The sequence below is a fragment of the Mycobacterium colombiense genome, assembly GCF_001953985.1.
GTDB lineage: Bacteria > Actinomycetota > Actinomycetes > Mycobacteriales > Mycobacteriaceae > Mycobacterium > Mycobacterium colombiense_B.
In genome coordinates this window covers 1-47171 of the sequence record NZ_MBEI01000045.1, presented here as the reverse complement: position 1 = coordinate 47171, position 47171 = coordinate 1, and the positions used below count along the sequence as shown (strand labels likewise).

The window sequence follows — 47171 nt, the reverse complement described above, 5'->3', positions numbered from 1 at the left end:
CGCCCGCGCCCCCGCCCGCCCCCCGCCCCCGCGCCCGCCCCGCCCGCCCCCCGCGGCCCCCGCCCCCGGCCCCCCCCCCGCCCCCCCCCCCCCCCCCCCCCCCCCCCCCCCCCCCCGCCCCCGGGGGGCCCCGCTCCGGGGTTCGGCGCTGACACGCCGCCCACGCAGGACTTCATGTACCCGTCGATCGGCTCCAACTGCCTGGCGGACGGCACCAGCGCCATCGCCACCGCGTTGTCGGTGGCCGGGCCGGCCAAGATTCCCGCTCCCGGCCCGGGGCCCGGCCAGACCGCCTACGTGTTCACCGCGGTCGGCACACCGGGACCCGCCGAGGTGCAGAAGCTGCCGCTGAACGTCACCTGGGTGAACCTGACCACCGGCAAGTCGGGAACCGTCGCACTCCAGCCGCGTCCGGACATCAACCCGGAGGGCCCGACGACCTTGAGCGCGATCGTCGACACCGGCTCGGGCAGCATCATGTCGACGATCTTCGGGCAGGTCACCACCAAGGAAAAGCAGTGCCAGTTCTTGCCCACCATCGGTTCGACGGTGGTGCCGTAACGGACCGGCGCCGCCACCGTCTCGCCACCTGAATGCGCGTGTCCCCCGACCGGGGGGGCACGCGCATTCGCGTCAGGCGGGCGCTAGTACGCCATGAACAAGATGGCGTCGCGGTCGTACTCGAGGCCAGGATGAGCGCTGGCGAGGTGAGCCTGGGTCAACTCGACCAGTTCGTCCTCATCCTTGCCGACGATGGCTTCGCCGCACGGACACGTTATGTGTGTCTTCACGTTGTCGCCCTTCCCTTCTGTGGACCTGCTACTTAGCCGCCTTGGCTGCTGCTTTCATCTGCTTCTTGTAGGCGCGCACTTTCCCCATCGACTGGGCGTCGACGATGTCGGCGACGGATATGTGCGCACCGGCCTTGCCGAAGTCCCCCGCCGCCGCGCGCCAGCCTTTCGGCGTCACGCCGTACTGCTTGCCCAGCAGTGCCAAGAAGATCTGGGCCTTGACATCGCCGAATCCGGGCAGTCCCTTGATCCGGCGCAGCAGCTCGGTCCCGTCGGGGTCGCCGGCGGTCCACAATCCGGCTGCGTCGCCGTCATAGCGGTCGACGATGATCTGCGCCAGCGTTTGGATGCGCTTGGCCATCGATCCCGGAAAGCGGTGTATCGCAGGCCTTTGCGAGCACAACGCGGCGAACTTGTCGGGGTCGTAGTCCGCGATTTCGGCGGCATCGAGGCTGCCCATCCGGTCCAAGATCCGCTTCGGCCCGGCGAACGCCGTCTCGAAAGGAACCTGCTGATCGAGAACCATCCCGATGAGCAGCGCCAAGGGACTCTCGTCCAGCAGCCTGTCGGCCTCAGGATCTTGAGCGAGGCAAATTTTCACCGTCAACGATCTTCCTTCCGCTGAACATCCTGGGACCGGGGACCCATAGGTCGCAAGACTACTCACCAGCGATGACCGCGTTATCGTGGCGTGGTGGTGGATGAGGACAAACTGGCACTGATGCTGGCGCGCGACGAGCTGCATCAGCTCGTCAACGCCTACTGCCGGGCCGTCGACCGCGCCGACTACGACACGCTGCGCAGCCTGTACCACCCCGAGGCGACCGATTCGCACGGCTCGTTTTCGACCGGCGGCGTCGAACAGTTCATCGCGCAGCTACAAGCGGCCGAACCGTATGTGCGTGTCTCCCAACACAACATCACCACCACGAACTTCGTGGTGGACGGCGACACGGCGCGCGGTGAGATCTACTGCCTGGTGTTTCACACCTTCGCCGGCCCCGAGCACGACATCGACGTGACCATCGGCGGACGATACCTGGACACGTACACCAAACACGACGGCCGCTGGAAATTCAGTCAACGCACCATCGTGGCCGACTGGGCATACCAAAACGACCCGTCCCGAGTGAACTTCGAACACCCCAGCACCCGCGGCAGCCTGCGCGGCCAACCCGGCCAAGCCGACCCTTCGATCGGCCTGTTCAGCACGCCAAAAGGCTGAGGCCCGCGAACATCCTTGGCGCACAGGATGTTTCGCAAAACAGTCAGCCGCTCTTGCGGCGGAACTCCCGGCGGTTTCCCACCGCCCCGTGCGCGCGCGATTGCTTGCCGGCGCCGTCCTTGTGGTCGGACCCGCTCGACGATTTCGCCATCTTGCGGTCCAGGGCTTCGCGGAATCTGCGCTTGGTGTCGTCGTCCGACCCGGGCGATCCGGCGGTCCCGGAAGACTCCGACGACTTGGAACCCTGCCGGGCATTCGATTCAGCCATAGGGGGCAGCCTAGCCCCGGTTTGGCAGAAACGGTTCAGTAGGCGACGCGGCTACCGCATGCCCGGCGGCATGCCGTACAGGTGCGAGATCGGCAGCGTCAGCAGCACCCGCCGGTCGGTGACCATCGCCTGCCGGTATTCGTCCCAATCCGGGTGTTCGCCGGCGATGTTGCGATACAACGCAATCAGCGCCTCCACGGTGTTGTCGTCCGGCGCGGCCGCGGGGGGCGTCAGCTCAGCGGTGCCCTCGGCGACGGCGTACGACCAGCCGTCGTCGGCGTCGACCAGGATCGAGGCCCGCGGGTCCCGACGCAGGTTGCGGGTCTTGGCGCGCGGCTCGGTGATCGACACCTGGATCGCCACGCTGCGCGGGTCGAAGTGATAGCTCACGTTGGAGAGCTGCGGCCGCCCGTCGCGCTTGATGGTGGCCAGCACCCCCAGGGAATGTCCGCTGATCAAGGCCAGCAATTTGTCGTCGAAGACTTGGCGTCCCATGACGAAAGCCTACGTCGCAGACGGCCGGGGCGGCCCGGCATGTTTGTCGCGCGGCCGACCTGGTGGAATCGGGGCATGACCAAGTACGCGGCGTTCCTGCGTGGCGTCAACGTCCGGGGCGTCAACCTCAAGATGGCCGAGGTGGCGGCCGCGCTGACCGAGGCGGGGTTCACCGGTGTCCGGACCATCCTGGCGAGCGGCAACGTGCTGCTGGAGTCGACCGCAGGCGTGGCGTCGGTGCGCAAAAAGGCCGAGGCCGTGTTGCGCGACCGGTTCGGTTACGACGCGTGGGTGCTGGCCTACGACATCGACACGGTGCGCGCCGTGGTCGATGCCTACCCGTTCGAGCGTGAGCTCGACGGCTATCAGTCCTACATCACGTTCGTCGCCGACGCGGCCGTGCTGGACGAGCTCGCCGCGTTGGGCAAGGACGCCGGACCCGACGAGAAGATCCGCCGCGGCGACGGCGTCATCTACTGGCAGGTCCCCAAGGGCGGCACGCTGGACAGCCGCATCGGCAAGACGATGGGTAAGCCGCGGTACAAGTCGTCGACCACGACGCGCAACCTGCGCACGCTGGACAAGGTATTGCGCTGAGCAGGCGCTAGCAAAACAGCTGTGCGCCAACGGGTTTCGACGCTCGCGGAGCATGCGTCAGTCGTCGGGCACCGCTTCGATGTAGCGCACCGCGTCGGCCTTGTCCAACCCCAGTCCGCGCGCAACCCGGACATACTCGCGCGCCGCGGCCGCCATCGCGGCGTCGGTCGGGTCGTAGCGGGCGATGAAAGTGCCGAAGCGCCCGCGGGTTTCGATGATGGCGGAGCTTTCCAGCTCGCGGTACGCGCGCGCCACGGTGTTGACGGCGACGCCGAGCTGGCCGGCCAGGTCCCGCACGGTCGGCAGGCGGGTGCCCGGCGGCAGCGCACCCTCCCGGACTCCGTCGATGACCTGCGTCCGGAGCTGGTCGAACAACGGCTTACCCGCCTTCATGTCGACCTTCAACCAGTCACCCAGCTCCACCCGTTCAGTATCCCCCACCCCCGGCTATCTTGGTGGGATGCGAGTAGCGGTGCTCAGCGGCGCGGGGATCTCCGCCGAAAGCGGTGTGCCGACCTTCCGCGACGACAAGAACGGATTGTGGGCCCACTTCGACCCTTACGAGCTGTCCAGCACCCAGGGATGGCGCGACAACCCGCAGCGAGTCTGGGGCTGGTATCTGTGGCGTCACTACCTGGTCGCCGATGTCCAACCGAATGCGGGTCACCGCGCCATCGCCGCCTGGCAAGACGACGCCCAGGTCAGCGTCATCACCCAGAACGTCGACGACCTGCACGAGCGCGCGGGCAGCCGGTCGGTTCACCATCTGCATGGCAGCCTGTTCGAATTCCGTTGTGCGCGTTGCGATACGGGCTATTCCGGTGTGCTGCCCGCGATGGCCGAACCGGCGCTGGAGGTGGAGCCTCCGGTATGTCACTGCGGCGGGCTGATCAGGCCCGACATCGTATGGTTCGGTGAGCAGCTGCCCGACGAGCCGTGGCAGCGTGCCGTCGAGGCGACCGAGGCCGCCGACGTCATGGTGGTCGTGGGGACCTCGGCGATCGTCTATCCGGCGGCCGGGCTGGCCGAGCTGGCGCTGTCCCGGGGCACCGCGGTCATCGAGGTCAATCCCGAGGTCACGCCGTTGTCGGGCAGCGTGACGATCAGCATGCGTGAGACGGCCAGCGAGGCTCTGCCCGGTCTGCTGCAGCGGCTACCGGCGCTGCTGAACTGACGGGTCGGCCGTCAGGGCCGGCGCGCGCGGCCGAGCAGTAGCTCGGAGACGGGCATTGGCGCCCAGGCCGGCAGCGTGAATTCGCGCCGCGACGTGTCGATTTCGAACCCGGCCTCGATGATCGAGCGCTCGGTGTCGCGGTGGGTGTGGCAATTGCCGAACAGCCGCGGCCACAGCGTGGCATCGGCGAAACGCTGGAAGCGGCCCCGCGCACCGGCACTGGCGATGTGCTCGAGATAGCGCAGCTCCCCGCCCGGTCGCAGCATCGAATACAGGCGCCGCAACACGCCGCCGGGATCGCGCACCGAGCACAGCACCAGCGAGCACACGACCGCGTCGAACGGCTCGCCGCCACTGAACGCTTCGGCCGTCTCGCCGGTCACCACGACGCGCGTGGGTACCGCCTCCGCCGCGGCCCGGGCCTGCGAGGCCAGCCGCGGTTCGGGCTCAACCGCAATCACCTCGTCGACCGAGTCCGGGTAGTGCGGAAAGTTCGTGCCGATTCCCGCGCCGACTTCCAGCACCCGGCCGGACAGGCCGGCCAGATTCTCCCGGCGCAGGGCCCGGATCGCCTCGGCTTCATGGGTGGCGACGACTGGCCAGACGCGCGCGAAGAAGGGGTTGTCGACGACCACCGTTGTCATATGTATGTGAACCTTCCGACTCAGATGAGCCCCACAATAGGGTCCGTAACGACGAACCGGCCGGCGTTAGACGGAATTTGGCACCGGTTCGCCGACCGGCCCGGGGAGCTCGACGGGTTCCTCAGCGGGCTCGAGGAATTCGACGGTTTCCTCGACGCCGCCCTCGCTGATGCCGAAGCGGTCATGCAGCCACGCCAACGGTTTGGGCGCCCACCAATTCCATCGGCCCATCACGTGCATGAAGGCCGGCACGACCACCATCCGCACCAGCGTGGCGTCGGCGAACACGGCGAGCGTCAGGCCGAGGCCGAACATCCGCATGAACGAGACATGCGCGGCGATCAGCGCGGCGAACGACATCGACATCACCAGCGCGGCCGCGGTGATCACCCGTCCGGTGCGGGCGACACCGAGCGCGACGCTCTCGTCGTTGGCGGCGTGGGCCTGTTTCGCGGTGGGCCTCGCCGGCCGGGCGGCACCGGACGCCAGCCAGTACTCGCGGATCCGGGACAGCAGGAAGACCTCATAGTCCATGGAGAGCCCGAAGGCGATGCAGAACAGCAGCACCGGCATGTTGGCCACCAGCGTCCCGCTGGGCGTCGTCCCGAGCGCACCCAGGTGACCGTCCTGGAAGATCCACACCAGCGCGCCGAACGCCGCCGTCAGCGAGAGGAAGTTGCACGCCAGCGCCTTGGCCGGCAACAGCACGCTGCCGGTGAGCAGGAACAGCAACACGAAGGTGATCGCCGCCATCAAGCCGAGGACCAACGGAAGCCGGTCGGTCACGGCGTCGACGCTGTCGCGGTTGACCTGGGCCACCCCGCCCATCTCGACGGATCGGCCGGCGGGTGCGGGCACCTCGTGCAGCCGTTGAAGCTGGTTGTCGTTCGCCTTGGAAAACAGCGGCGCCGTGCTGCTGACGGTCAGGAAGGCGCTGCCGTCGTGCAACCCGGTGGCCCCGGCCGGCGACCCCACCCGGTTGCCGGCCGTGAAGGTGCCACCGGGGGCCGCCACCGCTGACACGTCGGAAACCCGCGACAGATCGGCGGCGTAGTTGTCGAAGTCCGCCGGGCCCAGGCCGGCGGCGTGGGGGATGACGACGGGCACCGACGTCGCCGAGTCGTGCCCGAAATCGTTGCGCAGCTGATCACCCACCTGATGCGCCGACGCCGACCGCGGCAGCACCCGGTCGTCGGGGAAGCCCCACGTGACGCGGAGGAACGGATACCCGAGCAGCAACAGCAGCGCGACGACGGTCAGGCCGATCGGCGCCCAACGGCGCATCACGAACTTGGTGGATCGATACCAGAACAGCTGCTGGACCGGTTTGTGCAGCGGCTCGGGACGGCCCAGCATGCGACGCCCCAGCCGGCGCACGTTCAGGGCGTCCAACCGCGGGCCCAGCAGCACGATCGCGGCCGGGGTGATCACGATCGAGGCGGTCGCGACGAATGCGACGGTCGCGACGCCGGCGTAGGCGAACGACTTGAGGAAGTACATCGGGAACGCCACCGTCGCCGACATCGACAGCGCCACGGTGATCGCGGAGAACAGCACGGTTCGCCCGGAGGTGGCCATGGTCCGGATGAGCGCTTCGTCGCGGTCGTGGCCCTCGGCCAGCTCGTCGCGGTAGCGGCTGACGATCAGCAGGGTGTAGTCGATGGCCAGGGCCAGGCCCAGGGCGGTGCTCAGGTTGAGGGCGAAGATCGAGACTTCGGTGGTGAAGGTGATGAGGCGCAACACCGTCATCGACCCGACGACGGCCAGCGCGCCCAGCGCCATCGGCAGCGCCGCGGCCAGCAGGCCGCCGAACACCCAGATCAGCACCAGGAAGCTCAGCGGCAGCGCGATCATCTCCATGACCAGCAGGTCGGCCTGGTTCTGCGTGTTGATCTGCGCGTACTGCATCGCCGCGCCGCCGGCGCGCACGGTGACGCCATCACGGTCGTGGATGAACTGGTCCGCCAACGTCTGCGCGTTGCTCTGGGCGTAGTTCTCGCCGCCCTTGAGGTTGACCACGACGAGCCCGGACTTGCCGTCGCGGCTCACCAGGTCGTCGGGCTGGCCGGGGGGCACGGGAGCAGGTCGGGTCCACGGCGAGGAGACGTTGTAGACCAGCGGGGACTTCTGCAGCTGGTCGACGAGGTCGGTGCCCACCTTGCGGGCCTGTTCGCTGTTGGTGCCGCCGGGGGCGGTCACCAGGATGAGCACCTGCTGGCCGCTCTGCCCGAACTTGTCGCTCAACACGCTGATGGCGTGCGCCGACTCGGAGTCCGGGTCTTGGAAACCGCCCGGCGACAGGCTCTTGGCGACGGGAACACCGAAGATGGCGGCCGCGATGAAAACGAGCACACCGGTCGCGATGATGCGGCGGGGCGCCCTGATGGCGACTCGGGCGATTCTTTGCAGCATGCCGTGCCCTTCCGCCGCCGGTGCCCCATTGCGCTGGCCGCTGGCTTATCCCGCGACAACCTAGCAAACGCTAATTACCACGCGTCGAACAGTGTTCTCTTTAAGCACGCAACTGGGTGCCTGAGCGTTCAATGCCGCGTTTTAAACCGCGCCGACGGTAAGAGTCCGGCCAGAAAAATGTGCCGCAACTAAGCAGCTCAGGGCATAAATCGCCGCGCGAACGCGGGTCAACCTACTTGCCGGTAAATTGCCAAGATTTTCCGAATCGTGACTCAAAGATTCCTTAATGGTGGCCCATACGCTCAGTGTCATGTGGATCGACGACACAAGTGCCGACGTCATCAAGGTTGACTTCGAAGCCCTCTACCACGGCGACGTGCTGGTGGAAGGCGAGACCTCCGAGCAGTTCGACGAACTGCAAGCGGCGAGCTGAGGCAGACCATGAGCATGCTCGCACGGCTGTTAATGGCCGAACCCAACGTCAGCCGGTGGTTCCGCAAGTAACCATTGGTCCTGGTTCTTCACGAAAGCCCCCCGCGCATGCGGGGGGCTTTCGTTTTTTGTCCGAAGGTGGTCCGGCTCAGCGCGGCGCCATGCGGATGGCGCCATCCAGGCGGATGACCTCGCCGTTGAGCATCGGGTTCTCGACGATGTGGACGGCCAGGGCGCCGTACTCGTCGGGGTCACCCAGCCGGGCCGGGTGCGGCACCTGCTTGCCCAGCGAGGCCTGCGCCTCCTCGGGCAGCGAACCCAGCAGCGGCGTCTTGAAGAGGCCCGGCGCGATGGTCACCACGCGGATGAGCTCGCGCGACAGGTCGCGCGCGATCGGCAGGGTCATGCCGACGACGCCGCCTTTGGACGCCGAGTAGGCGGCTTGGCCGATCTGACCCTCGAACGCCGCGACCGAGGCCGTGTTGATGATGACGCCACGCTCCTCGCCGACGGGCTCCGTCTTGGCGATGCGCTCGGCGGCCAGCCGCAGCACGTTGAACGTGCCGATCAGGTTGACCCCGATCACCTTCTTGAAGCCGTCCAGCGGGAAGGGGCCGTCCTTGGACAGCGTCTTGATGGCGTTGCCGATGCCGGCGCAGTTGACGTTGATGCGCAGCGTGCCCATCGACTCCGCGGCGTCCAGCGCCTTGCCGACGGCGGCCTCATCGGTGACGTCGGCCTCAACGAAGCGGGCGCGATCGCCCAGTTCGCGGACCGCTTCTTCGCCGCGCAGGTCGATGACCACCACCTGGGCACCGCGGTCCAGCAGTCGCTTGGTGGTGGCCAGGCCCAGGCCTGACGCTCCCCCGGTGACGACGGCGACGGCGTCTTTGATCTCCATCCGAGTCCTTCCTGATTCGCTCGAGTCCAGCCAACTGGTTGGTTGGGACTATACCCAGTCCCTCAGTGCCGCTTCGGCGTCGGCCACCGGCGCCGCGGGACGCGGTGTCTCCGGCGCGGTGCGGGAGAACCGCGGCGCCGGCAGGGGCTGCAGACCGCCATCGACCTCGTAGAAGGTGTTCCGCTCGGTGATGTGCGGCTCGGTCTGCACCTCGCCGAACGCCAGGATCGGCGTCACGCACGCGTCGGAGTCGGCGAACACCTTGGCCCAGTGGTCGCGGTCCTGGCTGCCGAACTTCTCCGTCAGCACCGCCCGCAGTTCGGGCCAGCGGCTGACGTCGTTCTGGCCGGGCAGGTCGGCGCCGTCCAGGCCGAGCCCGGCCAGCATGGCCGCGTAGAACTGCGGTTCGATGGCGCCGACCGCGACATAGCGCCCGTCGGCGCATTCGTAGGTGTCGTAGTACGGGGCGCCGCCGTCGAGCAGGTTGGTGCCGCGGGCGTCTGTCCACATGCCCGACGAACGCATCTGCCACATCATCTGGATCAGCACGCTGGAGCCGTCCACCATCGCGGCGTCGACGACCTGCCCCTTGCCGGAGGTCTGCCGCTCCCACAGCGCGGACAGGATGCCGAGCAACAGGAACATCGAGCCGCCCCCGAAGTCACCGACCAGGTTCAGCGGCGGGACCGGCCGCTCGTTCGCCCGGCCGATGGAGTGCAGGATGCCGTTCAGCGAGATGTAGTTGATGTCGTGACCCGCCTGCTGGCTGCGCGGGCCGGTCTGGCCCCAGCCGGTCATCCGGGCGTAGACCAGCCGGTCGTTGACCTTGGCGCAGTCCTCGGGGCCCAGTCCGAGCCGCTCGGTGACGCCGGGACGGTAGCCCTCGATCAGCACGTCGGCCTTCGCGATCAGCTTGAGGACGAGGCCGCGGCCTTCGTCGGACTTCAGATCGGCGGTCACCACCCGCCGGTTGCGCATCATGGCGTCCTTCGCGACACCCCCCGGACCCGACGACGGACGATCGATGCGCACCACGTCGGCTCCCAAATCCCCCAGGATCATCGCCGCGTGCGGGCCGGGGCCGATGCCGGCCAGCTCGACTACACGCAGTCCCTTCAACGGTCCAGCCACGATCCACCGACCTTTCGTCTGCTCTGACGCCGTTGACCGTTCGCAACCAAACAACCGGTCGTTCGACATCTTCGCAGCCGTGCCGGAAGGCCGCGCACCCCGGTCACTTATGGTGAGCCCATGCCTTCATCCGCGCTCGCCACCCTCACCCCAGTCGCAGGCCTGGACGTCACGCTGTCCGATGGCGTGTTGTCGGTGACCATCAACCGGCCCGACAGCCTGAATTCGCTGACCATTCCGGTGATCACCGGCATCGCGGACGCGATGGAGTACGCGGCGAGCGACCCCGAGGTCAGGGTGGTGCGGCTCGGCGGCGCCGGACGCGGCTTCAGCTCCGGTGCGGGCATCAGCGCCGACGACGTCTCCGACGGCGGCGGCGTCCCGCCCGACGAGATCATCCTCGAGATCAACCGGCTGGTGCGCGCGATCGCCGCGCTGCCGCACCCGGTGGTCGCCGTCGTTCAGGGCCCCGCGGCCGGTGTCGGCGTCTCCATCGCCCTGGCCTGCGACGTCGTATTGGCTTCGGAGAGCGCATTTTTCATGCTCGCCTTCACCAAGATCGGGTTGATGCCCGACGGCGGCGCATCGGCGTTGGTGGCGGCCGCGGTCGGCCGGATCCGGGCCATGCAGATGGCGCTGCTTCCAGAACGGCTCACGGCCGCCGAGGCGTTGTCGTGGGGCCTGGTCACCGCGGTCTATCCGGCCGGCGATTTCGACGCCGAGGTGGACAAGGTGATCGCCCGGTTGCTGGGCGGCCCGGCGGTGGCCTTCGCCAAGACCAAGCTGGCGATCAACGCGGCCACCCTGACCGAGTTGGACCCGGCCCTGCAGCGTGAGTTCGACGGTCAGTCGGTGCTGCTGAAATCGCCCGACTTCGTCGAGGGCGCAACGGCCTTCCAGCAACGGCGCGCCGCCAACTTCACCGACCGCTGAAAGTTGTTGCGGTGATCGGCCGCAACGCTTAATCCCGCCGCGATGCGGTAATCCTCCTCGTCAGACCCACTGACGAACGACGGAGGATCGATGCCCGAACAGGTGCGGTGCCTGGTAACCGGCGCGACCGGCTACATCGGCGGGCGCCTGGTGCCCCGGCTGCTGGACGAGGGCCATCGCGTTCGGGCGTTGGCGCGCAACCCCGACAAGCTCGCGCAGGTGCCGTGGCGGAACCAGGCCGACGTGGCGCGCGGTGACCTCGGTGACGTCGATTCACTGACCGCCGCGTTCGACGGCATCGACGTGGTGTACTACCTCGTCCACTCGATGGGCACCTCGGAGGACTTCGTCGCCGAGGAAACCCGCGCCGCCCGCAACGTCGTGGCGGCAGCCCGGCGCGCCGGGGTGCGGCGCATCGTGTATCTCAGTGGGCTGCATCCCGAAAACCGCGATCTCTCACCGCATCTCGCGTCGCGCAAGGCAGTCGGGGACGCGCTGATCGACTCCGGCATCGAGACGGTGGTGTTGCAGGCCGGGGTGGTCATCGGCTCGGGCTCGGCGTCGTTCGAAATGATCCGGCACCTCACCGACCGGTTGCCGGTCATGACCACGCCGAAATGGGTGCACAACAAGATCCAGCCGATCGCGGTGCGCGACGTGCTCTACTACCTGGCCGCGGCGGCGACGGCCTCGGTCCCGACGTCGCGCACCTGGGATATCGGCGGGCCCGACGTGCTGGAATACGGCGACATGATGCGGGTCTACGCCGAGGTCGCGGGACTGGGCAATCGCTACCTGTTCGTGCTGCCGTTTCTGACCCCGGCCATCGCCAGCCTCTGGGTGGGGACGGTGACCCCGATCCCGTCTGGCCTGGCGCGGCCACTCGTCGAATCGCTGGAATGCGATGCGGTGATGCGTAATTCGGACATCGACGGCGTCATCGAACCACCACCGGGCGGGCTGACCGACTACCGTCGCGCCGTCGAGTTGGCGCTGCACCGGGCCACCCGCGGCTTCCCCGATGCCTCCTGGTCCTCGCTGCGGTCCGAGCCGGCCGAGCCACTGCCCAGCGACCCGGACTGGGCCGGCGAGATCGTCTACACCGATGTGCGCACCGCCGCGACCGGCGCCGAACCCGCGAAAGTCTGGAAGGCGGCGGAGGACGTCGTGAACTCGTGGGCGGCCGACTGGAAGGTCGAGGAGCGCGAGGCGGGAACCCTGTTGCGGCTGCGGTCCACCAAGCGTGCGCCGGGACGGGAGTGGCTCGAGATCGCGGTCGCCAGCCAGGACGGTCGTGGCACCCGCTATACCCAGCGATCTACCTTTCTGCCGAGGGGCATCCCTGGGCGCGTGTATTGGTTCTTCCTTCGGCCGGTGCGCACCGCCGCGATGCGGGCGCTGGCCCGCGAGGTCGTCGGTTCGGCGCGGTAGCCGTCGTCAAACCCCGAACATCGGGGGCAGCACCAGGACCATGATCAGTCCCCACACCAAGTGGGTGAGCACCGGCGCCAGGACACCGCCGGTGGCCCGGCGCTCGAGCGCGCACACCGTCCCCAGGATGATCGCGGCGAAGCCGAGCATCGGGTTGCCACTGGCCAGCGTCGCGCACGTGTAGAGGACCGTCGAAATCACGAGCGGGTGATAGCGGCCCAGTGCGGTGTAAAGCGCTCCGCGAAAGAAGACTTCTTCAGCGAAGGCATTGATCAGCGTGATCGCCACGATCACCGGATACCACCCGTGGTGGGCGTAGAGCAGCACGCGGGTTATCAACTCCGCCACCGGCGTGATCTGCCGGGCGATCAGGCCGCCCACCACGAACGCGCCGCCCACCAGCAGGCCGACGCCGGTGCCGGTGATGACCGGCCGCTGGTTGCGGCCCCGCCAACAGATGCCGCCCAGGTGCAGCGGACCGGAGATCAGCGCCCCGGCGGTCCACACCCCCGCCAGCACCAGGGTCAGCCAGTAGAAGCTGGACTCGCCCGGGTGGCGCCGCAGCGAATACCCCAGCACAGCGGCGCCGACCACCAGCGTGATCGCGACGACGATGCGTCGGCGCCGCACGATGCCCGGCGATTCGTTATGGGGCACAGCAACATTGGTTACCGCGCGGCGCAATTCGTTGAAGACGCCGGTGCGGTAGGGGCTACTCGTCGACTGGGTCATGCTGGACGCACCTTCGGGGTCAGGGCGATCAGGATGTCGAGGCCGGTGCGTACGGCTCCGGCCACCGGTCCGGGGACCCTGTTCACCAGCCCCAGGGTCGGCCGCACGATGGGTGGGGTGACCCGCCGGGCGAGTCGGCGGATGCGCAGCGCATCGCCGCCGGCCCAGGCGGGATCGGTGTTGGCGAGGTGGTGCGGATCGGCCAGGGCGTTGACGGGACGCGGCCGGTGCGTGGACCGACCGGCCAAGGCCAGGGCCATGGACTCGTCGATGCCGAGGAGGCCGCCGGGCGGGTCGGGAACCCGATCGCGCAGGCCGCTGGCCGATGCCACCATCGGGTGGTCCAGCGATTCGACCAGATCGCCCGCCAGCCCCGGTGGCACCGGCAGCGCGACGCCGGTGATCAGCGAGGCCAGCGAGGTGTCGACCCTGCCGACCGGAAGGCCGGTGTGCCAGCGGCCGGAGACGCGCGCATACGTCTTGAGCAGCTCCCGGTAGGTCGTGGTTTCCGGGCCGGCGATGTCGTACGCCCCGGCGGGCACCAGGTCGCGGTCGGCCGCGGCGACGAGATAGTGCAGGACATCGCGGATGGAGATCGGGTCGATCGCGTTGTCCATCCAGCACGGGATCGGGATCAGCGGGAAGCGGTCACCGACGTAGCGCATCATCTCGAACGACGTCGAGCCCGCGCCGATGATGATCGCCGCGCCCAGCCACACCAGTTCGGGACCGTCCGGGACGGTCAGCGCCTCGGCGACCTCGGCCCGGCTGGTCAAGTGCTCGGATAGGTCTTCGTCGGCGGGCACGAACCCGCCCAGGTAGACGATGCGTTGCACCCCGGCGTCGCGGGCCGCCGCCGCGAAGTTTGCCGCCGCGGTCTTGTCGGCGTCGCGAAAACCGGGCTGACCGATCGCGTGCACCAGGTAATACGCCACGTCAACGGGCCCGCAACTGGCGAAGGCGGAGGCGAGCGACGCCGGGTCGGCGGCATCCAGTTTCACCGGCGTGATGTCGTCGAACCAGCCGAAACGCTTGAGGCGCGCCGGGTTTCGAGTCGCCGCCGCCACCTGGTGCCGATCGGCCAGCAGCTTGGTGACCAGGCGTGATCCCACATAACCGGTGGCACCGGTGACGAGAGCCCGCATACCCCGACCCTAGCGGCCCGGCCGTGCGGTGGGCGTTTGAACCGTCGGCGCGGCGGCACCGTCACCCATACATGGACTATGGGGGAAGCCGTGATTTCGCCGGCTCGACGGGCATTGCGCTGAAAGATCCGACCATCGCCGGCGTCGCGGTGAAGTTTCCACCTAATCGCTATACCCAAAGTGAAGCCATCCGCGCGCTGACCGACATTGCCGGTCCGGACTTTCAGCGTTTTGCGCGCAGCAGCGGGGTCGAGTTCCGCAACACCGCGTTGCGGCTGCCGCGATACCGCGAGCTGAGCGGTTTCACCGAGGCCAACGACGCCTACCTCGAGGTCGCGGTGGAGCTGGGCGAGCAGGCGCTGCTGGCCGCCCTGGACGAAGCCAACGTCAAGCCGTCGGAGCTCGACATCGTGTTTTCGACGACGGTCACGGGGCTGGCCGTGCCGACGCTGGAGGCGCGGCTCGCGACGCGGGTCGGGCTGCGGCCGGACGTCAAACGCGTGCCGCTGTTCGGGCTGGGCTGTGTGGCCGGCGCGGCCGGCGTGGCACGCATGCACGACTACCTGCGCGCCTTCCCCAACCAGACGGCCGCGCTGCTCGCGGTGGAACTGTGTTCGCTGACGGTTCAGCGCCAAGACAAGTCGGTCGCCAATCTCGTCGCCACCAGCCTTTTCGGCGACGGCGCGGCCGCGGTGGTCACCGAGGGCGCCGAGCGGGCGGGCCGGGAACACACCGGCCCCCGGGTGCTGGCGACGCGCAGCCGCATCTACCCCGACACCGAAGAGGTCATGGGCTGGAAGATCGGCGGTAACGGCTTTCGGATCGTGCTGTCCGCCGACGTCGCCACCATCGCCGACAAATACCTGGGCGATGACGTACGCGATTTTCTCGCCAACCATGGGCTGACCCCGCGCGACGTGGCGACCTGGATCTGCCATCCGGGCGGACCGCGGGTGATCGAGACCGTCGAGAGCGTCCTGGACCTCCCCGAGGACGCTCTCGACCACACACGAAACTCGTTGCGAGAGAACGGCAATCTGTCGTCGGTCTCGGTGCTCGACGTGCTCGCGGCCAACATGGCCGATCCGCCGCCGACGGGGTCGATCGGCCTGATGATCGCGATGGGCCCGGCGTTCTGTTCCGAGCTGGTGCTGCTGGCCTGGTAGAGCTGGTAAAGACTGTAGCCATGTATTACCTGCTGGTGCTGGCGGTCGGACTCGAGCGCGTCGCGGAGCTGGTGGTGTCCACCCGCAACGCACGTTGGTCGTTTACCAAGGGCGCCAAGGAGTTCGGCCGATCGCACTATCCGGTGATGGTGATCATCCACACCGGGCTACTCGTCGGCTGCCTCATCGAACCGTGGGCGTTGCACCGGCCGTTCATCGCCTGGCTGGGCTGGCCGATGCTGGGGGTGGTGGTGGCCAGCCAGGCATTGCGGTGGTGGTGCATCACGACGCTGGGGCGGCGATGGAACACCCGGGTGATCGTCCTGCCGCAGGAACCGTTGGTGCGTCAGGGTCCCTACCGCTGGCTGCACCATCCGAACTATGTTGCAGTGGTGGCCGAGGGGGTGGCGCTGCCGCTGGTGCATACGGCGTGGCTGACCGCCGCTGTGTTCACGCTGGCCAACGCCGCGCTGCTCTGGGTGCGCCTGCGGGTGGAGAACTCCGCGTTGGGTTACACATGAGCGATTACGACGCGGACCTGTTGATCGTCGGTGGCGGGCCGGGCGGCCTGGCCACGGCGTTACATGCTCGGCGCCTTGGACTTTCGGCGATCGTGGCCGAGCCGCGCGACGGTCCTATCGACAAGGCCTGCGGCGAGGGGTTGATGCCCGGCGGGCTGGCCGAACTAACGTCGCTGGGCGTGGATCCCCTCGGCATGCCGTTCCACGGGATCGCCTACGTGAGCGAACGACGGCAGGCCCAGGCGCGCTTTCGCAGCGGGCCGGGGCGCGGCGTGCGTCGCACCACGTTGCACGCGGCCCTGGCCGCGCGGGCCAAAGAGCAAGACACCGACTGGATCCGCACGCGGGTGACCAGCGTCGCGCAAGACGCCCACGGCGTCTCGGCCGCCGGGGTGCGCGCGAGGTGGTTGGTGGCGGCGGACGGACTGCATTCCCAGGTCCGGCGCGCCGTCGGAATTACGGCGACTGCGGGGACCCCGCGGCGCTACGGCGTGCGGTGGCACTACCGCGTGCCGACGTGGTCGGAATTCGTCGAGGTGTATTGGTCGCGCTGGGGCGAGGCGTACGTGACTCCGGTCGAGCCGGATCTGGTCGGTGTGGCGATCCTGTCGCGCGGCCGGCCCGACCTGGCCTGGTTCCCGCGGCTGGCCCGCCGGCTGCACGGCGTCAGCCCGGGGCAGCACCGCGGCTGCGGCCCGCTGCGGCAGGTGGTCTCGCGCCGGGTCGCGGGGCGCGTGCTGCTGGTCGGCGACGCGGCCGGCTACGAGGACGCGCTCACCGGCGAGGGCATCAGCCTGGCGCTCAAACAGTCCGCCGCGGCCGTCGACGCCATCGTCAACGAGACGCCGGCGTCATACGAGCAGGCGTGGCATCGGATCACCCGCGATTACCGGCTGCTCACCCGCGCGCTGGTGCTGGCCAGCACGCCGCGGGCGGTGCGGCGCGCCGTCGTCCCGACGTGCGCGCTGCTACCCCCGGTGTTCGCCCGCGGCGTCAACATCCTGGCCGGTTAGCGCGCCTTCCAGACCGGCTCCCGCTTCTCGGCGAACGCCAGCGGTCCTTCCTTGGCGTCCTCGGATCGGAGCAGGGCCTTCATCTCGCGCATGGTGCGCTCCCAGCCCGGTTCGTCACCGACGACGACGCCGTCGTCGACGCCGTAGGCGATCCGCTTGCTGGCCTGCACCGACAGCGGCGCGTTCACGGTGATCCGCGCGGCCAGCGCCAGCGCGGCGTCCAGCACCGAGCCCTGGGGGACGACCTCGTTGATCAGGCCCCACTCGCAGGCGGCGGCCGCGGTGAGCGGCTCGCCGGTCAGCAGCAGCTGCATACCCACCTTGCGGGGTAGCTGCTCGGCGATGCGGAACACGCCACCGGCGGCGGCGATCAGCCCGCGCTTGACCTCGGGCAGGCCGAACTGCGCCCGTTCGTCGGCCACCACCAGGTCGCTGGCCAGCGCCAGCTCGGTGCCACCGCCAAGGGCGGTCCCGTTCACCGCCGCGATCGTGGGCTTGTCGATGAAGTGGTGGACGTATCCGGCGAAGCCCCACTCGGGGTGGTCGGGGTGATAGAGGTTCTCCCGCCGGGCGATCGCCTTGAGGTCGGCCCCGGCGCAGAACGACTTGTCCCCCGCGCCGGTGACCACCACAGCCCGCACCTCAGGGTCGCGCTGCGCCTCCTCGAGCGCATCCCCGAGGCCGATGCTGACGGCGGCGTTCACCGCGTTGCGGGCTTCCGGCCGGTTGATGGTTATCACCATCACGTTGCCCCGGCGTTCGGCCAGGGCTCCCGGCTCCTGGGTCACAACAGTTCCACGATGGTGGCGTTGGCCTGACCGCCGCCCTCGCACATGGTCTGCAGGCCGTACTGAATTCCCTTGTCCCGCATGTGATACAGCAGGGTGGTCATGATCCGGGCACCGGATCCGCCGAGCGGGTGGCCCAGCGCGATGGCGCCGCCGTTGGGGTTGAGCTTCTTCTCGTCGGCGCCGATGTCCTTGAGCCAGGCCAGCGGAACCGGCGCGAACGCCTCGTTGACCTCGTAGGCGCCGATGTCGCCGATGGACAGCCCGGAGCGCTTCAGCACCTTCTGGGTCGCCGGGATGGGCGCGGTCAGCATGATCACCGGGTCCGCGCCGGCCAGGGCCGCGGTGTGCACCTTGGCGATCGGCTTGAGCCCGAGTTCCTTGGCCTTCTCGGCGGACATGAACAGGATCGCCGCCGAGCCGTCGGAGATCTGCGACGAGTTGCCGGCGTGAATCACGCCGTCTTCCTTGAACGCCGGCTTCAGCGAGGCCATCTTCTCCATCGGCGTGCCGCGGCGGATGCCTTCGTCCTTGAGAACAACGTTGCCGTCCTGGTCCTTGATGCCCACGATCTGATCATCGAAGGCGCCGGCATCCTGTGCGGCAGCGGCCTTTTCGTGCGAGTCGAGGGAGAACTGGTCGAGCGCGGTGCGGTCGAACCCCCACTGCTCGGCGATCATCTCCGCGCCGATGCCCTGGTTGGGGATCTGGCCCTCGTAGCGGTCCAGGAAGGCCTGCGGGTACGGGCGGCCGCCGTTGGCCAGCGACGCGCCCATCGGGGTCCGCGACATCGACTCGACACCACCGGCGACGACGACGTCGTAGTGCCCGGCGATGACTCCGGCGGCGGCGAAGTGGATGGACTGCTGGCTGGAGCCGCACTGGCGGTCCACGGTCACGCCCGGGACGGTCTCGGGCCAGCCGGCGGTCAGCAGCGCGGTGCGGCCGATGTCGAGGGCCTGCTCCCCGGCCTGCATGACGCAGCCCCAGATGACGTCGTCGACCAGGCCCGGGTCGACGCCGGCCTTGTCGACCAGGCCGTTGAGCACCTGCGCGGACAGATCCGCCGGGTGCACCCCGGACAATCCGCCGTTGCGCTTGCCGATCGGTGAACGCACTGCCTCGACGATGACGGCTTCAGCCATGGTCTTGTCTCCTTTGACACGTGGGCTTCGAAAAGAGTGGAGTCTTGCGTTGATTGTCAACCAAGGGGTTGGGCGGGCGAAGCCCGGGGTGCCGTGGGGCGTTCGCAGCCCGTCGACGGACGCCGAGCGGGCCCAAGCCGAACCAGAAGTTTGTTCGCCCATCTCGCGGGGATGTCACCATAATGGTGTCGGAGACCGCGTCATCCATACGTCACCTCAGTCGGCAGCGTCGGGAGCGTCGCGGGTCCTCGGACAGATGAGGCAGACGATGAAGCGGCTCAACGGCATGGACGCGATGCTGCTGTACAGCGAGACGCCGAACCTGCACACCCACACCCTGAAGATCGCGATCGTCGACGATCCCGATTTCACCTTCGAAGTCTTTCGCCGCACCCTGCTGCGCCGGCTTCATCTGCTGGACCCGTTGCGCTACAAGCTCGTTGACATTCCAGGGCGACTGCACCATCCGATGTGGTTGCAGAACTGCGACGTCGACCTCGACTACCATCTGCGCCGGGTGCGGGTGCCCTCCCCCGGCGGCCGCCGCGAGGTCGATCTGGTGATCGGGAACATCGCCAGCACGCCGCTGGATCGCAGCCGCCCACTGTGGGAGTTCCACATCGCCGAGGGGATGGCCGATCACCGGCTCGCCATCATCGGCAAGATCCACCACGCGCTGGCCGACGGTGTCGCGTCGGCGAACCTGCTGACGCGCCTCATGGATGCCGACGGCGCGGTGCAGGACGAACGCGACAATGACATCGGCTGCGTACCGCCGTCGACGGCGGTGTTGCTGCGGGCCGCGGGCCGCGACCACATCCAGCAGGCCGTCGCGCTGCCCGGGGTGATCGCCGAAGCGCTGTCCGGCGCGCGACGGCTGCGGCGCCGCGCCCGCGAGCGGGGCAAGCATCCAGATCTCGCCCGGCTGCTGCGCGCGCCGGCGACGTTCATGAACCACGTCGTGTCGCCGGGCAGAACATTTGCGACCGCGACGCTCTGGCTGCCGCAGGTGAAACAGGTCAGCAAGGCCTTGCAGATCACTATCAACGACGTGGTGATGGCGATGACGGCCGGCGCATTGCGAGAGTTGTTGCTGCGCTACGACGGTGGCGCGGACCGCCCCATCGTTGCTTCCGTTCCCGCGACCACGGACCGCTCGCCGAATCGGATCAGCGGCAACGAACTCGGCGGGATGGCGGTGTCACTGCCCACCCATGTCGGCGATCCGCTGGAGCGGGTGAGACTGACGTCGGTGGCCACCACCATCGCCAAGGAAAACAACGAGCTGTTCGGTCCCGAGCTGTACGGCAAGCTGATCAGCTACCTACCATCGACAGTCGCTCCCGCCGCGTTCAAGTGGCTGGCCCGGCGCGACGCGAACAACAGGTTGTTCAACATACCGGTTTCCAACGTGGCGGGGCCGCGCCGGCCCGGTCATCTGGCGGGCGCACCGGTCAGCGAGATCTACTCGGCCGGCCCGTTGATCGCCGCGTGCGGCATCAACATCACGGTGTGGAGCTACGTCGACCAACTCAACATCTCGGTCATTGCCGATGACCGCACCGTCAAGGATCCGCATGAGGTCACCGCCGCCATGGTCCATGCTTTTTCCGAGATCAGCACCGCCGCAGGTCTTTCCGGCGAGCCGGCGGTGGTCGACAGCGCGATGCCCCCGGTCACGCTCCAACCCTGAGCGCCAACGCGTTATCCGAGAACGGGAAATCGTCGCTCGCGAGCCAGCCCGTCCAGGGCGTCCTGCATGGTCGAACGGACGTGTGCGTCGACGTCCGTGGCCTCTGGTGTGTCGCCGAATTGCGCGGCGATGTCGATCGGCTCCAGTACTTCGCTGACGATCTTGGTGGGCAACGGCAGGTTGGGCGGCAGGATCATGCTGAGCCCGAAGGGAAGACCCCAGGTGATGGGCAGAATGTCGGACCGCCAGCGCGACAGCCCCAACCGCTTCGCGAGAAACGTGCCGCGCGTGAGAAACAACTGGCTTTCCTGGCCGCCGATGGAGACCATCGGCACGATCGGCACGCGCGCGTCGATCGCCGACCTGACGTATCCGGTTCGGCCGTTGAAGTCGATCACGTTCTCCGCCAGCGTCGGTCGATAGGCGTCGTAAATCCCGCCAGGAAACACCAGCACCACACCGCCGGACCGCAGCGCCCGCGCGGTGTTCTTCGAGGTGGCGCGAATGACCCCGAGGCGGCCCAGCCATCCCGACATCGGCCCGACGAACATCCCGTCGTGCCCGAGCGTGTATAGCGGACGCTCGTAGCCGAACCTGCGGTAGAAGGCCGCGGCGAAGATCAGCACGTCCGGCGTGAGCATGCCGCCGGAGTGGTTGCCGACGATCAGGGCACCGCCGTCGGGCGGCAACGATTCCAGCCCACGCACCTCGAAGCGAAACCAGGCCCGCGCCAACGGTTCTGCCGCACCGCCCAAGCGCTCGGTGAAGCCGGGGTCCCACTCGCCGATTTCGCGGTCACTCACGAAATCGGGGTGAATTCGAGGTGCAACTCGGACAGACCCCGCATCTGCCACGTCGGGTCGTAGGTGTAGCTGCGGGCATCCGGCGGCCCGTGCTCGGCCTCCGTGATGGCGATGTCCGCCATCCGGTCGAGTATGCGGTTCAGCGAGATTCGCCCCTCCGCGCGGGCCAACGGTGCGCCAGGGCAGGAGTGATTGCCGCGGCCGAAGGCCACATGCTCACGCACGTTCGGCCGGTCGATGCGGAACTCATCGGGCTGCTCGAACTTTCGTGCATCTCGGTTGCTCGCGCCGGGCAGCAGCATCACCGTGCTGCCCGCCGGGATGTCGGTGTCGCCGATCGAGGTCGTCGTGCGGGCCATCCGGAAATGGCACTTGACCGGGCTCTCCATGCGGAGCGTCTCTTCGACGAAATTCGGTATCAGGCTGCGGTCTTCGCGGAGCAGCTTCTGCAACTCCGGGTTCTCGGCAAGCGTGCGGACCCCGAAGCTGAGCAGCTTGGTCGTGGTTTCCTGGCCGGCCGCGAACAGGAATGTCGCCAGCCGGACCACGTCGATGACTTCGGGAGTCGAGCCGTCGGGATACTTCGCCTGGGCCAGCTCGGTCAACACATCTTCGCGTGGCTGCCGGCGGCGTTCGGTGATGTGGGTGGTGAACTTGTCGTCGAGGTATTCCAGCGGATTGTGCGCGCGCGTCATCGAGTCGTCCTCGACCCCACCGGAGAACTTGCCCGAGAACACATCCCGAAACTCTTCGTGGTCCTCGACGGGAACCCCCAGGAGGTCGGCGATCACCAACCCGGAGAACGGCCGCGCATAGTCATCGAGGAATTCACAACTCCCGCGTGACAAGAACTCGTCGAGCTGTTGATCGGCGAGCCGCCACATGAAGTCTTCATTTTCCTTGAGCCGCTTGGGCGTCAGCAGGCGGCTGAGCAGACCTCGCGTCCGGGCGTGCTCCGGTGGGTCTTGAGTCACGATGTGTTCGCTCATCGGGATCTGCGAGCGATGTTGTTCGATCAGGCTGCCGATGTCGTCGCCCTCAGGCTCGAACGGCAACCCCGAAAACGGCCCGGCGACCGAGACACACGACGAGAACGCCGGATCTTTGTAGACGGCGAGCGCCTCGGAGTGTCCCGTTACCGCCGTGACGCCCTGGTTGGGTCGCGGCAGCACCGGGCAGCGCGCCCGCAGATGATCGAAGTAGGGGTACGGGTCCGGAATCAGGGACACGTCAGTGAAGAAATCTACCGATTCGAATTCGCTCAACAGGACTCCTAGGCATCTACGTAACCGCCCCCACCAACGTCAGCCCGGGCGACGTAACCTCTCTTGCCAATCTAGAGCTGAACAAATATTAGGTCAAGCCGCCTGCCCCGGATGCGGCCGCGCGATCGCCCGGTGCGGCCGGGGTCCATCGCACCGTCAGCGCCGTTGACGCCAGTTATTCGGCGTTGTGTACAGCGACGGTCACCTGCGGTTCATTTCTGTTGGGCCGACGGCGCATATGGTCCCCGGACGTGAGCACTCCCGCACCCGGGCCCGGTTGGTGGCCGGCGTCAGACGGCAAGTGGTACCCCGGGCGATGGGAGAGCACCTTCATCTCGCATACCCAAGACTCGTTGGAGACGGTCTTGGACGAGGCGAACCGCCTGACGGCGACCTACGGCGAGCGGGGCTGGGAAATCGTGGGGTCCTCGGTGCAACGCACCCAAGTCGCCCACCGATTCAAGGAATACGACAGGGGCGGTGATATTTCGAGTGGAGCATCGTCTGCACACTCAAACGGCCGCTGCCGCCGGGTTAGCAGCAGCGCGACCTCAACGCCCGCTTATCCGGATAGTCGCTGAATAAGTCGTGGCAGGCCCGGCCCGTCGAGCGTGTGCGCGAGTGCGGTGCGGCCGGCGACGGTCATCATCAGGGCAGCCACCGGCCCTCGAATTTCTGCGCCGTTGCCCCATTGGCTACCAATATCATTGGCGTGCAAGCTAATCCCTCGCAGCAGGCCAAGTGGTACAAACCCGAACGGCCACCAGCCGGTGAGGAAGTCCATGGCCAACGCCGTTCGCTTTGGGTCGGGTTGGAAGGGCAGCCCGAGTGGGATCCTGATGTCGCCGCTGTGCACCAAAATATCCGCGAGCGGGTCCAGCGGACCAAATAGCGGCGGATCAATCCGGCGATCCGCACATTGACGCAAACCGGCTACGATCTCGGCGGCCGGCAATTGGGCACGACGGCGGGCCAATTCGTCGATCGCGCGAGCCATGCTCCCACGGCGCAGGGCGAGCCACAGGAATGTGAGGGTGCCGTCGGTAGCGGTACTGATCGCATGAGCCGCGACTGTCTTCACATCCCATGCCGCGCACACGCTCGGTGTCGCCAACTGCGCGGTGTCCAACCCGTCAAGCAGGCCCGCGATTCGATGCCGCTCGTCGGCGACGGCGGCGAAGACAAACTCGCGGTCCACATCATGCATCACTGCCACCCGGTTAGCGCGTCGAGATTGCCGCCAAGGTCGCGATCAAACCCGAAAACCGCGACCCCGACGGCAATCTCGTCGAAGGGTGATTCCTAGCCCGCGGGGTAGGCGACCGACTTGATCTCGGTGTACTGGTCGAACCCAGCGATACCGTTCTGGCGTCCCACGCCGCTTTCCTTGTAGCCGCCGAACGGTGTGTCGGCGCCGTACGGGGCGCCGCCGTTGACGCCCATGAAGCCGGCCTTGATCCGGCGGGTCACCGACAGCGCACGCTCGAGCGAACCCGCAAACACGTTGCCGGCCAACCCATACACGCTGTCGTTGGCGATCCGGATCGCGTCCTCCTCGTCGTCGAACGGGATGACCGACAGCACCGGGCCGAAGATCTCCTCCTGCGCGATGGTCATCTTGTTGTCGACGTTCGTGAAAAGCGTTGGCCGGATGAAATATCCCTTGTCGAAACCGGTTTCGGCACCGGGCCCGCCTACCAGCGCCGTGGCGCCCTCTTCGACGCCCTTCTTGATGTAGTCCGTCACGCGGTCGAACTGTCGTTGCGAGATCACCGGCCCACACAGCGTTCCGGGGTCCTGCGGGTCGCCGCACGTGACGTTCTCGTAGATGTTCTTGAGGATCTCGACGCCCTCGTCATAGCGGGACCGCGGCAGCAGCAGCCGGGTCGGGTTGGCGCAGCCCTGACCGGCGTGCATGCACGGCGCGATGCCGACCATGCACGCCGTCCCGAAGTCGGCGTCCTCCAGCACGATGGTGGCCGACTTGCCGCCGAGTTCGAGGAACAGCCGCTTCATGGTCGCGGCGCCCTTCTCCATGATCCGCTTGCCGACCACCGTCGAGCCGGTGAACGAGATCAGGTCCACCTTGGGCGACAGCGTGAGCTCCTCGCCCACGAAGTGGTCCGAGGCGGTGACGACGTTGACGACGCCGGCGGGGATGTCGGTCTTCTCGGCGATCAGGCGGCCGAGCCGGTTCGCGTTGAACGGGGTGTTGGGCGCCGGCTTGAGCACCACGGTGTTGCCGGTGCCCAGCGCCTGGCCGAGCTTGTTGAGGGTGACCTCGAACGGGAAGTTCCACGGCACGATCGCACCGACCACGCCCACCGGTTCCCGCCAGACCTTGCGGGTGGTCAGCGTGCCGGTCAGGCTGATCACCTTGTCGCCCAGGTCGGTTTCCCACGCGTACTCGTCGATCAGGCGTGCGGGGTACTTCAGCCCGTCTTCGAGCGGGGCGTCCAGCTGGGGTCCGAACGTGATGGCCCGGGGCGAGCCGACCTCGAGGATGAGCTCCTCGCGCAGCTCGTCGATCTCGGATTCGATCGCCTCGTGCAGCTGCAGCAGGCAGCGCTTGCGCAGCTCCTTGTTGGTCGACCAGTCGGTCTCGTCGAAGGCGCGCCGGGCGGCGTCTATGGCCCGGTGCATGTCCTCCTTCGAGGCGTCGGAAACCTCGCCGAGGGACTCCTCGGTCGCCGGGTTGATGTTCGTGAACGTGCCGGCCTGGCCCTCGACGAGCTTGCCGTCGATCATCATTTTCGGCTCGAAGCGGACCTTTACAGCCTCAGTCATATCTGTCACTCTCTTCTGGGTCGTTGAGGGGCTACGGAGAGCCTTACCGGAAACTAGCCGATTGGCAAGCTGCACGCGCTACCGGGCTGGTTATTGGGGGTCGAATAGCACCGGGACCGACGTCGGCGACCGGAAGACCTGACCGCGGATGTGGGGGTCGTCCCCCTCCGGGTCCAGCCGAAGGTTCGGCAGCCGGTCGAGCAGCAGATTGATGGCCGTGCGCATCTCGAGGCGCGCCAGGTGCATGCCGAGGCAGACGTGCACGCCGTGCCCCCAGCCCAGGTGCGCCCGGGCCTCTCGATGGATGTCGAACGTGTTCGGATCGGGGTAGCGGTCCTCCTGCCGGTTGGCCGATCCGAGCATCGGCATCACCGTCGCCCCGGCCGGGATCGCCACGCCTCCGAGTTCGGTGTCGCGGGTCGCCACCCGGGTGATGGTCAACAGCGGTGATTCCCAGCGCACGCCCTCCTCGATCGCCTGGGGCAGCAACGATCGATCCGCGCGGATGGCATCCAGCTGCGCCGGATCCGACAACAGCGCCAGGAGCAGGCTGCCCAGCGACCGGTAAGTCGTCTCGACGCCCGCAGGCAGCAGCAACCGAAGGAACGAGAAGATCTCCTCGTCCGCGAGCTTCTCCCCGTCGATCTCGGCCGCACCGAGGGCGCTGATCAGGTCGTCCTTCGGGTCGGCCCGGCGGGCCTCGAGTATCGGCGCGAAGTAGTCGCACAGGGCGGCCGAGGCCGCAAGTCCGCGTTCGGGGTTCATCAGCCAGCTCAGCAGCGAGATCGACCAGCGCTGGAACTGTGGGTAATCCTTTTCCGGCAATCCCAGCAACCCCGCGATGATCTGGCTCGGGTAGTCGAAGGTGAATTCCTTGACCAGATCGGCCTTGCCGTTGGGCGCGAACTTGTCGATCAGACTGTTCGCCACGCGACCGACCAACTCGTCCTGCCAGCGCGCCAGTGACTTCTGCGAGAACGCCTTCGATACCAATGAACGCAGCCGGCCGTGGATCGGCTCGTCCATGCCGAGCATCACGCCTTCACCCAGCACGGGCCCGAATGCGGCGATGACGGCCGACGACGAAAACGTCTCGTTGTCGCGCAGCATCTGCTGGATGTCCTCGTGGCGATACACGATGAACATCGGCAGCCCTTCCTCGTGCGGAAGCGCGCCCGACGTCTCGAGTCGCTGCACCGGTTCCTCATGGCGCAGCCGCGCCAATTCGGTGTACGGGTCACGCACGTCACCGGATATCGCGTCGTCGAAGGCGCCGAAATCCGCTAGATCGTCGAAAAGTTGTTCCATGATTGCCCCTTTAATCCCCTTGCGGTGCCGCATCTTTCTGCGACGAGAACCGCCCGGCTACCGCGGCCAAGCGCTGCAGTACCGGCTGCGGAAGAACACGGGCGACGAAGACCATCGCCTTTTGACTGGTCGTCAACGGCCACGCGCCATCGCGCATCGACCCCTGCCGGGGTATGCCCAGCACGATCCGCGACAGGTGGTGCATGCCCGACGCCGGCAGGATCCTGTTGGCCACCAACAGCATCGAGGCGTCCGGACCGACTCCCCGACGGCGGAATGCCCCCCGGTCATCGATCGCCTTGAGCAGACCGTCGGTGAACCGCTCCGGCGGCCGCGCCAATTTCATCGCGAAACGCCCGCGGCTGTTCATGGTGTTGTGCAGCCGGGCATACGGGCCGCCGAAATTGCGGTCATCGGTGGTGCCGGCGTCGGTGATGATCTCGGTGTCATACGTGCCGGCCACCAGAACGGTGACACCGAGACCGAACGGCGCGATCTCGCACGCCATCGATTCGCCCCACCGCTCCAGCGCCCCCTTGGCCGCGGAGTACGGCGCGGTGGCGGGCTGGCCCCGCACCCCGGCCGCGCTGGACACCAGGACGATTCGCCCCTGGCCCGCCGCGCGCATCGACGGCAACAGGGCCTGGGTGAGCGTGACGGGGCCCAGGACGCTGGTGGCGAGCATGCGCTGCCACAACGCCATGTCGGTCTCCTCCACCATTCCGGCGGCGGAGATACCCGCGTTGTGCACCAGTGCGTACGGTGCGCCCACGGCTTCTTCGATTGTCTTGGCCGCCGCGGCGATCGACGCGCTGTCGGTCAGGTCGAGTTGGACGCCGATCAGCCGTTCGTCGTCGAGGGCTGCTCCGGTAACCGCGCGCAGCAGGGGCATTCCCTGGTCGGGGGTGCGCATGGCCGCGACCACGCGCCACCCCTCCCGGTACATCCGCACCGCCGAGGCGAAGCCCAGTCCGCGCGACGCGCCGGTGATGACGACCGTGCGCGGCTCAGCCATGCTGGCCCGCCGTCGCACACGCGCCCTCACCGGGCGGAGGGGGAATGACGTGGGGCCGCCCGTTGGGCTCCCCGCTCGCCCAGGTCGACCAGATGCCGACCGAGTAGGGGCCCTGGGCGCCTGCCTTCTCGTAATACCCTTGCGGGTCATACACTTTGGCTTCCGGATACGGCCACGGGCAGGCCACCGAGGTGGCGGCGTGGCTGACCTTGATGACCCAGAACCAGGTGCCGTAGGCGAAGTACGACACGTTGATGATGACGAACATCACCAGGAAGGTGCCCAGCACCGGTCGCGACGGGAGCAACTTCGTTTTCGCGGCAAGCTTTTCCGCCACCGACTTACCGGTGTCGTCCCGGTAGCAGAGGATTGCCGCGGGGACCATCACGAAGCACACCGAGAACGATTCCCAGATCAGCGGGAATTGGAAGGTGGTCCCGGTGAACACCGATCCCCACGGGATCACCTGCGAGTAGATGTACATGCCCCAGTGGATGAGGATGTTTTCCAGGAAGGCATCGAAAATGAACCCGATCACCAGCGTGATCAGACCCAGGCTGACCAGGGGATGCCGCGACACATAGCTCGTGGGCCCGTACTTTGCCTGCAGTCTGCGCAGCAGCCAGACCGCCGGGAAGTAGGGACCGAAGTAGAACATCACGTAACCGAAGACCACGAACGGTTCGACCGTCGGCGACAACGACACCAGCGGCCAGGACTCCGGCCAGTGAACGAGGTCGGGGTTGTAGACCGCGAACGGTGACCAGTTCATGATCGGGTCCTGCCACACGATCAGCGTGGTGCACAGGAACATCAACATCGCCGGGCTGCCGGGATTGCGGCGCCAGCCCCTGATGAAGACGATCAACAGCAAAATCAGCGCCCCGACTGTGGCCCAGTCCAGGAACCCGATGTAGTCCAGACCGAACGTGAACTTCACCGGGCGCGGCCGGCCCTGCACATTCGGGTTGGCGACGCGTGGGTCAAGGGCCACACGGCAATTCGCGATGAAGAACAGCACGAAGGCGGCCAGCGCCGCTCCGGCGATCCAACCGCCCCAGCCGCGCTTGGCTTTTCGCTGTGGGGCTGCCGGTTCCTCCCGCTCGGCAGACGGTGTGGTTTGTTCTGTGGACATCAGTCTTCCTCTCCGAAGCGATCCACTAAGTGCGAGTTGATGCCGTCGGCGTCGAGGGTGCGTGCCACCAGGTATCCGGCACCCATCCAGGCCCGGCGCGTCCACTTGCCGAACGACACGCGGGTACCGGGCGCGCCAGACGCGGCGGGCATCATCTTGACCCGCTCCAGCGCCTCTTTGACGCCACGGGGGCTCAACGGATGCGCGTCGGTGAACGCGCGCACGAGTGTCGCGGCGACGTCGCGGTTGACCACGGTCACGCAAAACTCAGGGCGACTGCCGTTGTACTTCTTCGCGTAGCTGTCGAGGAACTCCTGGCCGATCCGGTTCGCCTCGTCGTACTGGTCGACACCGGTCCAGCCCATGAACGCGTTCCACATGATCGGGTTGACCCAGGCGTTCTGCCACGCCGTCGTGGTGAAGCGGGGCGGGTCCCAGCCGAGGGACTCCAGCGCCGGGTTGATGAAGACGATTCCGAAACCGAAGCCCAGGTGCACGATCGCCTCGGCCTTTGCCTCATGCAGCGTCTGCACCGCGGCGTTGATGTCCTGGGCCGTCTGCGCGATGGCGACTTCCGCGACGATCCGAATGCCCTTGCGCCGGCAGGCACTTCGCAGGTTCTTCAGGTAGCTCTCCCCGATGAGGCTCTGCTCGACCAGGACACCGATTTCGGTGAGCCCGCGTTTGGCGATGAGGTCGACCAGGAAAATCGGTTCATCGGTCATCGATCCCTGGGGGAAGGAGAATGTCCACTCGCCCAGCCAGTCGTCGGTGCCGGTCACGCTGATCGCGGGTACCTTGAACCGTTCCTCGATCGCTTCTCGCAACGGCACGCAGTTATCGGTGATGTTCGGGCCGAAGACCACCAGGCAGCCCTCGTCGACCAGTTCGCCATACGCATCGATCACCGCCTTGACCGAACCCTTGGGCAGGCCCTCCACCTCGCGATAGATCATCTGCACGGGACGATCCATCAGGCCCTGGGCGACGGCCTCTTCGAAGATGAGGTCGAACGTCTGGGTGAACGAGGCGAACAGGTCTTCGGGGAAACCCGGTGGAAGCTTGAAGTCCATCAGGTAGCCGACCTTGATCGGCTCTGCGCTGCTCTCGTAGGACATCCGACCTCCCAGGTGACTGAATTGCGCGCGCCGATCCGAAAAAACCTAATATTTGTTCAGACCCTAGCGGGGGCGGTATGCAGCGTCAATCATCGGGCCCGCCGGACCCGTCCGGATTGAGGTAAATCTGGATCATTTCGCCCAGCGCCTTGCCCACCGCGACGTCGTCGGTCAGCGGGCCCGCGATGGCGGCCCGGGCCGCCTCCTGCATGCTCAGGCCCTCGGCGACCAGCCTGCCCGCGGCGATCAGCACCCGCGTCGACGCCACCTCGCGCAGCCCGCCCGTTTCCAGTCGGCGGATGGCCTGACCGAACCGGACCAGCTCGGCCGCGGTGCTCGCGTCGACGCCCGCCTCGTGCGCGACGATGCTCTCTTCGATATCGGCTGTGGGGAAATCGAATTCGATGGCCACCATCCGCTGCCGTGTCGAATCCTTCAGATCCTTCAGCACGCTCTGATAGCCCGGGTTGTAGGACACCACCAGGCCGAATCCGGGCGCCGCGTCGAGCGTGACGCCAAGTCGCTCGATGGGCAGCTGCCGCCGATAGTCGGCGAGCGGATGCAAGACCACCGTGGTGTCCTGCCGGGCTTCCACCACCTCGTCGAGGTAGCAGATCGCGCCTTCGCGCACCGCATGGGTCAGCGGTCCGTCCACCCACACCGTCTCGTCGCCGCGCAGCAGGTAGCGGCCGACCAGGTCCGCCGTGGTGAGGTCGTCATGGCAGGCCACGGTGATCAGCGGCCGCCCCAGGTCGTGGGCCATCGCCTCGACGAATCGGGTCTTTCCGCACCCGGTCGGACCCTTCAGGACCAGCGCGAGGCCCTGACGGTAGGCCGCCTTGAAAACGGCCTCTTCGCCGCCGACCGCTTGGTAGTAGGGCCGCACTTCTTCCTTCCCGTCCGCTTCGGACGGACCGCCGTTGAAGTATGCAAGCCCGGACTCGTTGGCCATAGCTTCCCTTCTGCTACTTCCGGCGATTGGAGCCTAACCGGAACAGATGTTTGTTTTCAAGTGCCCTGACGGGCGGTGTTGACGTTCTCGCGCGCCAACTGTGTTCTGGGACTTGGCATCACCGATATCCTGCGACGAACCTCCGCCGAACGCAGGGCGGATCGGAACAGCGGTCCGATCACGCCGGCGAGCTGATCGGGGTGCGCGATGGTGGCGTGCGCGGTGCTGCCGAACACCCGGCGCAACGACGGCACGTCGGTTCCCGCGCCGATCGTCAGGCACACGCAGCCGGTCCCCCGGCGGCGGGCCTCGGTCAGCGCGCGGCGCGCGTCGGCGGCACCGTAAGCCCGCTCGTACCCGTGGTCGTAGGCCAGTCCATCGGAGAGCACCACCAACAGGCGCCGTGACGTGCCGCCGCGCGCCTCCAGGGTCGCCGAGCCGTGCCGGATCGCCGCGCCCAGGCGTGAATACGCGCCCGGTTCCAGGCTGTTGAGCCGCCGGATCACCTGTGCGTTCAGGTGGTCGTCGAACCGCTTCACCGGAACCATGCTCACCGCGCGACGGCCCTGCGAGTAATACGCGTACAGCGCGACGCGGTCACCCAGATCGTGCAGCGCCACGGTCAGGTTGGCGACCGCCGCCCGCTGTTGTTCGTGCACCGTGCGCCCGACCGTTCCGGGTTCGCCCGACGAGCCAGACACATCGAGCAGCAGCAACACCGACAGGTCGCGACGGCGCCGCAGGCTGTCGAGGTACACGGCCTCGTCGGGCACCGATCCGGCCCGCACCTCGACCCGAGCCTCGACGGCCGCGTCGATGTCGATGTCGTCGCCCTGCGACTGCCGGTGCCGACGGTGCAGGCCCATGCCGAGCCGCGACAGCGGCCGCCGCACGCCGATGGCGTCGTCGATGGCCTGGGTTGCCGACGCCTTGATCTGCGGCTCGACCTCGCGCACCGTGCACCACGCCGGCCGGTAGCTCTTGCGCGCGACGTCCCATTCGGGATACCGCACGCCGTCCGCGGCGGTTTGGCCCTCGTGGTCGGCGTCCCCGTCATCGCCGCCGGAGGTCGAGGCCAGCGATGTGACGGCGTATGCGCCGCGCTTGCCGGAGTTGGTGCGATGGGTCGCGCTGTCCGCACCGGGCGGCCCCCCACCACTTCCGGTCTTGCGCGCCGACGACAGCATCTTCTTCAACCACTTGCCGATGAATCCGCCCCCGCCAACCGGGCTGGTGAACAGGTCGGGATCGTCGGAGTCGTCGACCTCGCCGTCGTCGAGCTCCTCGAGTTCCGTTGCGCCATTGCGCCGCGGCACATGGCCGGCCTTCGCCTCTTCGTCTTGTTTGACCGAACGGGCGCACGCGGCCATCACCTTTGCCGCGCGGATCACGCCGAACTCCGGCGCCGGGTCGTCCAGCGCCCCCCGTGCGGCGGCAATGTCGAGCGACGCGTTGGGCGAATCGCTGCGACCCGCGATCTCGCGGTCGCCCAGCGACGCCAAAACACTTGGTAGCAAAGGGGCATTGGCGACCAGCGCGCGGTGGCCTTCGACCGAGAGGTAACGCCTGGCTAGCTTGCGGCGGCGAACCAACGCGCCCACCACATCTGGCTCCAGGCTGCCTGCGGCGATCATCGACGCCTGCACGGCTACGGCTTTCAGTTGCGCGCGCGGCGCCGCCGCGGCATCGACGTGAATCGTCTGCCCGTCGGTCCATGCCGGTTCGCCCGGTGGCAGCCCGGCGACCGCGACGGCGCGGCCCGCGAGCGCGGAGGCGAGCATGCCCAGGGCCTGCAGTCGGTCGGCACCGTCGCCGTCCCCCACGCTCAACCTCCAGATTGTTGACCAAATATCTGTTCCACCGTAAAGTCCGGCTGCACAGCAGTCAATGAATCAGGAGCACACGATGATTGACTTCACCGGCCAGGTGGCGGTGGTGACCGGAGCCGGTCGGGGACTCGGTCGGCTGTACGCGCTGGACCTGGCCCGCCGCGGCGCCGCCGTGGTGGTCAACGACCTCGGCGGCTCTATGCGCGGGGAGGGTTCCGACAGGGGCATCGCCGACGAGGTGGTCGACACGATCAAGCAGGCCGGTGGGACCGCGATCGCCTCGTACGACTCCGTGGACAGCCCGGCCGGCGGCCAGGCGATCATCGATGCGGCCGTGGACGCCTTCGGGCGCCTCGACGCGGTCGTCAGCAACGCCGGCATCTTCGGCAGCGTGCCCTTCGAGGACCTCTCGCACGACGACTGGACGCGGATGCTGCGCGTGCATCTCGACGGCGGATTTCACCTGTCCCAGCCCGCGTATCGGGTGATGAAGAACAACGGCGGCGGGCGATTCGTGTTCATCTCGTCCTCCGCCGGGATCTTCGGCCAGCCGATGGAGGCCCACTATGCGGCGGCCAAGGCCGGATTGGTCGGGTTGACGAACGTCATCGCCATCGAAGGCGAAGCGCACGGAATATTGGCCAATTCCGTTATGCCCACCGGGTTCTCGCGGATGGTCACCGAGACCGTCGGCGACGAGAAGTTCCTCGCCGAATCCGGCTTCATGCAAGCCATCCGGCCCGAGCTCGTCGTGCCGCTGGTGACGTTTCTGGCCAGCACCGCCTGCACGTTCACCCACCGCAACTATTCCGCGGCCGCCGGCCGCTACGCGCGGGTGTTTGTCGGCCTCACCGAAGGCTGGCTCGCCGACGCCGAGGGCCGGCCCACGGCCGAGGACATCGAGGCGCATCTCGAGCAGATGTCCTCGACGGAGAAGTTCATCGTGCCGGCGTCGATCGTCGATGAGGTGCTGGAAGTGTGTGAGCGGCGCGGCGTCAGCCCGATGCCGGGCAACGCCGAGGTCTCATTCCCCGAACCCCGAGGGAGCTGAACGTGGACGGCGAATTGCGCGACCAGATCAGGCATCTCACCGACCGCGCGGAGATCTACGACTGCATGCAGCGCTACGCGCGCGGAATCGACCGGCAGGATCGGGCGTTGCTGCGGCCCGCCTACCACGACGGTGCCGTCGACGACCACGTCGGATTCGTCGGCGAGGTAGACGATTTCATCGACTGGGCGCTGGCGTATCACGGCAGCCAGACGCGATACCAGCACCACCTGCTGAACCACACCGCCGACATCGACGGCGACGAGGCCCACGCTGAGACCTACTACCTGTTCGTCGGGACCGACCGTGAACCGGCGAACCACATGACGGTCTCCGGCGGTCGTTACGTGGATCGGCTGGAGCGGCGCGACGGGCGTTGGGCCATCGTCGATCGCGTCTGCCTGGTGGAGTTCATCAACGAATCGCAATCGCTGCTGACCGACGAAGCCATCGCCATGGTGCCCGGAACCCGCACCCCCCGCCACGACAGGACGGACGCCTCATACGATCGATCGCTCACGGCGTCGCGCGTGCCCGCCAACATCGTTGACCAGATATCCGCCCAACCGTAGAGTCCGGCTTGGTCAGGGTTTTACGACGCTGAAGACAGAGGAACGTGGACTTTTCATACCCGGCGGAAGTGGAACAGTTCCGCAGCGAGCTGCGTGACTGGCTCTCGCGGAACCTGACCGACGAGCTGGTGGCGGCGCGCCGGCCCACCGGCCGCGACGACGCCGCGTTCGAGATGTTGCGCGCGTGGAACGCGACGATGGCCGACGCGGGATGGGCCGCGGTGTCCTGGCCGCCCGAATACGGTGGGCGCGGCGCAACGGTGCTTGAGCAGCTGGTCTACACCGAAGAGACCACGCGCGCTCGAGCTCCGATGCCACTCAACGTGATTGGGCTCAACAACATCGCCCCGGCCATCATGCAGTACGGCACCGAGTCGCAGAAGATCACGCTGCTCCCCCGCATGATGCGCGCCGACGACATCTGGTGCCAGGGCATGTCGGAGCCCGAGGCGGGGTCCGATCTCGCGGCGCTGCGCACCCGCGCCGTGCGAGACGGCGACGACTTCGTCGTCAACGGCCAGAAGATCTGGACCTCGCTGGGGCATCGGGCCGACTGGTGTCAGCTCTACGTGCGCACCGATCCCGAGGCGCCCAAGCACAATGGGATCTCCTGCCTGATCGTCGACATGACGCTGCCGGGCATCGAGGTCCGTCCGCTGGTCACGCTCAACGGTGACGCCGACTTCGCCGAGGTCTTCTTCCACGACGTGCGGGTGCCCGCGGACGCGTTGCTCGGTCCGCTCAACGCGGGCTGGCAGGTGGCCACCACCACGCTCAGCCACGAGCGCGCCGGGGCCGCCAGGCTGTACGCGGAGATGCAGGTGCGGCTCGAGGAGCTGGTCAACGATCTCGCCGCGGCCGGCACCGGCGCGCTCGACGATCCGGTGACGCTGCGGCGCCTCGGCGAAATCGCGGTCCGCATCAAGTATCTCGAGGTACTGTGTCAGCGGTCGATCTCGGCGACGCTGCACGGCGGCTCGGAAAAAACAGCGTTGGGCTCGGCCAGCCTCGCCAAGACCGTGTGGGGCGAGATCGGCCAGGACCTGGCCGCGCTGGCCTTCGACACTCTCGGCACCCGGGGTGCCGGCGCGCCGTGGGCCAACTACCGCCTGACGTCGCGGTCGCTGACCATCGCGGGCGGTACCACGCAGATCAACAAGAACATCACCGCGCAACGAGTGCTGGGGCTGCCGCGCAAATGAACCTCGAACTCACCGACGAACAGGTGGCGCTGCGCGACACCACACGGCGCTTCCTCACCGAGAAAGCACCGATTTCGCAGCATGTGCGTGCGCTGCTCGACGATCCGGCCGGTACGGACGAGGCGGTCTGGCGTGGCCTCGCCGATCTCGGAACCACCGGCCTGCTGGTGCCGGAGGAGTACGGCGGCGCCGGCATGACGATGGTCGAGGCCGGCATCGTCGCCGAAGAGCTGGGCGCCGCGCTGCATCCGGGGCCGTGGTTGTCGACCGCGGTGGCCGCCGCGCGAGCGCTGACCCGCCTCGGGGACAACGACATCGCACCGAAATTGTTGCGCGGCATCGCCGACGGCACCACGGTGGCCACCGTCTGCTTCCCCGATTCGCCGAACGCCTCGATCGCCGCAAGCCGGCGCGATGACGCGATCGTGCTGCGCGGCGAGATCGCCGCGGTGCCCGACGCCGCGGCCGCCGATGTTCTGCTCGTGATCGCCGAAGACGACCGCGGCAGCGCGCTTTTCGCGGTGCGGGCCGGCTCGTCCGGGTTGTCGGTCGCGCCTGAGCACGGCATCGACCAGACCCGCAAGCAGTTCCGCGTCACGTTCGACGCCGTGCCCGCGCAGCGACTGGCAGCGGCGCCCGCCGAAGACCTGGCGGCGGTGATCGACGACGTGCTGATCGCCACCGCGGCCGACGCGCTCGGCGCCGCGCGCGCCATCATGGGCCTCGCCGTCGAATACGCGAAAAGCAGAACACAATTCGGCCAGCCGATCGGCTCCTTCCAGGCCGTCCAGCACCTGTGTGTGGACATGTTCGAGACGGTCGAGCTAGCCCGCAGCGGTGTCATCCACGCGCTGTGGGCCAGCGACGCGTTCCCGGGGGCCGACGGCCCATCCGGCGAGGAGCGCCATCTTGCCGCGATGCGCGCGAAGGCGTTCGCGGGGCGATTGGCCACCGTGGCCGACACCGCGATCCAGGTGTTCGGCGGGATCGGCTACACCTGGGAGCACGATGCTCACCTTTACCTCAAGCGCCTGCTGAGCTGGAGCGCGCTGCGCGGCGGCCCCGACGAATACCTCACCGAACTCGGTGCGCGCCTTGCCAAGAGAGGCCGTCAGTGATGGATATCGAGTACCTGCTCACCGCGACGCCTTCGGCCCGCAAATCGCTCGACCTCGACGCGCCGGTGGACCCCGACGACATCCGCGACTGCCTGCGGATCGCCCTGCAGGCCGCGAACGGGTCGAATGCCCAGGCATGGCGCTGGCTGGTGATCTCGGATCCGGCGCTGCGCACCAAGATCGCCGACCTGTATCGCCAGGCCTACCTGCTGCGCGTCGGTGGGCAGCTGATCGCTGACCTGATGCCCGCGGGAACTCCCGAGAGCCGGGTCATGTCGTCGACGGAGTGGCTGGTCGAGAACATGGCGAGGGTGCCACTGCTGGTAATCCCTTGCTATGAGCCCTATTTGCCTCGCATCGAGGGCGACGAATCGTTTCACCTGGCCACGTTGTACGGCTCGATCTTCCCGCCGGTGTGGAATTTCCAGCTGGCGCTGCACACCCGGGGATACGGGACGTGCATCACCACCCTGCATCTGCATCATGAAGAGGAAATCCGGAACCTACTCGGGATCCCGCCGACCTACGTTCAGGGTTGTCTGTTGCCGGTCGGGCGGCTGCGGGCGGGCCGCACGTTCTCACCGGCGCCGCGGCGACCGCTCGAGGAGGTGGTTGCGCGCGACCGCTGGGACGGTCCGCCGCTCTAGAATGGGACTTTCACCGCTTTGTGCAGCGCATTCAGCGCGCACAGTCTGATAGCCTCTAACAAAGATTTGGTTCAGCAAGAGAGGACGAATGCGAATGTTCGCCAGCCCGCAATCGTCCGGATTTGCACACCGCTAACCATGGCGAAGGCCGAGTCACTGCGAGCCAGCGGCACAGCTGATTCTCCGACCCGCCGCGCCGAGATCCTGGCCACCGCCGCGTCATTGATCGCATCCTCGGGGCTGCGGACGTCGCTGCAGGAGATCGCCGATGCCGCAGGCATTCTTCCCGGCAGCCTGTATCACCATTTCGAGTCCAAAGAAGCCATCCTGGTCGAGCTGATCTTGCGCTACCAGGAGGATCTGGAGCGCATCGGGCGGTCCGCGCAGGAGAGGCTTGACGGACCCGACGCTCGTCCGGTCGCCGACCAGATCATCGAACTCGGGTCGGCGATCGCCAACTGCGCCGTCGAACACCGCGCGGCGTTGCAGATGTCGTTCTACGAGGGACCGGGTACGGACCCGGAGCTGACCAAGCTGACGCAGCAGCGGCCGGTGGCTATCCAGGAGGCGATGCTGCAGACGCTGCGGGCGGGCCGGTGGAGCGGCTACATCAAACCCGACATCGATCTGCCGACGTTGGCCGATCGCATCTGCCAAACCATGCTGCAGGTCGGGCTCGACGTCATGCGCCACAGCTCATCGGCCGACCAGGTTGCCGAGCTGTTGTGCCGAATCATCCTGCAGGGCTTGGCAACTCGCCCTCCCACCGACTCGGTGCTGGACCGGTCCAATGCCTTCGCCGCCGCCCAGGACGTCATCGCCACGTGGTCCGACGACAGCGACGCGGACCCGAGCGACAAGGCGGCGCTGGTGCGCGCGGTGGCGCGAACGGAATTCGGGCGCAGGGGGTACGAGGTCACCACCATCAGGGACATCGCGTCGGCGGCGGGTCTCGGCACCGGCACGGTATACCGGGTGATCGGGTCGAAGGACGAACTCCTGGACTCGATCATGCGCTCCTTCGGCAAGAAGGTGGAGGCCGGCTGGGTCAGCGTGCTGCGTTCCGATGCCACGCCCACCGAGAAGCTGGACGCGCTGAGCTGGGTCAACGTCAATGCGTTGGATCAGTTCTCCGACGAGTTCAGGATTCAACTGGCCTGGATGCGGCTGTCACCCCCGACCGCGAATCCGGGATGGTCCTACACCACACGGCTTCGGCAGATGAAATCGCTGCTCTCCGAAGGGATCCGCTCGGGCGAGATAGCGATGGACGCCCCGTCGACCGCGATGCTGGCGCGCTGCCTCATCGGCCTGCAGTGGATCCCGGAGAACATCCTCGCCGAGATCGGCAAACGCCCGTCTTTGCTGCATGTTCGCGACACCGTCCTGCGCGGCGTCGCCGTCCGCGGCAAGTAAACCCCAATTAACCGCCCCGGTATTGAACCAAATAACTGTTACCCATACAGTTGAGCAGTTAGAACCGCGTTGGCATTATCCGAGAAGGGGATTTCCATGACCATTGTCGATCGGTTGCGCTACGACGGCAAGCGCGCTCTCGTTGTTGGTGGCGCGACTGGCATGGGCGCCGCGGCGGCCAAGTCAGCGGCCGAGCTGGGTGCCGAAGTCATCGTGATGGACTACGCGCCGGTGGACTACAAGGTCGCCCAGTCCGTCCAGGTGGACCTGCGCGACCCCGCGTCCATCGATTCCGCCCTCGAGCAGATCGATGGCCCCATCCACGCGGTGTTCTCCGCCGCCGGCGTCGCCGACGGCACGATCGACCTGATGAAGATCAACTTCATCGGCCATCGCCACCTGATCGACCGGCTGCTGGAACAGAACAAGCTCCCCAACGGCTCGGCCATCTGCTTCATCTCCTCGGTCGCCGGCATGGGCTGGGAGAACGACCTGGACCTGATGTTGGAATTTTTGGCGACGCCGGACTTCGCGGCGGCCGAGGCGTGGTGCCAGGCGCACGAGTCCGAAGGCATCAACCACTACGGCACCAGCAAGAAGGTGATCAACACCTACGTGGCCACCCAGGGCTATCCGCTGGCGAAGAAGGGCATTCGGATCAACGCGATCTGCCCGGGGCCGACCGACACCCCGCTGGCCCAGGCCAACGCGGACCTGTGGCTGTCCTTCGCCCAGGACTACCGCGACGAGACCGGCTCGAAGGTGCACACCCCCGAGCAGATGGGCGACGTGATGACCTTCCTCAACAGCGAGGCGGCCTGCGGCATCAGCGGGATCACGCTGCTGGTGGACTCCGGACACACCATGGCCTCGATGACCGGCGCCTACGCCCCCGGCAAGCCGATCATCGACATCATCATGGGCAAAGTGAAGCTTTAATGGCGATCGCGAGCGCGGCATAGCCGGGCGAAGCGCGTCGCCACCATCCGGTGTAGTGGCGATCGCGAGCGCGGCGTAGCCGGGCGAAGCGGGTCGCCAACACCAGGATCAGCCGCGCGACCGTCGGGTGCATGGCACGAGTCATCGTCTTCGGCGGACACGGCAAGGTCGCGCTGCAGCTCGCCCGGATCCTGACCGAACGCGGCGACCGGGTGAGCTCGGTCTTCCGCAATCCCGACCAATCCGACGATGTCGCGGCCACCGGCGCCGAGCCGGTGGTGGCCGATATCGAGCGGCTCGACACCGACGCGCTGGCCGACCTGGTAAGCGGGCACGACGCGGTCGTCTTCTCGGCCGGGGCGGGCGGTGGCAATCCGGACCGGACGTATGCCGTCGACCGCGACGCGGCGATCCGGGTGATCGACGCCGCCGCACAGGCGGGCGTCAAGCGGTTCGTGATGGTGTCCTACTTCGGCGCCGGTCCGGATCATGGTGTGCCGCAGGATGATCCGTTCTTCGCCTATGCCGAGGCCAAGGCCGCCGCCGATGCCCATCTGCGGGACAGCGAGTTGTACTGGACGGTGCTGGGTCCCGGCCGGCTCACGTTGGAACCGGCGACCGGCAAGATCGTCCTTGCGAAGGGTAAGGGAGAGGTATCCCGCGCCGACGTCGCGCTCGTCGCGGCGGCCGCGCTGGCCGACGATTCGACCATCCGGCGGACCATCGAATTCAATAACGGCGACATCCCGATCGCTCAAGCGTTGGCGAACTGATTAAACTGCTCCTCGCAGCTGGTCTGCTTGCGCCGCAACCGCGGCGCGGGCATCGAGCGGAGCACGTTAGTAGCGCTTCGTGAGAGGGAACCCGGTGAGAATCCGGGACTGTCCCGCAACGGTATGCAGGAACGACCGCCGTCAGAGTTTTTGGCAAGCACTGGTCACTACGACTGGGAAGCGACGGCCACTAGGAGCACCCCGCGGTGCGCGCCTGCGAGTCCGGAGACCTGCCAGCCGTGCCGGGCGCGCCGCGTTCGGCGGCTCATCGCCTCGAGGAATGGGCGTTAGGCAGCAGTCGTTGCGGTTAGTACTTGGGTACGCACCGCTAACGGATCGGCTGCACGTCCGCCGGCGGTGACCACCACGCCGATTGAAGGACGAATATCGTGACCCCTCAAGCATTCACCGCAACGGTTGTCGGCTCGCCACGCATCGGTCCCAAGCGCGAGCTGAAGCGCGCCACCGAGGGCTACTGGGCCGGACGCACCAGCCGAGCCGATCTGGAGAAGGTCGCCGCCACGCTGCGACGCGACACGTGGAAGGGCCTGGTCGACGCCGGCCTGGACTCGGTGCCGGTGAACACCTTCTCCTACTACGACCAGGTGCTCGACACCGCGGTCATGCTGGGCGCGCTACCGGCCCGGGCCGCGCAGGTCGCCGATGACCTCGACCGCTACTTCGCCGCCGCACGCGGCAACAAGGACGTCGCGCCGCTGGAGATGACCAAGTGGTTCGACACCAACTACCACTACATCGTCCCCGAGATCGGACCCGAGACCACGTTTTCGCTGAACCCGGACAAGGTGCTCTCGGAGTTGAAAGAGGCCCGAGGTCTTGGGATTCCGGCCCGCCCGGTGGTCATCGGTCCAGTCACGTTCCTGCTGCTGAGCAAAGGCGTCGACGGTGGTGGCCCGCCGATCGAGCGGCTGCAGGAGCTGATCCCGATCTACTCGGAGCTGCTGTCGCTGCTCGCCGACAACGGCGCGCAGTGGGTCCAGCTCGATGAGCCCGCGCTGGTCACCGACATCTCCCCCGACGCGCCCGCTTTGGCCGAGGCGATCTACAACAAGCTGGGGTCGGTGAGCAACCGGCCGGCCATCTACGTCGCCACCTACTTCGGTGACCCCGGCGCCTCCCTGGCCGGGCTGGCCCGCACGCCCGTGGAGGCGATCGGTGTCGACCTGGTCTACGGGGCCGACACGGCGGTGGCGGCGGTGCCCGAGCTGGCCGGCAAGACCCTGGTCGCCGGTGTGGTGGACGGGCGCAACATCTGGCGCACCGACCTGGAGTCTGCGCTGGGCAAGCTGGCCGCCCTGCGGGGCGCCGCGGCCCACGTGGTGGTCTCGACATCCTGCTCGACGCTGCACGTGCCGTACTCGCTGGAGCCCGAGACCGGCCTCGACGACGCGCTGCGCAGCTGGCTGGCGTTCGGGCAGGAGAAGGTCGCCGAGGTGGTGACGCTGGCCCGGGCACTCAACGAGGGCCGCGCCGCGGTCGCCGACGAGATCGCCGCGTCCAACGCCGCGGTGGCGTCCCGCAAGAGCGACCCGCGCCTGCATAACGACCGCATCCGGGCCCGCATCGACGAGATCGTCGCGTCGGGTACGCACCGGGGTGACGCCGCCCAGCGCCGCACCAGCCAGGAGGCGCGACTGCACCTGCCCCCGCTGCCGACCACCACCATCGGGTCGTTCCCGCAGACCGTCGAGATCCGCAAGGCACGCGCCGCGCTGGTCTCCGGCGAGATCGACGAGGCCGAGTACCAGAGGCGGATGAAGCAGGAGATCGCCGACGTCATCAAGTTGCAGGAGAGCCTCGGAATCGACGTGCTGGTGCACGGCGAGCCGGAGCGCAACGACATGGTGCAGTACTTCGCCGAGCAGCTGGACGGCTTCTTCGCCACCAAGAACGGCTGGGTGCAGTCCTACGGCAGCCGCTGCGTGCGCCCGCCGGTGCTCTTCGGCGACGTGATCCGCCAGCACCCGATGACGGTGGAGTGGGCCAAGTATGCGCAGTCGCTGACCGACAAGCCGGTCAAGGGCATGCTGACCGGCCCGGTGACGATCCTGGCGTGGTCGTTCGTCCGCGACGACCAGCCGCTGGCCGACACCGCCAATCAGGTGGCGCTGGCCATCCGCGACGAGACCGTGGATCTGCAGGCGGCGGGCATCGCGGTGATCCAGGTCGACGAGCCCGCGCTGCGGGAGCTGCTGCCGCTTCGCCGCGCCGACCAAGAGGACTACTTGCGTTGGGCCGTAGGCTCTTTCCGCTTGGCCACGTCCGGCGTCGCGGACTCCACCCAGATCCACACTCACCTGTGCTACTCGGAATTCGGCGATGTGATCGGAGCCATCGCCGACCTGGACGCCGACGTGACGTCCATCGAGGCGGCACGCTCACACATGGAGGTGCTGGACGACCTGAACTCGATCGGCTTCTCCAACAGCGTGGGTCCGGGCGTCTACGACATCCACTCGCCGCGGGTGCCGAGCACCAACGAGATGGCCGAGTCGCTGCGCGCGGCGCTGCGGGCCGTGCCGGCCGAGCGGCTGTGGGTCAACCCCGACTGCGGGCTGAAAACCCGCAACACCGACGAGGTGAACGCGTCGCTGAAAAACATGGTTGCCGCCGCCCAGGAGGTCCGGGCCGGCGTCTAGCCTTCAGCGGAGGCCGAGCGTCACGCGCCGGCGTGGCGGTCGGCCTTCGCGGTCACTCTGGCGTGGCGGTCGACGGTGACTCGTCCGAGAGCAGTTGCACCGGAACGTCATCGGCCCACGGTTGGCGAACGACCATGTCGGCGACCCGGACGATGCCGCGCTCGAATTCACCCGTCGCCGCGTCGACCAACCGGTACTCCTGGGTCTGCTTGTGAATCGGTTGCGCGTCAAGCAGAACCACCCGGACCTCGCCCGGTTGGAAGTGGCAGCGCTCCTGCAGGGCGGCGATCAGCTGCTCGTTGTGCATGTGGCCGTCGCCGAAGTTCCAGCCGATGGCGGTGCTGCAGATCCGCTCGCCGTCGGTGATGACGTAGTCGTCCTCGTTCTGGCCCGCCATGGCGCGGTGTGCCAGCGTGAACAGCGCGCGGCCGTGAGTGTTGAAGCCGCGGAACGCATATCCCATGTAGATCGGGATCTGCGCCGCCTCGGGACTGCCGTAGAACCGCTCCAGCTGGGCCTGCGGCATGCTGGCGATCGCCACGATGCCCCTGCCGATCTTGTCGCTGGCCGAGGGCTTGATGCACCACAGCGTGGTGTCCCAGTTGCCCGCGTAGTAACGCATCCCGGGCAGGAACGAGATCTTGCGCGGAAACATGTTGCCCAACAAGACGATTCCCGCGATGACGACGAACAGGACCGCCACCACGACCGGGTGCCTCAGCTCGCGCAGCCCGATGTGGGTGTGCGCGACGAACAACGACAACACCCCGAAGATCATGAAGACGTTCCACTCCAGCGGCACGCCCATCGGGATCGAGACGAGGATCCCCAGGTGGAAACAGACCATCGCGATGGCGGCGATCGTGACGGGCCAGCCGCCGTGACAGAAGAACAGCGGCAGCGGCACCAGCATCTCGATGGCGGTGCTGAGATGCGCGATCCACCGCGACAGCCGTCCCGGCCGCAGATCATCCGGGAAGCTTTCGAAGAAGCGACGTTTTAGCCAGCGGGGCCGCACCAGCGGGTTGTTGGACATCATCGTGGAGATGACGAACGGAAAGTGTTTGTTGAGCTTGGATGTGGCGGCGCCCATCCAGATCACCAGGAACACCACCTTGGACCCGACGATCATGTCGGGCGCCGCGAACAAGAACGTCACCGCCATCGTCGCGTACACCTCGCCGCGGGCGGCCAGGAAGATCACCTTGTCGCGCAGCCCGACCACCGCCAGCAGCAGCAGGATCAGCACGATCTTCCACGCGGGCAGCAGCCCGATCGTGGTGCCCAGTTCGGGTATCGGCCCGGTGCCGTCGGCGAACAGCGCCGCCAGCGTCACCAGGAGGAAGAGCGCGTACAGCGCGACGTCGACCGGTTTGCGCTTGGTGCCCTTGGTGAGCGGGACTCGATCCGGCCACGGTGGCAGCCGGATGGTGCCGAAGCGCATCCAGTACAGAATCGAGCCCATCGGCGGGAAGAAGCGGTTGTTCAAAGGGCCAAAGCCGCAACCGAGCCCGATCACCTCGAAGAGCATCGTGTAGAGCACGACCTTCTCGAACACGATCGGCTCCGACCACCACGACGCGACGCGCGTGAAGCCGCCGAGGCCGTTGGTGGCCGACGCGAACAGCCAGGCGCCGAGGATGTAGAGCAGGATTTTGACGACATAGAACAGATGCAGCACGACCGGCGTGCCGAAGCCCACCTCGGCCCAGTGCTTGGCCATCGGCCGGATCTTTTCGCTGCGGGTGCCCTTGTTCCATTCGGCCATGTCGAGCTGCGGCAGCTCGGGCTTCAGAAATCCCATGGTTTCACAGACTAGAACCTGTTCTAGGGCTGCGTACTGCAACCTTGGGCAAGAAACCTTTGCCTGCGCCTTTCACGCCGATACCGTTGAAGGCGGGTCGGCATGCGGCTTAGGGGGATTGTCATCATGAGCAGGCCTTGGTCCCTCGCATGGGTAACGGTCACCGCCGTCTTCGCGATCACGTCGGCCGCCGAAGGCCGTGCCGATCCGCCGATGCCCGGCGACGAGTGCACGGTGTTGCATTCGACCACCCAGGACGTCAACGACAGACCGATGTGGTGCAACCCGACGAGCACCGGACCCCATGCGCTGGTGTGGCAATACGGCGGGCCTTCGTAGCGGTTGGCGACCGAATGGCCTGTGCGCCAACTCATCTCAGTCAACCCGCGGCGCTCTGCTCGAACACCTGCGGACAGCCGCGTGCGAACGCCCGCGGAAATCTGTGTTAACCGGCCACCGCGGGCACTCGACCGGTGTAGTTTGCTGCTGGGGTGGACGAGGTTGAGGAGCCAGCCGTGTCTGAGGTCGATTATTGCGTGGTCGGAGCGGGATTCGCGGGTTTGACGGCCGCGTTGCGGCTCAAACAGGCGGGCCATTCGGTGGCCTTGCTGGAGGCTCGTGATCGGGTCGGTGGCCGCACCTTCACCGAAACCCGAGCGGACGGTACGTGGATCGACCGCGGCGGCGCGTGGATCGGTCCGGGCCAGGACCGAATCTATGCGCTGATGAACGAGTTCGGCGTGCCGGAGTACAAGCAGCACAACGACGGCGACGCCATGATGATCGTCGGCGGCAAGAAACACCGCTACGGCGGCACCATCCCGTGGACCGTGAGCCCGTGGGCCGTCGCCAACCTCGGGCTTGGGTTGGCCGCCATCGAGAAGATGTGCAGAGCGATTCCCCGCGAGGCCCCATGGGAGGCGAAGAAGGCCCAAGAGTGGGACCGCATCAGCATCGGGCAGTGGATCGAAAAGAATTCCATGTCCAAGGAAGCCGCCGAGATGCTGGACATGGCCTTCGCCGGCCTTTACACCTCGGCAGCCTCAGAGACGTCGTTGCTGTGGGGGCTGCTGCAGACGGCCTCCGCGGGCGGACTCACCTTCGCGATATCGGGCAAGGGCGGCTCGCAAGATGCCCGCCCGGTCGGTGGGATGGGGGCGCTGCACCGCCCGATGGTGGCCGAACTGGGCGACGCGCTTCACCTTTCGCAGCCGGTCCGGCAGATCAGCCAGGATGGTGACGGTGTGACGATCACCGCGGCCGACCTGACGGTGCGGGCGCGCCGCGTCATTGTCGCGATCCCGCTGGCGATCGCCACCTCGATCCTGTACGAGCCGATGCTCCCGGTGGACCGGGCACTTCTACACCAGCGCATGCCGAGCGGCGCGGTCATCAAGACCTCGCTCATTTACGACGAGCCGTTCTGGCGCGCCGACGGATTCTCCGGCCAGTCCGCGGCGCCGGGGTCCCCGGCCACCCTGACCATCGACGCCTGCACCGACACCGGGCACCCGGGAATCATGTGCGTCATCACCGAAGGGCCCGCGGCGCGCCGGCTGACAAGCCTCGACGCGGCCGAGCGCAAAGCGCTGGTCATCGGCGAACTCGTCGACCGGTTCGGCAGCAAGGCAAATGCGCCGCTCGAGGTCCACGAGCAGAACTGGACGGTGGACCGCTATTCCGGTGGCGGAATGATCGGTCACGCCCCCACCGGCGTGCTGACCGAATTCGGCTATACCTTGCGCGAGCCCTGCGGCCGGATCCATTGGGCCGGCACCGAGAGCTCGGCCGTCATGTGCGGGTGGATCGATGGAGCGATCCGCTCCGGCGAGCGCGCCGCGGCCGAGGTGACCGAGGCCGAGACCGCGGCCGTCGCGTAGCCAAATCACTTGTGCCACTTTTGTTTCAGTGGTTTCAGTGGGGCGGGTTTTGTCGGTGGCGGGGCATACTATTCGAACATGTTTTCGAGTACTCGTGAGGACATCGGTGCGGCCGTCGAGTCGCTGCGCGCGGCGGTGTCTTTCTTCCAGGAGCACTCGTATGAGGAGTTGACCAACCCGGAACGTCTGGCGCTGTTGGAGATATTCGAATGTGAAACTCGCAAACTCCAGGCTCCCAGGCACCAGTTGATCAACCAGGT

46 protein-coding genes, 1 pseudogene and 1 riboswitch are annotated in these 47171 nt (G+C 67.4%); of the genes and pseudogenes, 23 read left to right on the top strand and 24 right to left on the bottom strand.

Annotation, left to right across the window (positions count from 1 at the left end):
- Positions 1–561: Rv1157c family protein (locus A5732_RS10095; protein ID WP_436971816.1), on the top strand; the 561-nt coding region annotated here is incomplete at its 5' end.
- 83 nt (positions 562–644) lie between these two features.
- On the opposite strand, the gene A5732_RS10090 is transcribed toward A5732_RS10095, so the two are convergent.
- Together A5732_RS10090 and A5732_RS10085 are read right to left on the bottom strand one after the other, a co-directional pair.
- Positions 645–791: a hypothetical protein gene (locus A5732_RS10090; protein WP_064952447.1), complete on the bottom strand. Its 147-nt coding sequence runs from the start codon at positions 789–791 to the stop codon at positions 645–647.
- Positions 792–819: 28 nt separating this feature from the next.
- Entirely contained in the window at positions 820–1392 is a 573-nt protein-coding gene (locus A5732_RS10085) for an HhH-GPD-type base excision DNA repair protein (protein ID WP_076053435.1), read from the bottom strand.
- Between the two features lie 90 nt (positions 1393–1482).
- Here A5732_RS10085 and A5732_RS10080 point away from each other — a divergent pair, with 90 nt between their 5' ends.
- Entirely contained in the window at positions 1483–2016 is a 534-nt protein-coding gene (locus tag A5732_RS10080) for a nuclear transport factor 2 family protein (RefSeq protein WP_076053437.1), read from the top strand.
- A 43-nt stretch (positions 2017–2059) separates the two neighbouring features.
- Here the strand turns inward: A5732_RS10080 and A5732_RS10075 are convergent, their stop codons facing one another.
- Complete coding sequence (locus A5732_RS10075; RefSeq protein WP_076053439.1) at positions 2060–2284, bottom strand: DUF5302 domain-containing protein; 225 nt, start codon at positions 2282–2284, stop codon at positions 2060–2062.
- Positions 2285–2335: 51 nt separating this feature from the next.
- Positions 2336–2779, bottom strand: a complete 444-nt coding sequence (locus tag A5732_RS10070) for a PPOX class F420-dependent oxidoreductase (RefSeq protein WP_064952451.1) — start codon at positions 2777–2779, stop codon at positions 2336–2338.
- 75 nt (positions 2780–2854) lie between these two features.
- On the opposite strand from A5732_RS10070, the gene A5732_RS10065 reads away from it, so the two are divergent.
- A complete protein-coding gene (locus A5732_RS10065) occupies positions 2855–3376 on the top strand; it encodes a DUF1697 domain-containing protein (RefSeq protein ID WP_076053442.1) in 522 nt (173 codons plus the stop codon).
- Between the two features lie 57 nt (positions 3377–3433).
- On the opposite strand, the gene A5732_RS10060 is transcribed toward A5732_RS10065, so the two are convergent.
- Positions 3434–3799: a GntR family transcriptional regulator gene (locus A5732_RS10060; RefSeq protein ID WP_065056033.1), complete on the bottom strand. Its 366-nt coding sequence runs from the start codon at positions 3797–3799 to the stop codon at positions 3434–3436.
- Positions 3800–3836: 37 nt separating this feature from the next.
- Here A5732_RS10060 and A5732_RS10055 point away from each other — a divergent pair, with 37 nt between their 5' ends.
- The gene (locus A5732_RS10055) at positions 3837–4550 is read left to right on the top strand and encodes an SIR2 family NAD-dependent protein deacylase (RefSeq protein ID WP_076102108.1); all 714 of its coding nucleotides are present in this window, start codon (positions 3837–3839) and stop codon (positions 4548–4550) included.
- Positions 4551–4561: 11 nt separating this feature from the next.
- Here the strand turns inward: A5732_RS10055 and A5732_RS10050 are convergent, their stop codons facing one another.
- The gene (locus tag A5732_RS10050) at positions 4562–5194 is read right to left on the bottom strand and encodes a class I SAM-dependent methyltransferase (protein WP_064952454.1); all 633 of its coding nucleotides are present in this window, start codon (positions 5192–5194) and stop codon (positions 4562–4564) included.
- Between the two features lie 66 nt (positions 5195–5260).
- Entirely contained in the window at positions 5261–7606 is a 2346-nt protein-coding gene (locus A5732_RS10045; protein WP_076102107.1) for an MMPL family transporter, read from the bottom strand.
- A gap of 310 nt (positions 7607–7916) precedes the next feature.
- Here A5732_RS10045 and A5732_RS27740 point away from each other — a divergent pair, with 310 nt between their 5' ends.
- Positions 7917–8039 (top strand): hypothetical protein, encoded by a 123-nt coding sequence (locus tag A5732_RS27740; RefSeq protein WP_003878506.1) that lies wholly within the window; start codon positions 7917–7919, stop codon positions 8037–8039.
- A 147-nt stretch (positions 8040–8186) separates the two neighbouring features.
- Here A5732_RS27740 and A5732_RS10040 read toward each other — a convergent pair whose 3' ends face one another.
- Both A5732_RS10040 and A5732_RS10035 read right to left on the bottom strand, forming a co-directional pair.
- Positions 8187–8939, bottom strand: a complete 753-nt coding sequence (locus A5732_RS10040) for a 3-hydroxyacyl-CoA dehydrogenase (RefSeq protein ID WP_065056030.1) — start codon at positions 8937–8939, stop codon at positions 8187–8189.
- Between the two features lie 48 nt (positions 8940–8987).
- Positions 8988–10070 (bottom strand): CaiB/BaiF CoA transferase family protein, encoded by a 1083-nt coding sequence (locus tag A5732_RS10035; RefSeq protein WP_076102114.1) that lies wholly within the window; start codon positions 10068–10070, stop codon positions 8988–8990.
- Positions 10071–10190: 120 nt separating this feature from the next.
- Here A5732_RS10035 and A5732_RS10030 point away from each other — a divergent pair, with 120 nt between their 5' ends.
- Together A5732_RS10030 and A5732_RS10025 are read left to right on the top strand one after the other, a co-directional pair.
- Positions 10191–11003: an enoyl-CoA hydratase gene (locus tag A5732_RS10030; RefSeq protein WP_076053452.1), complete on the top strand. Its 813-nt coding sequence runs from the start codon at positions 10191–10193 to the stop codon at positions 11001–11003.
- Positions 11004–11093: 90 nt separating this feature from the next.
- Positions 11094–12434: a DUF2867 domain-containing protein gene (locus A5732_RS10025; RefSeq protein WP_076102106.1), complete on the top strand. Its 1341-nt coding sequence runs from the start codon at positions 11094–11096 to the stop codon at positions 12432–12434.
- Between the two features lie 6 nt (positions 12435–12440).
- Here A5732_RS10025 and A5732_RS10020 read toward each other — a convergent pair whose 3' ends face one another.
- Positions 12441–13166 carry a CPBP family intramembrane glutamic endopeptidase gene (locus A5732_RS10020; protein WP_076053456.1) on the bottom strand — a complete coding sequence of 242 codons (726 nt, stop codon included), beginning with the start codon at positions 13164–13166 and terminating at the stop codon, positions 12441–12443.
- The gene (locus A5732_RS10015; protein WP_076053458.1) at positions 13163–14311 is read right to left on the bottom strand and encodes an NAD(P)H-binding protein; all 1149 of its coding nucleotides are present in this window, start codon (positions 14309–14311) and stop codon (positions 13163–13165) included. The genes A5732_RS10020 and A5732_RS10015 overlap by 4 nt, the downstream gene beginning before the upstream one ends.
- Before the next feature lie 71 nt (positions 14312–14382).
- On the opposite strand from A5732_RS10015, the gene A5732_RS10010 reads away from it, so the two are divergent.
- The 3 genes from A5732_RS10010 to A5732_RS10000 are packed head-to-tail and all read left to right on the top strand — an operon-like array spanning position 14383 to position 17011.
- On the top strand, positions 14383–15477 hold the full coding sequence (locus tag A5732_RS10010; protein WP_076102105.1) for a type III polyketide synthase: 1095 nt from the start codon (positions 14383–14385) through the stop codon (positions 15475–15477).
- 20 nt (positions 15478–15497) lie between these two features.
- Complete coding sequence (locus A5732_RS10005) at positions 15498–15998, top strand: isoprenylcysteine carboxyl methyltransferase family protein (protein ID WP_076102104.1); 501 nt, start codon at positions 15498–15500, stop codon at positions 15996–15998.
- Complete coding sequence (locus tag A5732_RS10000; protein WP_076102103.1) at positions 15995–17011, top strand: NAD(P)/FAD-dependent oxidoreductase; 1017 nt, start codon at positions 15995–15997, stop codon at positions 17009–17011. The genes A5732_RS10005 and A5732_RS10000 overlap by 4 nt, the downstream gene beginning before the upstream one ends.
- Here A5732_RS10000 and A5732_RS09995 read toward each other — a convergent pair.
- Both A5732_RS09995 and A5732_RS09990 read right to left on the bottom strand, forming a co-directional pair.
- Positions 17008–17799: a crotonase/enoyl-CoA hydratase family protein gene (locus tag A5732_RS09995; RefSeq protein ID WP_076102102.1), complete on the bottom strand. Its 792-nt coding sequence runs from the start codon at positions 17797–17799 to the stop codon at positions 17008–17010. The two genes, A5732_RS10000 and A5732_RS09995, sit on opposite strands and share 4 nt — an antisense overlap.
- A complete protein-coding gene (locus A5732_RS09990) occupies positions 17796–18944 on the bottom strand; it encodes a thiolase family protein (protein ID WP_076053468.1) in 1149 nt (382 codons plus the stop codon). Before A5732_RS09990 ends, A5732_RS09995 begins: the two co-directional genes overlap by 4 nt.
- 268 nt (positions 18945–19212) lie before the next feature.
- On the opposite strand from A5732_RS09990, the gene A5732_RS09985 reads away from it, so the two are divergent.
- On the top strand, positions 19213–20637 hold the full coding sequence (locus A5732_RS09985; protein WP_076102113.1) for a WS/DGAT/MGAT family O-acyltransferase: 1425 nt from the start codon (positions 19213–19215) through the stop codon (positions 20635–20637).
- 11 nt (positions 20638–20648) lie between these two features.
- On the opposite strand, the gene A5732_RS09980 is transcribed toward A5732_RS09985, so the two are convergent.
- From A5732_RS09980 to A5732_RS09935, 10 genes are all read right to left on the bottom strand, one after another.
- On the bottom strand, positions 20649–21455 hold the full coding sequence (locus tag A5732_RS09980) for a lysophospholipid acyltransferase family protein (protein ID WP_076102112.1): 807 nt from the start codon (positions 21453–21455) through the stop codon (positions 20649–20651).
- Positions 21437–22705: a cytochrome P450 gene (locus A5732_RS09975; protein WP_076102101.1), complete on the bottom strand. Its 1269-nt coding sequence runs from the start codon at positions 22703–22705 to the stop codon at positions 21437–21439. Before A5732_RS09975 ends, A5732_RS09980 begins: the two co-directional genes overlap by 19 nt.
- A 562-nt stretch (positions 22706–23267) precedes the next feature.
- The gene (locus A5732_RS09970) at positions 23268–23903 is read right to left on the bottom strand and encodes a maleylpyruvate isomerase family mycothiol-dependent enzyme (RefSeq protein ID WP_076102111.1); all 636 of its coding nucleotides are present in this window, start codon (positions 23901–23903) and stop codon (positions 23268–23270) included.
- Positions 23904–24007: 104 nt separating this feature from the next.
- The gene (locus tag A5732_RS09965) at positions 24008–25492 is read right to left on the bottom strand and encodes an aldehyde dehydrogenase family protein (protein ID WP_065127456.1); all 1485 of its coding nucleotides are present in this window, start codon (positions 25490–25492) and stop codon (positions 24008–24010) included.
- A gap of 90 nt (positions 25493–25582) precedes the next feature.
- On the bottom strand, positions 25583–26800 hold the full coding sequence (locus A5732_RS09960) for a cytochrome P450 (protein ID WP_064952469.1): 1218 nt from the start codon (positions 26798–26800) through the stop codon (positions 25583–25585).
- A gap of 10 nt (positions 26801–26810) precedes the next feature.
- Positions 26811–27815 (bottom strand): SDR family oxidoreductase, encoded by a 1005-nt coding sequence (locus tag A5732_RS09955; protein ID WP_076102100.1) that lies wholly within the window; start codon positions 27813–27815, stop codon positions 26811–26813.
- Entirely contained in the window at positions 27808–28950 is a 1143-nt protein-coding gene (locus A5732_RS09950) for a spirocyclase AveC family protein (protein WP_076102099.1), read from the bottom strand. The genes A5732_RS09955 and A5732_RS09950 overlap by 8 nt, the downstream gene beginning before the upstream one ends.
- Complete coding sequence (locus A5732_RS09945; protein ID WP_076102098.1) at positions 28950–30068, bottom strand: ABC transporter substrate-binding protein; 1119 nt, start codon at positions 30066–30068, stop codon at positions 28950–28952. Before A5732_RS09945 ends, A5732_RS09950 begins: the two co-directional genes overlap by 1 nt.
- A gap of 85 nt (positions 30069–30153) precedes the next feature.
- Positions 30154–31020 carry a CbbQ/NirQ/NorQ/GpvN family protein gene (locus tag A5732_RS09940; protein WP_076102097.1) on the bottom strand — a complete coding sequence of 289 codons (867 nt, stop codon included), beginning with the start codon at positions 31018–31020 and terminating at the stop codon, positions 30154–30156.
- A 56-nt stretch (positions 31021–31076) separates the two neighbouring features.
- Positions 31077–32801, bottom strand: a complete 1725-nt coding sequence (locus tag A5732_RS09935) for a nitric oxide reductase activation protein NorD (RefSeq protein ID WP_436971817.1) — start codon at positions 32799–32801, stop codon at positions 31077–31079.
- A 124-nt stretch (positions 32802–32925) separates the two neighbouring features.
- Between A5732_RS09935 and A5732_RS09930 the strand changes: the two genes are divergently transcribed.
- The 9 genes from A5732_RS09930 (at position 32926) to metE (ending at position 43227) form a co-directional block, all read left to right on the top strand.
- Positions 32926–33900 (top strand): SDR family NAD(P)-dependent oxidoreductase, encoded by a 975-nt coding sequence (locus tag A5732_RS09930; protein ID WP_076102110.1) that lies wholly within the window; start codon positions 32926–32928, stop codon positions 33898–33900.
- Positions 33901–33902: 2 nt separating this feature from the next.
- Positions 33903–34472: a nuclear transport factor 2 family protein gene (locus A5732_RS09925; protein ID WP_076102095.1), complete on the top strand. Its 570-nt coding sequence runs from the start codon at positions 33903–33905 to the stop codon at positions 34470–34472.
- 44 nt (positions 34473–34516) lie between these two features.
- Positions 34517–35674 (top strand): acyl-CoA dehydrogenase family protein, encoded by a 1158-nt coding sequence (locus A5732_RS09920; protein WP_076053484.1) that lies wholly within the window; start codon positions 34517–34519, stop codon positions 35672–35674.
- On the top strand, positions 35671–36792 hold the full coding sequence (locus tag A5732_RS09915; RefSeq protein ID WP_076102094.1) for an acyl-CoA dehydrogenase family protein: 1122 nt from the start codon (positions 35671–35673) through the stop codon (positions 36790–36792). Before A5732_RS09920 ends, A5732_RS09915 begins: the two co-directional genes overlap by 4 nt.
- A complete protein-coding gene (locus A5732_RS09910) occupies positions 36792–37439 on the top strand; it encodes a nitroreductase family protein (protein WP_076053508.1) in 648 nt (215 codons plus the stop codon). Before A5732_RS09915 ends, A5732_RS09910 begins: the two co-directional genes overlap by 1 nt.
- Positions 37440–37577: 138 nt before the next feature.
- A complete protein-coding gene (locus A5732_RS09905) occupies positions 37578–38855 on the top strand; it encodes a TetR/AcrR family transcriptional regulator (protein WP_076102093.1) in 1278 nt (425 codons plus the stop codon).
- Positions 38856–38951: 96 nt separating this feature from the next.
- Entirely contained in the window at positions 38952–39794 is an 843-nt protein-coding gene (locus A5732_RS09900; protein WP_076053489.1) for an SDR family oxidoreductase, read from the top strand.
- Positions 39795–39925: 131 nt separating this feature from the next.
- A complete protein-coding gene (locus A5732_RS09895; RefSeq protein WP_065056460.1) occupies positions 39926–40567 on the top strand; it encodes an SDR family oxidoreductase in 642 nt (213 codons plus the stop codon).
- A 13-nt stretch (positions 40568–40580) separates the two neighbouring features.
- Positions 40581–40809, top strand: a riboswitch (cobalamin riboswitch).
- A 147-nt stretch (positions 40810–40956) separates the two neighbouring features.
- Positions 40957–43227, top strand: coding sequence for a 5-methyltetrahydropteroyltriglutamate--homocysteine S-methyltransferase (metE, locus tag A5732_RS09890; RefSeq protein ID WP_076102092.1), 2271 nt, complete (start codon positions 40957–40959; stop codon positions 43225–43227).
- Positions 43228–43279: 52 nt separating this feature from the next.
- On the opposite strand, the gene A5732_RS09885 is transcribed toward metE, so the two are convergent.
- The gene (locus A5732_RS09885) at positions 43280–45031 is read right to left on the bottom strand and encodes a DUF3556 domain-containing protein (RefSeq protein ID WP_075237782.1); all 1752 of its coding nucleotides are present in this window, start codon (positions 45029–45031) and stop codon (positions 43280–43282) included.
- Between the two features lie 126 nt (positions 45032–45157).
- On the opposite strand from A5732_RS09885, the gene A5732_RS09880 reads away from it, so the two are divergent.
- The 3 genes and pseudogenes from A5732_RS09880 to A5732_RS09870 form a co-directional block, all read left to right on the top strand.
- Positions 45158–45370 (top strand): hypothetical protein, encoded by a 213-nt coding sequence (locus A5732_RS09880; protein WP_076102091.1) that lies wholly within the window; start codon positions 45158–45160, stop codon positions 45368–45370.
- Between the two features lie 176 nt (positions 45371–45546).
- Positions 45547–46911, top strand: a complete 1365-nt coding sequence (locus A5732_RS09875) for a flavin monoamine oxidase family protein (protein ID WP_076102109.1) — start codon at positions 45547–45549, stop codon at positions 46909–46911.
- 78 nt (positions 46912–46989) lie between these two features.
- Positions 46990–47171, top strand: a pseudogene (locus tag A5732_RS09870) (HNH endonuclease signature motif containing protein); the annotation flags it as partial.

Bases quoted from the DNA above. Each gene is read 5' to 3' on its own strand.
- A5732_RS09955 (WP_076102100.1), bottom strand. From the start codon at position 27,815: ATGGCTGAGCCGCGCACGGTCGTCATCACCGGCGCGTCGCGCGGACTG.
- A5732_RS09945 (WP_076102098.1), bottom strand. From the start codon at position 30,068: ATGTCCTACGAGAGCAGCGCAGAGCCGATCAAGGTCGGCTACCTGATG.
- A5732_RS09905 (WP_076102093.1), top strand. From the start codon at position 37,578: ATGGCGAAGGCCGAGTCACTGCGAGCCAGCGGCACAGCTGATTCTCCG.
- A5732_RS27740 (WP_003878506.1), top strand. From the start codon at position 7,917: ATGTGGATCGACGACACAAGTGCCGACGTCATCAAGGTTGACTTCGAA.
- A5732_RS09930 (WP_076102110.1), top strand. From the start codon at position 32,926: ATGATTGACTTCACCGGCCAGGTGGCGGTGGTGACCGGAGCCGGTCGG.
- A5732_RS09935 (WP_436971817.1), bottom strand. From the start codon at position 32,801: ATGCTCGCCTCCGCGCTCGCGGGCCGCGCCGTCGCGGTCGCCGGGCTG.
- A5732_RS09895 (WP_065056460.1), top strand. From the start codon at position 39,926: ATGGCACGAGTCATCGTCTTCGGCGGACACGGCAAGGTCGCGCTGCAG.
- A5732_RS09985 (WP_076102113.1), top strand. From the start codon at position 19,213: ATGAAGCGGCTCAACGGCATGGACGCGATGCTGCTGTACAGCGAGACG.
- A5732_RS10030 (WP_076053452.1), top strand. From the start codon at position 10,191: ATGCCTTCATCCGCGCTCGCCACCCTCACCCCAGTCGCAGGCCTGGAC.
- A5732_RS10055 (WP_076102108.1), top strand. From the start codon at position 3,837: ATGCGAGTAGCGGTGCTCAGCGGCGCGGGGATCTCCGCCGAAAGCGGT.
- A5732_RS10020 (WP_076053456.1), bottom strand. From the start codon at position 13,166: ATGACCCAGTCGACGAGTAGCCCCTACCGCACCGGCGTCTTCAACGAA.
- A5732_RS09940 (WP_076102097.1), bottom strand. From the start codon at position 31,020: ATGGCCAACGAGTCCGGGCTTGCATACTTCAACGGCGGTCCGTCCGAA.
- A5732_RS10005 (WP_076102104.1), top strand. From the start codon at position 15,498: ATGTATTACCTGCTGGTGCTGGCGGTCGGACTCGAGCGCGTCGCGGAG.
- A5732_RS10040 (WP_065056030.1), bottom strand. From the start codon at position 8,939: ATGGAGATCAAAGACGCCGTCGCCGTCGTCACCGGGGGAGCGTCAGGC.
- A5732_RS10015 (WP_076053458.1), bottom strand. From the start codon at position 14,311: ATGCGGGCTCTCGTCACCGGTGCCACCGGTTATGTGGGATCACGCCTG.
- A5732_RS10010 (WP_076102105.1), top strand. From the start codon at position 14,383: ATGGACTATGGGGGAAGCCGTGATTTCGCCGGCTCGACGGGCATTGCG.
- A5732_RS09950 (WP_076102099.1), bottom strand. From the start codon at position 28,950: ATGTCCACAGAACAAACCACACCGTCTGCCGAGCGGGAGGAACCGGCA.
- A5732_RS09915 (WP_076102094.1), top strand. From the start codon at position 35,671: ATGAACCTCGAACTCACCGACGAACAGGTGGCGCTGCGCGACACCACA.
- A5732_RS10070 (WP_064952451.1), bottom strand. From the start codon at position 2,779: ATGGGACGCCAAGTCTTCGACGACAAATTGCTGGCCTTGATCAGCGGA.
- A5732_RS09880 (WP_076102091.1), top strand. From the start codon at position 45,158: ATGAGCAGGCCTTGGTCCCTCGCATGGGTAACGGTCACCGCCGTCTTC.
- A5732_RS09990 (WP_076053468.1), bottom strand. From the start codon at position 18,944: ATGGCTGAAGCCGTCATCGTCGAGGCAGTGCGTTCACCGATCGGCAAG.
- A5732_RS10045 (WP_076102107.1), bottom strand. From the start codon at position 7,606: ATGCTGCAAAGAATCGCCCGAGTCGCCATCAGGGCGCCCCGCCGCATC.
- A5732_RS09960 (WP_064952469.1), bottom strand. From the start codon at position 26,800: ATGGAACAACTTTTCGACGATCTAGCGGATTTCGGCGCCTTCGACGAC.
- A5732_RS10050 (WP_064952454.1), bottom strand. From the start codon at position 5,194: ATGACAACGGTGGTCGTCGACAACCCCTTCTTCGCGCGCGTCTGGCCA.
- A5732_RS10075 (WP_076053439.1), bottom strand. From the start codon at position 2,284: ATGGCTGAATCGAATGCCCGGCAGGGTTCCAAGTCGTCGGAGTCTTCC.
- A5732_RS10025 (WP_076102106.1), top strand. From the start codon at position 11,094: ATGCCCGAACAGGTGCGGTGCCTGGTAACCGGCGCGACCGGCTACATC.
- A5732_RS09900 (WP_076053489.1), top strand. From the start codon at position 38,952: ATGACCATTGTCGATCGGTTGCGCTACGACGGCAAGCGCGCTCTCGTT.
- A5732_RS09965 (WP_065127456.1), bottom strand. From the start codon at position 25,492: ATGACTGAGGCTGTAAAGGTCCGCTTCGAGCCGAAAATGATGATCGAC.
- A5732_RS10065 (WP_076053442.1), top strand. From the start codon at position 2,855: ATGACCAAGTACGCGGCGTTCCTGCGTGGCGTCAACGTCCGGGGCGTC.
- A5732_RS10000 (WP_076102103.1), top strand. From the start codon at position 15,995: ATGAGCGATTACGACGCGGACCTGTTGATCGTCGGTGGCGGGCCGGGC.
- A5732_RS09910 (WP_076053508.1), top strand. From the start codon at position 36,792: ATGGATATCGAGTACCTGCTCACCGCGACGCCTTCGGCCCGCAAATCG.
- A5732_RS09885 (WP_075237782.1), bottom strand. From the start codon at position 45,031: ATGGGATTTCTGAAGCCCGAGCTGCCGCAGCTCGACATGGCCGAATGG.